Below are 57,671 nucleotides of genomic sequence, written 5' to 3'. Positions count from 1 at the left end.
CGGACCGGACCGTGCGGAGCCTGATGCGCGACGGCGTGACCGTGCGCGGGATCTACTCGCCGGATTCGCTGGAACAGCCGGGTGGTGTCGACGAGGTGTTCAGCGCGGCGGATGCCGGTGAAACGTCGCGGGTGCATCCGCAGGTGCCGATGAAGCTGGCCGTCTTCGATACGACGGCGGCGCTGCTGCCACTCTCGGTCGATCAACTGGTCGACAGCGCGCTGGTGGTGCATCCGTGCGCGCTGCTGGACGCGCTGATCGAGATGTTCTCGTTGTTGTGGGACCAGGCGGTGCCGATCGTCACGAGCACCCCCGGGGATCAGCTCGACGCGCGGATGATGACACTGCTCGCGGCCGGGTTCAAGGACGACGCCATCGCCCGGCAGTTGACGCTCAGCAGCCGAACCGTCGGCCGCCGCGTCGCCGAACTGATGGACCTACTCGGCGCCCGCACCCGCTTCCAGGCCGGCGTCCACGCCCAACGCCGCCGCCTCCTCGACGACTCAGGACACTAGCTGCCTCCTTAACGACCAAGCCGCGGCACCCCACCAATCCTTGGCGTGATCAGCAGGCGTCGAGCATGGTGGTCAGGGCGGTTTTTTCGGCGGACTGCAGGGAGAGACCGTAGTAGGACTTCACCCAGATCCACTCGCGGGCGTAGATGCAGTGCACGCTGGTGCTGGTCGGCTTCCATGCGGCCGGATCGCGATCGCCCTTCGAGCGGTTGCTGGACGCGGTCACCGCGATCAGCTGTGCCCGGGTCAGGTCGTTCGCGAACTGCTGCCGCCGGCTCGTGGTCCACGTGTTCGCACCGGACCGCCAGGCTTCGGCCAGCGGCACGATGTGATCGATATCGACCAGCGAGTCGTCCTCGACCCAGACCCCGTCGTACACGCTGTACCAACGTCCACCTGTCGGCTCGCAGCCCGAGTCGACCGTCACGCCGGTGCCGTCCCGCTTCAGCACCTGGTCGCGGGTATCGCAGGTTCCGGACACCGTCGACCAGTGCGGGAACAGGTCGCGGCTGTAGCCCGTGCTGGAGCCCTCGGCCCGCACGGTCAGCGCGCTGAGCTGCGATCGGGCGGTAGCTTCGCTCGGTGGCGTCGGCGGATAGGCGTACGCGGCCGGCGCGGTCAGCGACAGCGCCACGGTGGCAACAAACAACACGGCAACGGCGAACAGGCGGCGCATCTCAAGACCTCCGGGCGTCGGGCGGCCCCCCTTGGCTTCGCTGCCCAACCCTTCCCCGTCCCGGCGCGCGGGGAAACCACCGGCAGGTGAACCCTGTCAGTCCCTTTCGACGACCGTGAGCGTCCAGCCGGCGGCGGCGCGCTCGAGTTCGGCGGTCCAGCGCTGCGCGACGAGCGCGTGAATGCCCTGCGCGCTGCGCGGATCCTTGCCCGACTCCAGCAGATGCCGCGCCACCTCGCCGCGGGTGTGCTTGGCGTTGTGCGAAACGACCGAGCGCTTCCCGTCGCGCTCCCGAACCACCGACACCGACACCCAGCGATCCGCCTGCGGGCCGGAAGGCCGCCAGGCGGCAACGTACGTCGACGAGCGGCAATCCACGATCGGGCGATCCCCCGCGAAGGCGCTGAGCGCTTCGGCCAACGGCTCGCGCCAAACCGAAGCGAGCGGCCCGAGGCCCGGCAGCGTCGTACCCATCGAGAGCCGGTACGGCGGGACGCGGTCGGCCATCCGCAAGGCGCCCCAGGCGGCGGATACCACCACGAGGCGGGAGGCGGCTCGCCGTTTGGCGCCGGGTGAGAGCGTCGCGAAACCGAGGGCGTCGTACAGCACGCCCGAGTACAACTCGGCGGCCGGCACCGACGGTTCGGTCCGCCAGCGGGTGTTGCGCTCGACCTCGGCGGCCAGGGACGGGCCGACATCGAGGATTCGCTCGGCGTCCGCGCTGGCGCTGATCTTGGCGAGGGTTTCCAGGACCGACTCGCGGACCGGGTTCAGCTCGGGGAACGACAGGCTCGGCAGGTCGACGGGCTTGCCGCGCGTGCGCCCGGTTTTGCCCTCCGACGGCGGCAGCAGGATCAGGGTCACAGTTCGTCCAGGGCGGCGAGGTCCTCGGCGGTCGGCTGCCAGGCGCCGGCCTCGACGTTGGCGACGACCTGCTCGGGCCGGGTGGCGCCCGCGATCACGGAACCGACCGCCGGCTGTGCGGCCAGACCACCGATGGCGACCTGCAACATGGTCAGGCCGCGCTCCTGCGCGAACCGCTCGATGGCCTCGATCCGGTCGAAGTCCGCGTTCTCCAGCCGGGCGGTCTGGCTGGCCAGGCGGGTGCCCTCGGGCGCGGCCTCGCCACGGCGGTACTTGCCGGTGAGCAGGCCGAATTCCAGCGGGAAGTACGGCAAGACGCCCACGCCGACGTGCTCACAGGCCGGGATCAGCTCGTCCTCGGCGTCGCGGTCGTACAGGGAGTACTTGTTCTGGGCGCTGATGAAGCGCTGGTGGCCGCCGGCCTGGGCGGTCCAGTCCGCGTCGACCACCTGCCAGCCCGCGAACTGGGAGCTGCCGAGATAGCGAACCTTGCCTTCGGCAACCAGCTCCGAAAGTGCCTCGAGCGTTTCCTCGATCGGCGTCAGCGGGTCCGGCGTGTGCAGCTGGTAGAGATCGATCCAGTCCGTGTTGAGCCGCCGCAGGCTCGCCTCGACCGCCTTGCGGATGTACCGCCGGGAGCCACGGACACCCCAGTCGGGACCGTTCGCGCCGCGCATGTCGAGGCCGAACTTGGTCGCGACGATCACGTCGGCCCGGCGGCTGCCGAGGGCCTGCCCGAGCAGGGTCTCGCTCTGGCCGGGCTCACCGCCGTACACGTCGGCGGTGTCGAACAAGGTCACGCCCGCGTCCAGCGCCGCATGCACCACGGCGGTGGTCTGCCCGGCGTCGATCCGGCCGCCGAAGGCGTTGCAGCCGAGCCCGACCACGCTCACGGTCAGGCCCGAATCGCCCAGCTGGCGGTAGTCCCCAAGAGTCATGGCAGCACCTTAGATCCATGGGCCGACGGTTTTTGTCAGCGGCACCGCATAGCATCGGGGCATGCCGAGCCTTACCGCCGAGTCAGCCCGTACCCGGGCGGCCGCACTCACTGTCCACTCCTACGCCGTCGACCTCGACCTGACCCGTGGGGACCGCACGTTCGCGTCCACCGCCAGGATCATCTTCGCGGCGTCGCAGCAGTCCAGCTGGCTCGACGTGAAGCCGGAGGCGCTGACCTCCGTCACGTTGAACGGCGCCTCGATCGACGTCGCCGGCCTGGCCGACGGCCGGCTCGAGCTGACCGGCCTGCGCGCGGAGAACGAGCTGGTCGTGGTCGCGGAGATGGCCTATTCCAACGACGGGGAGGGCCTGCACCGCAGTGTCGACGTGGCCGACGGCAAGCCTTATCTGTACGCGATGTCCTTCCTGGACGCCGCGCCCCGGATCTTCGCGTGTTTCGACCAGCCCGACCTCAAGGCGCCGTACAGCTTCACCGTGACCGCGCCGGCCGACTGGATCGTGCTCGGCAACGGCGCCGCCACCCAGGTCTCCCCCGGCCGCTGGGAACTGGCCGAGACCAAGCCTCTGTCGACGTACTTCGTGACGCTGGTCGCCGGTCCGTATCACCTGGTCCGCAGCGAGCACGACGGCATCAACCTGGGCATCGCCTGCCGCCAGTCGCTCGCGCAGTACCTGGACCCGGAGGACATCTTCGAGGTCACCGGTCAGTCGTTCGACGAGTTCCACCGGCTGTTCGGCTACCGCTACCCCTTCGGCGAGTACCACCAGGTCTTCGTGCCGGAGTTCAACGCCGGCGCCATGGAGAACCCGGGCTGCGTCACGTTCCGCGATGAGTACGTGTTCCGCTCCGCCGTCACCGAGGGCGAGCGCAGCAACCGGGCCCGCACGGTGGTGCACGAGATGGCCCACCAGTGGTTCGGCGACACCGTCACGATGAAGTGGTGGAACGACCTCTGGCTGAACGAGTCCTTCGCCGAGTACATGGCCCACCGCGTCGCCACCGCCGCCACGCGGTACACGGACAACTGGCTCGACTTCGCCTTCATCCGCAAGTGGTGGGGTATGCAGGCCGATCAGCGCTCGTCGACCCACCCGGTCGCGAGTGACGCCGTGAAGGACGCGGCCGGCTCGCTGGAGGACTTCGACGGCATCTCGTATGCCAAGGGCGCCGCCGTGCTCAAGCAGCTGGTGGCCTACCTCGGCGACGACGTCTTCCTGAAGGGCGTCCGCGCGCACATCAAGGACAACGAGTTCGGCAACGCCACCGTGGCCGATCTGCTCGCGAAGTGGACCGAGGCCGGCGCGGTCGGCCTGGACGAGTGGGCCACGCAGTGGTTCAAGACGGCCGGCCTGGACACGATCAGCGCCGAGCGTACGGCGACCGGTATCCGCCTGCACCGCGTCGTACCGGCCGGTTCCTCCGCCCGACGGCCGCACCAACTCGCCGTCGGCGGGTACGACGAGACCGGGCGGGCCGTGTCCGTGCCGGTGCTGCTCGACGCGGATTCCGTCGAGGTCGAGCTGGACCCGTCGCTGGCGGTCGTCGTACCGGACGCGCTCGACGACACCTGGGCCAAGATCCGCCTCGACGCGGAAAGCCTCGCGAACCTGGCGAAGGTGTTGCCGCACATCGCCGACGGCGTCACCCGTGCCGCCGTCTGGAACAGCCTGCGCGACGCGACCGCCGACGGTGAGCTGGATCCGCGCCTCGCGTTCGACGTACTGCTCGCCGCGCTGCCGCACGAGGACTCCGACATCGCGGTGGCCACGTTGTGCAACTGGGCCCGGACCCGGTTGCTCGGCCGCTACCTGCCGTACGAGCCGTACCGCGGTCGCCTCGCCGAGGTCCTCACCGCACGCCTCGGCACCACCCCGGCCGGCAGCAGCCTGCAACTCGCGGTGGCCCGCGGCGTGGTTGGTACGACGACCGACACGGACATGCTGAACGGCTGGCTCCACGGCGATGGCGTACCGGTCGGCCTGGCCGTGGACGCGGATCTGCGCTGGCTGATCACGCTTCAGCTCGCGCGAATCGGTGCCATTGGTGACGCCGAGATCGACGCGGAACTGGCTCGCGACAAGTCGTCCGAGGGCGAGGTGCACGCGGTTCGCTGCCGCGCGGCGCTGCCGACGCCGGAGGCCAAGGAACGGGCTTGGGCCCTGATCAGCAGCGATGCCGAGGTGGCGAACTACGAGTTGTACGCCGCTTGCGAGGGCTTCTGGCATCCCGCGCAGCTCGACGTCACCGCGCCGTACGTCGATCGCTACTTCGCGGAGATCGCCGGAACCGAGAAGCTGCGCTCCGGCTGGGTCATCGCGCGCTCGGCGCTGCTGGCCTTCCCGAACACGGTGATCGACGAGCAGGTCGTCCGCAAAGCGGAGGCGCTCGCCGCCGACGAGTCGGTCTCGACCGGCATTCGCCGTTCGGTCAGCGACGAGGCCGACGACCTGCGCCGGGCGGTCAAGATCCGCGCCGCGTTCAGCTGACGCGATTCGGGTCCGGGATCACTTGTGGTCCCGGACCCTGTGTACCTGTCTGTTAACGCTCAGTGGGATGGGGCTTGTGTGACTGATGTGACACGAAGGGCCCTGCTGAGCAGCCAAGATGGTCTGCCGTGACGTAACCTCCACAATGACCGTCCGGCACGGCGCGCCGGTCTTGGTCAGGCAAGCATCCCGGGAGAGACTGTCTAGAACCGCACAGGAGAACAGAAGGCAATGCGCGAGGCGAAACTCGTTGGCCTGAGCTCGGATGGCAAGCAGCTCATCCTGGCCGTGGCCGAGACGGGTGAGGAGTTCGCCGTCCCGGTCGATGACCGGTTGCGCGCTGCCCTGCGCGGCGACCGTGCCCGACTCGGCCAGCTGGAGATTCAAATGGAGAGCGCCCTCCGCCCCAGGGACATCCAGGCGCGGATTCGCGCCGGGGAAAGCCCCGAAGCGGTCGCGGCGGTCGCCCAGATGCCGATGGAACGGGTGATGGCCTTTGCCGGCCCCGTCCTGGCCGAGCGCGATCACGTCGCGAATCTGGCCCAGCGTGCGTCGGTCCGCCGCCGTGGTGGCGAGGGCCCGACCCGCAACCTGGGCGCCTGGGTCACCGAGCGCCTCCGCGGCCGCCAGGTCGATCCCGCCACCGCCGACTGGGACGCGTGGCGCCGCGACGATGGCCGTTGGGCCGTCCGCGTGTCGTACCAGGCCGAGGACACCGAGCACGTCGCCATGTTCGCGTACGACGCTCCCGGGCGTTACGCCGTGCCCGATGACGAGGAAGCGCGCTGGCTGGTCGGTGAGCAGACCCAGGTCATCGCGCCACAGCAGCCCGAGCGCCGTTTGACCGCGGTGGTGAACACGTTCGACATCGCGCCGGATCATGTCGCCGACAGTTACGAGGCCGGTTTCGAAGCCGGTTTCGAGGACGCGATCAGCATCACTCGCGAGCGGCCGGGGAACCGGGACGAGCGAGGTGGGCCGCGGCGGTTCCAGTCGGTGCCGTCGACCACTGGCAACTCCGGGTCCCCGGACGAAGAGCCGACGCTGATCAACGTGGGTCCGGTGGATCCGCCCGCGCCGATCCGGCCGACGGTTCGTACGGTCGAGCGTTCGCCAGAGCGGCCGGTTGAGGTGCCGCTCGAGAGCCGCGATGTGCCGGCCGATCGCCAGCCGGAAGCGCCTGACGCCACGGTTTCCCGCTTTGGCCAGCCGCGTCCGTCTTCGCCTTCGGGTGACCAGCAGCGCTCCGGCCAGCCTGGCGGCGACCAGCTCCGTTCCGGTGAATCCCAGCGTGGCGAATCCCAGCGTGGCGAGTCGCCGCGTGGCGGTGAATCCCAGCGCGTGGGCGAGGCGCAGCGTGGTGAGGCGCAGCGTGGTGAGGCGCAGCGTGGTGAGGCGCAGCGTGGTGAGCAGCGTCCGGCGGCGGGTGGCGAGTCGTTCCGTGCGGCGGCGCCTGATCGGGCTGGGCGGGTCGAGCGGCCTGAGCCGAGTGACGCCCTTCCGTTCGAACCAGCAGCCCCTTCGCCGACATCTCCGGCCGCGCGTCAGAACCCGGTGCCGCGGCCACCTCAGCACCAGCCTTCGCAGCCTCAGGGTGAGCGGGTCGGCGGTGAGCAGGTAGCACGCACTGCCACTCCGTCCCCGACCGCGCCGGTCGCTCCGGCTACCGAGGCGCGGGCTCCCAAGGTCGAGTCGTCCCCGGCTCCGGGCACTCCGACGGCCCAGCCGGGCGCCGACACTGGTCCGGCGGCAGGCGCTGGTCCGGCGGCGAGTGCTGGCGCGACGGCTGGAGCCGATGCGACGGGTGGTACCGAGGCGGCGCCGGAAGCACCCGCGCCCGAGCCGAAGAAGAAGCCGGCCCGTCGCGGTTCGAAGCGCGCGAGCGTACCGAGCTGGGACGAGATCATGTTCGGCAAAAAGGCCGACTAGCCGTTCTGCTGAGCACGAATCGCGATCAGACCGCGAACAGGCTGCCCGGCCTCGATCGCGCCCAACGTGGACGCGCGCGACTGCGTCTGCAGCTGAGGTGACGTCCGCTGCCGACTTTTGTGGCCACTACCTGGCTGCAACCGGGTAGCCGGCACAAAACTCGGTAGCGGACGCCCCAAAACCCGGCATCCGCGCTGAAGGCCGGTACTGCTGCAGCCGCGTCCGCGCCGAAGGCCGGTAGCCACGCCGAATCCCGGCTGTCGGTTGGCGGGGTCGCTGCGGTGGCAGGGGGTGTCTCAGATCGTGGGTCGGGATTGGCAGCGGCTTCGGGGTCTGCCATCATCTTTTCCATCATGCGAATCACCCTGTGTTGTCTCTGTTGTTGTCGCTGACGTACGCCGTCACCGGCGTGCGAGGCCTTGCTCCAAGCCCGACGCCAACAACACAGACCACAGGAATCCGGATTCGCCACGATGAAGCTCTCGTCTTTCGCTGACCTGCTTGCCGCCCGCGGTCTCCAGCTGCTGCCCGGCTCGGCCGCCGTACCGGTCGAACTGCTGGTCCGGCTCCCCGACCGCACCGTCGCGCACTTCACCGCCCGCGGTACGACGCTGCGCCTGCGCCTCTTCGCCGAGCACGCCCTCGCGCACGTGGTCATCGCGCCCGAGTGCGGTTGCGCCGATCACCACCCGCAGATCGGTCCGGACCGCCTCGTCGTCGGCGCCCACGCCATTCCGCTGGCCGAACGCGAGATCAACGGCAAACTAGCCTTCGGCTGGCACCACCACGAGGCCGGCCTCCTCCGCCTAGCCGACGCCATCCCCCACTTCTTCACCCTCCTCGCCGCACCCCAGCCCGCCCCCGCCGCCCCCGCCGCAGACACCCGCACCCTCGTCTCCATCGGCTGACCACCCACCCGCGGCGTGTCGCCGTTCATCGGACGCTTGTGACGCGGCGTGTCGCCGTTCATCGGACCCTTCTGACCAAGCCAGCCGTGCGCCGGCCCAGGTCTTGAATTAGTAACACGCATGGTTTAACTTAACCGAACTTGACGGCCGGGCTGTGAGAACCGGTTGTTCGCTCGGGGCCGCCCCTGGAGGTTTGTTGATGACCGTGCGCCGTCTGCTGGCGGGACTACTACCGACCACTTTGCTGCTCCTGGCGTTGCCCGCGCCGGCGGAGGCGGCTCCGATCATGTATCCGAGCGGCGTCGGCGTGGACCTCGGTCCGGCGCCGACCACGCTCGGCGTCAAACCGGCGGCGGGTGAGGATCCAGCCGGGCTGCGGACGGGTACCGAACAAGGCAAGGCCTACTGGCGTACCACCCGGGCCGCCAACACCGAATTCCTCTCATTCGACGTCGACGGCGACTACGTGGCGGCTTTGAGTACGAACGATGTCGTGGTGACGGTGACGTACCTCGACACCGGCTCAGGCGTACTCAAGCTCCAGTACGACGCCGAGGCGGATCCGACGACCAGCGCGACGGCGATCCCACTGGCCAACTCGGGTGAATGGAAGACCGGCACGTTCGAGCTGGCCGACATCAAGTTCGCGAACCGCCTCGGCGGCGCCGACGTACGGTTGACCGGCGATGCGGCCGCGAACAACGACATCACGATCGCGGGCCTGCGGATCAGCACGTTCGGCGCCTCGGCCCAGCTCGGCGCCAACCCGCAGCAGAACGGGATCAACGTCCGGGCCGGCGACCGCGGCGAAGGCCTGATCACCGGCACGGAACAAGGCCGGACCTACTGGCAGACCAACCTGGCGGCACCGCCTCCCGGGACGGGCTTCTTCTACCTGAACGTCTCCGACACGTTCCTGTACGACAACCGGAACCTGGTTCTCGTCAGCATCGACTACTTCGACGAGGGCAACGGCCGGCTCGGCTTGCACTACGACTCCCCCGGCGACGAACTGATCGACAAGTTCAAGCCCTCACCGGTCTTCCAGTACGGCGACACCAAAACGTGGCAGACCCACACCTTCGCGCTGACCGATGCCGTGATGACCAACCGGTCGAACGGCGCCGACCTGCGCCTCCACGTCGGCGAGGGCTCGGCCGATCTCAAGGTGGCCGCCGTCCGGATCGCCAAGGTCGCGAGCACGCTCAACCTGACCGAAGGCCTGCAGAACCTCATCGCCGAGGCCACCCGGGTGCAGACGGCGGCTCGCGAAGGTACACGCGACGGCCAGTTCCCGGTCGGCAGCCGCGCCACGCTGCTCGCCGCGATCGACCAGGCCCGGGCCGTCGCCGCCAAACCCGGCGTGACCGACACGGAGGTCAAGGCCGCCTTGTACGAGCTCGACGCCAAGCTCACCGCCTTCCGGGCCGCCGTGGTCGATACGAACATCGCGACAACCGGTACGGCGACCGCCAGCTCAGGCGCCAACCCGGCCGCGGCCGTCGACGGCAATCCCGGCACCACGTGGGTCTCGGCAACCGGCGGGAACGGCGAATGGCTGCAAGTGGATCTCGGCACCGCCCGGGCGATCAACGACGTACGGGTGAACTGGGGCGGCGGCTACTCCCCCGACTACGTTGTCGCGCTCTCGACCGACGGCACCACCTTCACCCCCGCCGGGCGGATCGGCTCGCCAGGTAGCGACCAAACCAGCCGGACCCGGTTCGCAACCACGAGCGCACGGTACGTCCGGCTCGTGCTCGACCACTACGCGCCGAACTCGGCCACCTTCGCGGTCAAGGAGCTACAGATCCGGCAGGTTCCGGTCCCGAAACCGCAGGCCAAGCTCGTACAGACGGTCAATCCGACCGAGGACGGAGTGATCGCGGACTTCGACATCACCAAGTACGACGTCGACCGCACCGGGCAGCTCGATGCGACGAAGGCGATTCAAAAGTCGCTGTACGACTGCCAGGACGCGGGTGGCGGCACGGTTTGGCTGCCCGTCGGTAAGTACCGCGTGAGCGACACGCTCGAGGTGCATGCGTTCTGTACGCTGCGCGGCGACCGGCGTGATCCGGACGTTGCCCGGGGCCACTACGGAACGATGATCATCGCGGATCTGCCCGCAGGCGATATCCCGCTGTTCCGGATCGGCGGTAGCGCCGGGGTGATGGGCGTGACCACGTACTACCCGCGGCAGAACGCAACCGCGCCGGTGCCGTACGGCTACACCTTCGAAATCCCCGGTGGCGCCTGGATCGGCAACGACAACTACATGATGTCGACGGTTTCCGACGTCACGATGCTCAACTCGTACAAGGGCATCGGCATCAGCACGATGGCCAACGATCGAGGTGGCGCGCCGAGTTCGGGCCAGGTGCACGAGTCGACGACGATCCGCAACGTCAAGGGCACGGCGTTGTTCGAAGGCACCCGCGCGTACAACGGCGCTGACGTCGGCACCTGGGAGAACGTCACCTTCAGCAACGCCTACTGGGCAGCCGCGCCGAACGGCCCATCCCGTGCCGCCCTCGACGCGTGGACCCGGGCCAACGGCACCGGCTTCGTGCTGGGCGATCTGGAGTGGGACCAGTTCCACCGGATCAGCGCCAGCGACTACAAGGTCGGCATCCACATCGTGGCCGGGCAACGAGCCAGCTTCACCGGCAGTTTCCTCGAACCCGACATCCGCCGTACCACGATCGCCGTACTGGCCGACACGATGGACGAGCGGTGGGGTATGACGTTCGCGGGCGGTCGGCTCGAGGGCAAGATCCAGAACGACTCGCGCGGATACGTGAAGATCACCGGCACCGAGGTGGTCGGCGAGACCTCGGGCACGGTCCACCGAATGGCCGGGACCGCGCCGACGTACAACCCCGGACCGTTGCCCAGTCCAGCGCGCAGGGTGCTCTACAACGCGGGGAACGCGCCGCACGGCGTCGGGTACCTCCCGAGCGCTGACGCGACCAGTGCGATCCAGAAGGAACTTGACCGGGCTGGACGCGCCGGCGGCGGAATCGTCTACCTACCTGCGGGCTGGTACCGGATTAGCTCTCACCTGCGGGTTCCGGCCGGGGTAGAGCTCCGAGGCGCCTCTGCCGTGCCGAACCGGGATCAGTCCGGTCTAAGCGGCGGTACGGTCTTGCACGCGTTCGAAGGCCGAAACGCCCCTGCTACGGCTCCCCCGCTAGTAACGCTCGACGGAACTCGCGCAGGCGTACGCGGCCTGAGGGCGTTCTACCCCGAGAACAACCCCGGCAAGCCGGAAGGACTCGTCCCGTACCCGTACGCCATCCGCGGTAAAGGCTCCTCGACGTACGTCGTCAACGTGGGCCTGCCGAACGCGTGGAACGGTCTGGACTTCGCCACGCATCGCAACGACGGCTTCATCATCCGGAAGCTCGCGGGCGCCTTCTTCGACACCACGATCGCCGTCGGCAACAGCAAGAACGGCCGGATCGAGGGCATGCTGTCGAACGGCAACGCCGTCACCCGGGTGGGCTACCAGGTACCGAACTGGATGACCGAAGGCGACATCTTCGCGCTGGTGATCGACAAGTACATGCGCAAGAACGCGAAGCTGGTCACCGTCGACGGCGCGACCAATCTGAAGGTGTTCAACATCTTCGGATACGGCTTCCACGACGGGCTGAAGGTGGCTTCCGGTGCGGTGGACGTGTTCAACATCGGCACGGACAACCTCGGCGAGGACGGTTTCACCATCGCCGTCGCGGCCGGTAACAACGCCGACGTGGACGTCACAAACGTTGCCCGCTACAACGGTTCGACCAGCACCGGGCCGCTCAAGCTGCGCAACGTGATGGCGATCAACATGGTCGAGCGGTCCATCGGCGCGACGGCGGCACCGGCCAACGGTGGCACGGTCAGCCTGCTCGGCAACGAGTCGTCACCCGGGCGGTACGAGGCGCGTGTGACCGTCACGGCTTCAGCCAAGGCGGCCGACGGGTTCGTGTTCCGCGACTGGACGGTGGATGGCGTGGTGGTGTCGACCGCCGCCGACTACACCTTCACCGTGAGCACCGGCCAAACCCTGACCGCCAACTTCACTACCCGCTAGCCAACGCCCCTGCGGCCCTGAACACCTCAGGGCCGCAGGGCGGCAAGGGCACTACTTGGGTAGCCGTCGAGCCTGGCTGGAACCACCCACGCGCGGAGTGAAGGCGTCGTGGAAGATCGTCGAGGCGGCACCGATCGCGGCCGCGTCGGCCTGCAGCATCGACTCCTCCACCAGCACGGTGCGCGTGGCCCGGGCGATCGGATGGGAATTCACCGCGCGATCGATTTCGGCCAGGAATTCCGGCGCGATCTCCTTTTCGAATGCCGGTCCGCCCAGAACGATCAGGTCGATATCCAGCAGGTCGACCAGGCCGACCGCGCCCTGCGCAATCACCCCGGCCACTTGTGCCACCGCTTTCCGGGCGGCCTCGTCACCGTTGCCGGCGGCTTTACAGACGGCTTTGTAGCGGCTCGCCTCGTCATTGCCGGTGGATTCGGCCTCGACATATCCGAAACTCTCCGCGATGACCGGTAGCGACGCGGTCGGATTGCACTCGGCCATCATTCGTGGACCACCGGCGGCATCCCACTCGCCCATGCGCAACGCGCACAATTGGCCGAACTCGCCGGCATTCGCCGTACCACCACGATAGATCGAGCCGTTCAGGATCAAGCCGCTGCCAACGCCCGTCCCAAGATAGAGATAGGCGAAGTCGCGGGCCCGGGCCGAACGGCCGATCCAGCGCTCACCGATGGCCGCGGCCGTACCGTCCTTCTCGACGATCACCGGGTGGTTCAGCCGCTGCTGCAGCAGCTGGCGGATCTCCAGATCGCGCCAGGCCGGCTGGAGCGGCAGGTTCAGCAGGGTGCCGTCGGCGTTGATCGGGCCTGGTACGGCGACACCGACGCCGAGCAGCGTTTCGGTGTGAATCCGGCTCGCGCCCACCACCGAGGTGACGGTTGACGCGGCGAGATCGACCAGGGTGGTCGCGTCGAGATCCGCCGCGAGGGCAACGGTTTCGCGCGTGACGATCTGACCGTCGAGATCGACCACGGCGACGGTCAGCACCTCGGGATCGATGTGAATGCCGACGGCATGCGCCGCGTTCGACCGGAGCCGCACCGGCGTGCGGGGTTTGCCGAGCCGCTCGGCTCGTTCCTGGGCCTCCTCGACCAGCAGCCCCTGCTGCAAGAGGATGCGCAGGATGCGCGAAACCGACTGCTGGGTCAGCCCGGTCCGGTTCGAGATCTCGGTCCGGCTGATGATGCCGGCCAGCCGGATAGTCTCGATGATGACGGCCTCGTTGAACGTGCCCAGGTCGTACTGGTTCGCGCCGGAGCGGCGTAGCTCGTCGAGAACGGAAGCGTCCCCGTTGGGCGTGACCACCGCCCCACCTCCTCTGTCTCGCGGCTGGAAAACTAGTGCGGATCGTACCGTGCGGCCCGGACATTCCCGGGATTCATTGACACGTAGACAGATATGTCCGGGACGCGGATAGCGAATTCCCCGAACACGTCGTTCTTTACATGCCTTTGTGCGGGATTTTCACCCTTCCGATCACGGCGCCTCCAAAGCCCCGTCAGGACGTCGTACGCCGGCCGCCCACTCATCGTGTCCGGACAACTCCGCCGGGTACGACGCGGCCGCCTCCAGGTCGATCTCGATACCCCAGCCGGGCGCTTCGTTCGGCGTCAGCCAGCCGTCCACGATGCGCAGCGTGCCGGGAAAGACCTCATGCACGGCCTCGCCGTACACATGGCCCTCCTGGATACCGAAGGCCGTCGAGGTGACGTCGAGCGCCACGTTCGCGGCGGCTCCGATCGGCGAGGTATCCCCCGGCGCGTGCCAGGCCGTTCGTACGCCGCACAGCTCGGCGAGATCGGCCAGCTTGCGCGCGGGCGTCAGCCCGCCGATACCCGAAATGTGGCTGCGAATGAAGTCGACGCCGCCATCGCGAACCAGCCGGACGGCATCGGTCATCGAGGTGGTCAACTCCCCCACCGCGATCGGCACCGGGCTCGCGGCCCGCACCTCAGGCAGGCGGTCCCAATGCTCCGGCGCGAGCACGTCCTCGAGGAAGAACAACCGGTACGGCTCTAGCGAACGCGCCAGCAACACGGCCTCTTTCGGCGTCAACCGCGAGTGAACGTCGTGCAGCAGTTCCACGTTGTCCGGCAACGACTGACGAGCGGCGGCAAACAGCGCTGGCGTCGTCCGCAGGTAGTCCCGCGCGCTCCACCCATTCCGGTACGGCGCGTCCGGGTACTCCGTCGAGAGCCGGGGAGCGCCGTACCCACCGCCACCGGGCGTCGAGACCTGCAGCCGGACGTGCCGCCAACCACGCGCGACGAAGTCCTTCGCCTGATCCAGGGTGTCCTCGATCGAAATCCCGCCTGCGTGAATGTACGTATCGGCCGCGGCCCTGACCTTGCCACCGAGCAACTCGTAGACGGGCATGCCCGCGCGCTTACCGGCGATGTCCCACAAGGCCATGTCGATGCCCGAGATCGCGTTGTTCGTAACGGGTCCACCGCGCCAGTAGCCCGAGAACGCGGCCAGCCGGACCAGGTCGCCGATATCGCCGGGGTAGCGTCCGATGAGCAGCCGCGACAGGTGATCGTCGACAAACGTCTTGACCGCCCGCCAGCGCTGGGTGAACGTCGCGCAGCCCAGGCCGTACAACCCCGGCTCAGTGGTGTCGATCCGCACCACGACGAGCGGAATGCCCTCGGGCGCAGTGACGATCGCCTCCACCTTGCGGATCCGTACGTCGGACCGGACCGGCCAGGGCTGCGAGAAGGTGGCAGGCGTTTCAGCCATCAAGGCGTTCTCCATCAGGTAGATCCAGCAGGAAGGTTCAACGTGGGCAGATCCAACTCGTACGACGCCTGGAACCCCAGCAACGTACGAGCCACCGTGAGATCCATCGGCACTTCCCGGCCCACGAACCGCCTCAGCTTCGGTACGCGCGGCGCGAACGCCTCCAGCAGTTCCTCCGTTCGGTACGGCGCATTGGTGGTCGAAGCCGCCGCGAACACCACATGCGCGCCTTCCACCGGACGGGTCAGCCCGAGCTCGATCACCCGCGCCGCGTCCCGGCTGTCCAGGTACGCCCAGCCCTCGCGCATGCCCTGCACCGGGTCTTTCCGATACCACTCGGACTGCCCCAGCAACGCCTCCGGCGAATGCACGTGCGGGAAACGCAGCGACACCACGTTGATCCCCCAGTGCCGACAGGCCATTCGCGCGGTGTTCTCGTCGTTCTGCTTGGACAGTGAGTACCAGTCGTCGATGTCGACCGGAATGCGCTCGTCCAGCGGGAAGTACGCCGGCGCGACGTCATGGTGGTTCATCGGTACGCCGTACGCGTTGATACTCGAAGCCACCACGGCCCGGCGAATCCCGGCCGCCCCGGCCTGGGCCAGCACGTTGAACGTCGACACCACGTTCGTGCTGTACACGTCGTACGGCGTACCAGCGTCGCGGTGAGCGATCGCCGCGAGGTGTACGACGTACTCGACGCCTTCCAGCGCGTTGGCCACATCCGCCTCGGCGCGGGTGTCCCCGACCAGGACGCGATCGGCCTTGAGGTCCGGGTCCGCCTGGTTCGACAAGGTGGTGACGAGTGCGCCCAGCTCGTTCAGATGGCGGACCAGCACGGAGCCGATCCGGCCGGTCGCGCCCGTCACCAGCACACGCCGGCCCGTCAGATCACCTTCGGTCATTCCTTGATTCCTCCCGACATCCCGACACCACGAAGAAACTGCTTCTGGAAGACCAGGAACAGCACCACCGGCACCAGGACCGCCAGGAACAGAGCGCTGAGCTGCAACGAGATCTCCGTCGTCTCCGATACCCGCGGCAGCGCCACCGAAATCGGCTGCTTCTTCGGATCCGGCAGCACCAGCAGCGGCCAAAGATAGTCCTTCCACGAGCCGATCACGGTCAGTAGCGCCACCACGCCGAGAATCGGCTTCGACAACGGCAGGACCAGGGCGGTGAACAACCGCGCGTTGCTCGCGCCATCGATTCGCGCCGCCTCGATCAGCTCGCGTGGAATCGCGTCGAAATACCGCTTCATCACGAGGATGTTGAACGCGCCCGCCGCCTGCGGCAGCCAGACGGCCCAGAACGTGTTCTGCAGGTTCACCCCGATCAGCGGCATCTTCAGGATCGTCAGGTAGAGCGGGACCAGCGAGATGACGCCGGGCAGGAACAACGTGGCCAGCACCGCGCCGGTCACGATCGGCCCCCACCTCGGCCGGAGCACGCTCAGCACGAAGGCGCCCGTCGTACAGACGAAGAGAGTGGAGAGCAACGAACCGATCGCGATGATCGCGGTATTGCCGAGATACGAGCCGATTTGGACCTGGTTCCACGCGTTCGGGATGTTGGCCCACTGGATGCCGCTCGGCCAGAGCTCCATCGGGCCTTGCAGGATGTCCTGGCTGGTGGAAAGACCCGACTTCAGCAGCCAGACCAACGGGCCGAGCCCGGCCACCACCACGCCGACGAACAGCAGCACCTGGATGAGCGGCAGGCCGATCCGCACCAATGGCCGGCGCCGGTCCGCGGTCGAGATGATGCCGCGCTCGCGGGCCTCGACCTGGCGGCGCTTCCGCTTTGTCATCGGGGTCGCGGCCGCCACGGGCTCGGCGACCTGCTGCGGGACGGAGACGCTGGTCATGTCGTACTCCACCTTCGGGTGAGCAGGTGATAGACCATCGACAGCACGCACAGCACGATCGCCAGCAGCACGCTCAACGCGGTCGCCGCGCCGAAGTCGCCATTGATGAAGGCATAGCGATAGATCAGCAGCAGGATCGTGGTGGTCGCGTTGTCCGGGCCGCCGCCGGTAAACAGGAACGGCTCGGTGAAGACCTGGAAGGTGCCGATCAACTGCAGCAGCATCATGATCAGGATGATTCCGCGGATCTGCGGCAGCGTGACATGCCAGACCCGGGACCAGATGCCGGCGCCGTCCAGCTCGGCCGCCTCGTACAACTCGGTCCGTACGCCGGTGAGCGCGGCGAGATAGATGATCGACGTGGCGCCCGCTCCGGCCCAGGTTGCCTCCAACACGATGGCGGGCATCGCGAGCGTGGACGAGTTCAGCCAGGGCAGCGGGTCGATGCCGATCCAGCCCAGCATCGTATTGAAGACGCCGCTGCTGCTCGGGTCGTAGAAGAACTTCCACAACAGGATCGCCGCCACCGGCGGAACCACCGCGGGCAGGTACGAGAACACGTTGTACAGCCAGCCGGTACTGCGTAACTCGCTGATGAACACCGCGAGGAACAGCGGCACCGGGAAGCCGAAGATCAACGCCAGCAAGGCGAAGTACAACGTGTTCATCGCCGCTTGCGGCAACTGCGGATCGCTCAGCACGTAGCTGAAGTTCGCCACGCCGACCCACTCGGGCGTCGTGACGAGATTGTTCTTCTGGAAGCTGAGGACCAGCCCGCGCACGATCGGGCCCCACGAGAAGTACAGGAAAACCACCAGCAGGGGCAGGACGAATACGACGGCGCTCAGGCCGCCTGACCGGTACCAGGAGGCGATCCTGCTGGTACCGGTCATCTGGTTCGTGATGGCCATGGACGACTACCGGCCGAGTCGCGCGTCGATCTTCGTTGCGGCGTCGGTGAGTAGTTTGTCGATGTCGGCGTCCTTCTTGGTCAGGATCTGCTGGACGACCGGATCGAGCAGGGCGTAAACCTCCTGCGCCTTGTTCGACGGCTCGGGCAGCAGCTTGAGCGTCTTGGTCGACTCGACGTAGCCCTGGAACTGCTGGACCGGGACGTTCGTGTACGGTTCGCGCCACTTGTTGTACTGGTCGTACGTCTCCTGGCTGAGCGGGGAGATACCCGGGCGGCCGACAAAACCCTTGTCCGCGATGGTGGTCTTCGCGTTCTCGACTGCAAGCGCCTCGCTGGTGTACTTGTCGAACTCCTGCGACTTGATCCACTTGAGCGCGGCAACGATCTCGTTCTTGCTCGCCTTCGGGTTGAGCATCTTGATCGAGCCGCCGCTGAGCGTGCCGTGCGGGCCGCCGTCCTGCGGCAGGCCGCCGTGACCGTAGTCCGCGGGCTTCATACCGAAGTTCTTCACCGCCATGTCGTACGCGTCGGGCGCCTGCAGCACCATGCCGATCTTGCCCGCCGCGAAGTCCTGGCGAATCTCCTCCTGGTTGTAGAGGAAGTTCGTGCCCATGGTGTCGTCGGTCCAGCGCATGTCCTTCAGCAGCTGCAGCGCCTTCTTGGTCGGCGCGTCGTTGAAGGTGCTCTTCTTTCCGTCGGTGCTCTGGACCGCGCCACCCATGCTGTACGTCATCGTGGTGAGCATCCAGCCGCCGGTGTTGTCCTTCGTCAGCTGGGCGTATCCGGCCTTACCGGTCTTCTCCTTGATCTGCTTCGCGTACGCGCGGACCTCGTCCCACGTCGTCGGCGGCTTGTCCGGGTCGAGCCCGGCCTGGGTGAACAACGCGCGGTTGTACGCGAGGCCGACCGAGAACACGTCGATCGGTACGCCGTAGATCCGGCCCTGGTCGTCCTGAACGATCTTCAGCGTCTCCGGGTTCAGGTCCTTGGTCAGATCCACCAGCTTCAGCTCCTCGGTGATGTCCGGGAGCTGCTTGTTCGGAATCATGTTCTGGGGTTCGGTGAAGCTGATGTTCATCACCGTCGGCAGGGATCCACCGGCCACCTGAGCCTGGAAGGTCTGTGCATCCCACTTCGTCTCCGTGGACTTCACGGTGATGTTCTTGTGCTTGTCCATGAACGCCTTGACGTTGCGGTCGAACGCCGCGACATCGGCCGGTTTGTCCGGCGTCGGGCGGTCCCCGATCGTGATCGTGACCGGCGCGTTCTCGTCGATCGATCCCCCGGCCGCCGGGCCGGCGTCATCCGCGCAAGCGGCCAGCGACAGCAACGCGGCGGTTGTGGTCAGGGCCGCGAACGACCTGGCCGAACTTCTCCTCATCGGAACTCCTCAGGTATCCGGGAGCCACCCACCACCAAGCGGTCAGGGTGCGCTTCAGGCCACACAGGCCCGGGTGCCGAGTAAGTTAAACCATTGGTGTTACTTTATCAATCCCCCACCACCCGGCTCCCAGCAGGCCCTTCCCACCACCCGGCGCGCCCTCCTGTGGACATCCCCGCCACGGTCGGACGCCAAATGCGGCCCGGGCTGTGGACGTCACCGCGACGGTCGGACGCAAAACACGGCCCCGGTTGTGAATGCCACTGCGACGGTCGGACCCAAAATGCGGCCGGTTGTGGATATCGCTGCGACGGTCGGACCCGAAATGCGGCCCGCTGTGGATGGTGTGGCCACGGTCGGACGCAATTTGCGGCCGCTTGGCGCACCGGCGGATGCACGGGCGGTGGAGGTCCGCATTTCGCGTCCGACCGTGGCTGTGCTGTCCACAAGGGAACGCAAAGTGCGTCCGACCGTCCGGCGCCTGTGCACAGGTGGGCCGTATTTCGGGTCCGACCGTGGCCGAACTGTCCACACGCCCCCCGACGAGGCCGCATAGTGCGTCCGACCGTGGCGGGGTTTTGCACAGGCGGGCCACGGCCGGGGTCGGCGTCGGCCGGGGTCGGCGTCGGCCGGGGTCGGCGTCGGCCGGAGTCGGGATCGACCGGGGTGGGTGCGGTGTGGGTTGTCGGTCGCGTAAAGAAATTGTGGCGGGGCGTGGGTTGGTGGGGTGCGGGTTCTAGGGTGAGGGCGTGGAGAAGGTTCAGTTCACCGAAGAGCAGTCCACGATGCTGGCGACGCTGTACGGGCGGGCACTGGATGCCCGGTCCGCCGAGCCGATATTGGGTGATCCGACCGCGCAGGAGGCGGTCGCGCGGATCGACTACGACTTCGGCAAGTTCGGTATGGGCCCGGACCAGGCGCTGGCGATCGCGTTGCGGGCCAGGGTGTTCGACCGCTGGACCAGGGACTTCATCGACCTTCATCCCGAAGGCATGGTGGTTCACCTCGGCTGCGGTATGGACGGCCGGGTTTACCGGGTCGATCCCCCGTCGTCGGTGCTGTGGTTCGACGTCGACTACCCGGAGACGATCGACGTACGGAAGCGGCTCTATCCCGAGCGTGCGTCGTACCAGCAGCTGGGTAGTTCGGTGCTCGACCTCAACTGGCTCGATTACCTGCCGGCTGATCGGCCGACGCTGGTGCTCGGCGAGGGCCTCACCATGTACCTCGATCCGGTTGGGGCGCCGGCGTTGCTGTCGGCCCTCGTGCGGTATTTGCCGTCGGGTGAGATGGCGTTCGACTTCTACAGCCGGTCGGGCCTCAAGGCGCAGAAGCTCAACTCGATCATCCGGCGGGCCGGCGCCACGCTGACCTGGGGTATCGACGACGCGAGCGAGCTGGAACCACTCGGGCTCAAGCCGGCCGAGCGCTTCGGCGTACTGGACTTCATCACGCCGGAGGTGCTCGAGCGCGCCTCCCGCGGGATCCGCGCGCAGATGTGGCTGGCCCGCCGCATTCCGTACGTCGCGAACATGGGCCAGCTACTCCGCTTCACCTTCTAGGCCGGACTATGAGGAGTAGTACCCCTCGAACGGAACGCGGGCCTCGTCCAGCAACCCGGGCCCTTCCAGCGCGAAGGTCGCGGCCGGGCGGGCCGGCTTGAGTTCGTTGAGCTGGTCGGTCGACAGGGCGAAGACCACCCGGCCGAGGCCGGACCGTTCGATCGCGCCGGTGCACATGCCGCACGGCTGGCAACTGGTGTACATGGTGGTCTCGGCGGCGGTCACGGCGTCAAGGTTCTGCGCGGCCCAGCGGGCGAGCTTCAACTCCGGGTGAGCGCTGATGTCGTCGCCGCTCAGCACCGTGTTCCAGTCCTCGACCAATACCGTGCCATCCGGTGCCGCCAGCAACGATCCGAACGGCATCTCCCCCAGAGCCCGTGCCTTCTGGGCCAAACCGATTGCCTGGCGCAACAACTCATCCCGCATCTTCGTTCACCTCTCGTCGGTAGTGCGCGGTCACGGTCGCGAGCGCCTGCCACGCGATCTCCGGCCGCAAGGTCTCCTGCGGATCACCCTGGAACGGGTCGAGTACGACGGCCTCGGCGCCGAGTTCGCGCAGCTCGGCCAGATCGCCCAGCACCTGCTCGATCGTGCCCTCCCCCATCAACCGTTCGGGCCCGGCGGGGGCATCCGTCAGGTTGAGGATGATCCTCGGCGCCAGCGCGGGCATAGGCCGGTTCTCCTGCGCAGCAACGGCTTCCAGCCGGGTGATTGCCCCACGCAACCAATCCGCGCGGAACCGGAGCGGGTGCCACGCGTCACCCAGCCGTACGGCGCGCCGCAGGGCCGCCGTACGGCTGCCGCCCACCCAGATCGGGATCGCCCCACCGCGATAGTCGTCGGTATCCCGCCACGCGGCGCGAATATCCCGCAGGTCCGAGTCCGTCTGTCGTCCACGCTCTTCGAACGGGACACCCAGTACGTCGTACTCCTGACGGGCCCAACCGACGCCCACGCCGAGGATGAACCGGCCCTCGCTGAGGTCGTTCAGATTGGCCGCCAGCCGGGCGATCTGCAGCGGATGGCGATACGGCACCACGAGTACGGACGTGCCGAGCCGGACGCGACGGGTCACGCCGGCCAGCCACGCGAGAGTGGTGAAGGGCTCGTAGAACGGCGCCGGGTACTGCTTGGCGACGTCTGGCGTGATCGCGAGATGATCTGACGCCATCAACACCTCATAGCCGAGGCCTTCCACCGTCTGCGCCCAATCACGCAATCGCGACGGGCTGGTACCAGGGCCGAAGTTCGGGACGTTCACACCGAGTTGCACCCCCAAAGGCTATCCGGGGCAGAGCTCACCCTTGAAGGGATTTCTCCCGGTATCAAGGGTGTGAGACCGAGGATGTAGCGGTAGATTCCCCGGGTGACCGAGATTCTCGATTCGACCGATTGGGCCATTCTCAGCGCGGTGCAACGCGACGGGCGGATCGCGCTGACCGAGCTCGGGCGCCGGGTGAACCTGAGCGCCTCCGCGACCACCGAGCGGTTGCGTCGGCTGGAGTCCACCGGCGTCATCACGGGCTACCGCGCGGAGGTCGATCTGGCGCGCGCCGGGTTCGCCGTACTGGCAGTGGTGCGGCTCAAGTATCCCGGCAGCGCGCACGGGCCGTTGCACAAGCTGCTGCAGGAGCGGTTCGAAATCCTCGAGTGCCTACGAACCACCGGCGACGACTGCTACACGTTGAAGGTGACGGCCACGTCGATGGCTCACCTCGAGCAGGTGATCGACGAGCTGGCCCAGTTCGGCAGTACGACGACCAACATCGTCTACAGCCAGACCCTGCCGTACCGCGGCCCGCAGCAGCCCGCGCCGGAACAAACCTGACAGCCGCTCAGTGGCCCGTGGCGATCGGCCGATTCGGGTCGGTGATCCACTCGGACCACGAGCCGACGTAGACATCCGCCGGTACGCCCGCGACCGCCAGCGCGAGGGCCTCGTGCGCGGCGGTCACGCCCGAGCCGCAGTACACGCCCACCGGCGAGGACCCGTCCGCGCCGAGCGGCTCGAACCGGGCCCGGAGTTCGGCCGGTGCGAGGAACAGGCCTGCCGCGTTCACGTTCGCAGCGGTCGGGGCGTTGACCGCGCCCGGGATGTGCCCGGCGACCGGATCGATCGGCTCGATCTCTCCGGCGAACCGCTCGGGCGCCCGCGCATCGAGCAGTACGCCGTCCGCGGCGCGCTCGGCGGCCTGGTTCGCGTCCAGCACCGGCATACCGCCCGACTTGGCGACGAAGGTGCCCGCGCCGGCCGGCGGGATCTCGGCGACGACGGGACCACCCGCGGCCTTCCAAGCGGCCAGACCGCCGTCGAGCACCCGCACGTTCGTAGCGCCGAAGTAGCGGAACACCCACCACGCGCGAGCCGCCGCCATCGAGTTGGCCGCGTCGTACACCACGATGGCCGAGTCGTTCGAGGCACCTGCGCGACGCAGTGCCGCTTCGACAGTAGTTGCGTCGGGCAACGGATGGCGCCCGCCGGCGCCGGGTGGCGCGGCCAGCTCGGTGTCGAGGTCGACGAAGTGCGCGCCGGGCAGATGGCCCGCGTCGTACGCCTCGCGTCCGGGCGGTCCGGCCAGGTTCCAGGTGGTGTCGATCAGGATCACGTCGGCCGTCGCGGCGAGTAGCTCGTCGGCGGAGATCAGGTGGCTCATGCGTTCCCTCCGAACGGGAGTACCTCGGGTGACAGGGTGGCCCGTGCGCGAGCCGCGGTCAGGCGCCTGCGGTGGTGCCGGCGGCAGAGCACCTCGTAGGCCGTCGTACCGGCCGGGTCGTCTTCGTTCTCCAGGTCACCGACGACCAGCTGCTCGCCCTCGGTCACCATCTCGCCATGCACCGTACGGGCGTTGTGGGTGGCGCGTTGACCGCACCAGCACAGCGCCTCGACCTGGAGTACCTCCAAGCGGTCGGCCAGCTCGACCAGCCGGGCCGAACCTGGGAACATCCGGGCCCGGAAGTCGGTCAGGATGCCGAAGCAGAAGACGTCGATCTGCAGTTCGTCGACCAACCGGGCCAACTGCTCGATCTGCTCGGACGCGTAGAACTGGGCCTCGTCGCAGACCGCGTAGTCGATCCGGCCACCGTGGGTCAGCTCGTCGACCGCGTACTGCCAGAAATCGAAGTCGGGACGGACCTCGATCGCGTCGGCGGTCAGCCCTAGCCGGGAGGACAGTTTGGCCTCGCCCGCGCGGTCGTGGCTGGTGAAGATCCGCCCTTGCCGTCCCCTCACCTTGTGGTTGTGATCCATCTGCAGCGCGAGAGTGGACTTGCCACAATCCATGGTCCCGGTGAAGTAGGTGAGAGCGGCCACGGGCGCCAATCTTGCCCTGCCGCCTCGGTCGCGGCGAACGGGGGTCCGCAACACCGCGCGGATGGCTGGCTCTATGGCCCCTCGACGCGGTCTACTAGGGCACCGGAATTCACGAAGTACCCAGGAGGCCCCATGTTTGCGCCGTTGCGCAAACCACTCGCGGCGATCGCTGCCGCCGCCCTTGCCGCGACCACTGCCCTTGCCGTGCCGATACCGACCGCCGGGGCCACCGGCGTGCAGACCACCGCGGGCGTGCGGGCGTACTTCGTGATCACCGCGCCCGGTGCGACCGCCGGTGCGACCGGCGCGATCACGGCCGGCGGCGGCACGGTCTACGCGTCGTACGACGCCATTGGTGTGATCGTCGCGCACTCGACCGCCCCGGACTTCGCCGGCAAGCTGCGCACGGCTCCGGGCGTGCAGAAGGTCGGCGCGACGCGTACGTCGGATATCCCCGCCGCCGCGTCGAACCCGGCGATCCCGCCGGCGGCGTCGCAGGCGCCGGACAACATGCCCGAGATCTCCCGGCCCGACATGACGCAGATCGGCGCCGACAAGGCCTGGGCGGTGAACCCGGGCAAGCCTTCGATCACGGTCGCGGTGCTCGACACCGGGGTCGACGACCAGCACCCGGATCTCAAGGCCAACTTCGACGCGTCCCGGTCGGCGTCCTGCGCCTATGGCAAGGCCGACACCCGGCCCGGGGCCTGGCGGCCGGTCCAGGAACACGGCACGCACGTGGCCGGAACCATCGCCGCCGCCAAGAACGGCAAGGGCATGGTCGGTGTAGCGCCCGGCGTGAAGGTCTCCTCTATCCGGGTCGCCGAGCCGGGCACCTCGCTGTTCTTCCCGGAGAACACCGTCTGCTCGTTCATGTTCGCCGCGGACAAGGGCGTCTCGGTCACGAACAACAGCTACTACGTCGACCCTTGGATGTTCGTCTGCCCGGACAATCTCGACCAGGCCGCGATCCTCGAGGCGGTCAAGCGCTCGATCGACTATGCCGACCGCAAGGGTGTCGTGAACGTCGCCGCCGCGGGCAACGAGGACACCGACCTGGCGAACAAGTCATCGGACGACACCAGCCCGAACGACTCCACCCCGGGCGCTCGCACGATCACGAACGACTGCCTGGATTTGCCGGCCGAAATCCCCGGCGTGGTCGCCGTGAGCGCGGTCGGCATGCTCGGCTCGAAGGCCTCGTTCTCGAACTACGGAACGGGCAAGATCCACGTGGCCGCGCCGGGTGAAGGCGTCTACTCCACGATCCCCGGCGGTCGCTACGCGGCAAACTCAGGTACGTCGATGGCGGCGCCGCACGTCGCGGGTGTCGCCGCTTTGCTGCGCAGCGCGGATCCGAAGCTCACGCCCGCGCAGGTCCGGTCCAAGCTCGCCAGCCAGGCCAACGACATCGCCTGCCCGGCAGCGTCCGGTGGCGAGTGCACGGGCACTCCGGAGAACAACTCGTACTACGGCGAAGGCATGGTCGACGCGGCCGAGGCGGTTGGCGCCGCCAGCGCGGACAAGCCCGGCTCGGACGGTGGCTCCCTGTCGATCACGGCGCCCGCGACGCAGCTCGGCTTCACCGGCTTGCCGCTGATCCCGATCCAGCTCAAGGCCCCCACCACGGTCACCTACAAGGCGGTCAACCTGCCGTCCGGCCTGGCCCTCAGCCCCGCGGGCGTAATCACCGGCGTCGTCAGCGCCCGTCCCGGCGACTACAGCGTCATCGTTACCGCCCGCAGCACCGACGGCCGCGTAGCCCTGAAAACCATCCGCTGGACCATCTGGGGCTTCTAACCCCCACCCCACGGCGTCGCGTCGACGAGAAATCGTGGCGTTCCGTCGGCGCGACGCGAAGTGACCCGCGAGCCGGCAATGTTCGAGGGCCCCGATCCGTGACGCGCCTCCGTCCGCCGAACCCGGCCAATCGCCGGGAGACCGCGGGGGTTGACCGCCGAGTTGGGGGTTTGACGTCAGAGATTTGACTAGTCGACCCCCCATTCCAGACGTCGACCCTTGTAGTCACTGCAGCGATTACCGCGCATACGCGATCGGTGCCCCGAACCTCGCGATGGTCGACGGCAGCGGTTGGGCCGCTACCCGGTTGCAGCAGATAGCCGTACAAAAGCCCGGCAGCCGGCGCCGTCCAGACGGACATCTGCCCGCACAACAACCCGGCATCGGTGGATCCCGGCTTAGTCGGCGAACGGCGAGTTCGGACCGATGGATGCCGAACGCCGTGACAGGTCAGTAGCCGGGGTCGATCAAGAGTGGGATGGCCATTTCGTCTTCGGTGAGCGAGCCATGGACGCCGATCAGCCCGGCTTCCTGCGGGAAGCGGCGGCCGGCGACCAGGGCGAGCGGGCCTAGCGCGGCGACGACCACGTCGCCGATGCGCGGCGCCACTCGGGGCTCGACCACGCCGAACCAGCCTTCGGCGATGGCCTCGTCCCGGCTCAGGACCAGTGCGCGATCGCCCACTCGGGACTTGTACGTCGACAGCACGTCATCCGCCGCGCCCGGAACGCAGTACAGGTGGCGGAACCTCGACTCCCCCGCCACCAGCGTGAGCCCGCTGCTCAGATCGGGCTCGGCGTCGATATCGACCCGGTCGACCGGATCCACATCCACCATGCCGTGATCCGCGACAACCAGCAGGATCGCGTCCCTCGGCAGCGACGACCGCACGCGCTGGGCGAACTGGTCCGCCGCCACGAGCTCGGTCCGCCACTCGGGTGAACCCGAGCCGAAGCCGTGACCGATGTAGTCCAGCTGCGAGTCGTACACGTAAACCAACGCCGACGAACCTTCGCGAATGGCGAACCGCGTCGCGTCCAGCCGGTCCTCCACGCTGTCCGCGCCGCGATGGGAGCTGCCCCGAAACGCGGCCGCGGTCAGACCGGACTTCTCGAAACGGGCCTTGCTCACGTTCCGGGTCATCACCCCGGCCGCGCCTACCCGCTCGAACACGGTCTGATGCGGCTGCCACCGGCGCGGATCGACCGGGGAATCCCAGGCCAGCGCGTTCAGCAGGCCGCCCGTCTCCGGCACGACCGAGCTGTAGCCGACGATCCCGTGCGCGCCTGGCGGCAGGCCCGTACCGAGACTGCTCAGGCTGACCGCCGTGGTCGACGGAACACCCGCCGTGAGACGACGGCCCGTCGGCAGCAGCGAGGCCAGGTACGGCGCGACGTCGGCGTTCTGGCGCAGGAGGTTCCACCCGAGGCCGTCGAGCAGCAGTACGGCGTACCGGGGGTTTTCCGGCAGGCCGAGGCCGTTCGTCTCGCCTGGGACTTTCAGGGCACCCGCGACCGACGGCAGGACATCCGCAAGGGAGGCAGCGCCGTACTCGGGTTTGACCGGCAGCATCGGGGTCAGCGCGCTGCGGTGGCGGCGGACAGCGCGGTGGAGAAGTCGAGCACCTGCTGGATGCCGTCGGCTCCGTCGACCGCGGCGCTGATCCGCAACGAGATGTCGTCGGCCGCGACGGAACCGGTGAAACCGTGATCGGCCTCGCAGTTCGGATCGGCGCAGACCGCGGGCTCGAGATCCACCCGGTTCACCATGCCCCAGCCGATCGTCAACACGACCTCGCCGGTCGCGGCGGCCGGGTCCGAGCCGTTCGACGAGTAGCCGGCCGGATTCGGCACCACCCGGTTCACCACCACCGCGTTCACCCGGTGCAGCGGAATCGCCTCGGTGGAGGTGGACGCGTACGGCGCGCGGATCAGGTCGTCGGCCGCGTGCTCGTCGGTATGGCCCACGATCAGCCGGGTCGGGGTCAGCGCCAAGATGGTGATGTGGCGCCGGACCTCGTCGCGGTCGAACGTCGGCTCGTGCTGCAGCACGAAGGCCCGGATGGGTTCGCCGGCGACCGCCACGGAGAGCGAGTCGGAGACAACGTCTGGGTAGTAGCCACACCGATCGATCGCGGCACGCAACGCGGCGGAGGCGTCTGCGAGCTCCGGGACCGGCGCATTCAGGTCACGCATGCCCTCATCCTCGCACGCGCGGGGCCCGTCGGCGGTCAGTCGCCCTCGCTGACCGCCTTCGATCAGGCCGGCGCTGCCCCAGGATCTGGGGCAACGCCGGCTGTCTCGATCAGTTCGCGCTGGCCTTGCGCAGTACCGGTGCGCCCGCGGCGCCGGCGACGGAAACCAGCACCAGGCCGACGATCACCTGGCCCGCCAGCAGGAACGCCCCGGCGCTACCTTCGCCGAGCGGAAGTGCGCCCGCGTTGGCCAGCAGGCCACAGAACGCGCCCATCCCGATCGTCGGCAGGCCCACCACGATGACCGGCAGGACGGCGGCCAGCCGGGCGGATCGCTCGATCACCTTCAGCGGTACGCCGGATCGCCGCAAGGCCTTCGCGGGACCGGCCTGGTCCAGCGCCGTACCGACGGCTCCCGCGGCGGTCGACGCGGCCCCGGTCACGAAGACCACCCCGAGCAGCAGCAGTACTCCGATCTTGAGGTCGAGCAACATCCCGGCCTCGAACAGATCGCGCTCGGCGCCGGTGATCGGCACGCTGTCCGGCGACACGTCGTACAGCGCGGTGCGGGTCTGCTCGCGCTCCGCCTTCGGGAAGCTGACGAGAACGTGCTGCACCTTGTCGCCGTACGCCTCACCTGGTTGGACCTGCGCGTGCAGACCGGCGTCCTTGATCCGGGTCGCGACGAGCTCGTTTGCCGCCTTCGCGGTGGGCGCATGTACGGCGACCTCGAAGGCGTTGTCACTGCCGTTGCCTTTGAGGTTGAACGGCATCACCACCGAGAGGAATCCCGACACGAACCCGGCGAGTACGAGCGCCGCCACCGGGCGGAACGCGGCCTTCGGATCGTCGGCCAGCCGGCGCCCAGCGAGCAGCGTGGACGGGCTGTTCGCCGTCCGGGCCAGGATCCGGCCGACCCGGTCGAGCACGAACGGCCCGCCGATCCGTACCGCGAAAGCACCCAGGGCGATCCCGATGATGATCGGCACCAGCGCCGTCGCACTGCCGCCGACCACGGCCAGCAGGAGTGGTCCCGCCGCGAGCAGCACCAGCCGGAACGGCGTGACCGCCTTGCGGGTATGGCCGCGGGTGACACCGAGCGGCGTAATGCTGACCCGGCCGAGGCCGATCATCGCGCTCAGCACCGACAGGACCGGTACGAGCACCATCACCAGGAGAACCAGCCACGGCGCCACCGTCAGATCGCTGACGTACCACCGGCCACCGCCGAGCGGTATCCGCGCGATCAACGGCGACAGCACGGTGTACGCGATCAGGCCGACCGCCGCACCGGCGACCGCGAGAATGGCCTGTTCGACCGCACTGAGACGGAGTACCTGCGTCCGGGTGGCACCCGCGAGACGGAGAGCCGCCAGCCGGTGTTCGCGACGCTTGGCCGCAACGCCTGCGGCCTGACCGACGAGGCTCAGGACCGGGAAGATGACCAGCGCGAGACCGAAGCCGACGAGCCACAGCAGAATCTGGATGCGGTCGTCCATCTTCGTACCGCGCCAGGTGCTGAGGTCCGTGCCGCTTTCCTTGTCCGCGAGCGGTTCGACGCCGCGGATGACCACTTGCTCGTCCGGGGAGGACAGGCCCGCGTCGCTGATGACGCCGGTCGGCTTGGGCACGTGGTACCGCTTGCTGAGTTGTTCGCCCAGATCGCCCCTCCACAGCTTGGCGAGGGCCGGAGAGACCCAGACCTCGCCAGGCTTGGGCGTGTGCGGGAGCCCGGGCGGCGGCTGGAGCCCGGCGTTTCGGCTCGGGTTGGTCACGGCGAGGTCGAGCCGGAGGATGGCCGTGCCGTTGGCCACGTCCTTGACGTCGTACACCTTGCCGACGACTGGATCACCCTTGTCCGCCTGCGAAGCGCGCCAGCCGATCCGATCGGAGCGATCCACCAGCCCGAGCGAGCCCGCGATCAGGAAGGTGATCAGCAGGCTGACCACGGCGGTGGCACCGAAGGCGGCGAGATTCGCCGCGCGGCCGCCTTGGCCGGGCCGCCGCACGAACCGGATGGCGAGTTCCCACATTCTCATCGGGTGCTCACCCGGCCGTCGACGATCCGGACCGTACGGTGGCACCGGGCCGCGACCTGGTCGTCGTGCGTGACAACAACCACCGCGGCGCCGCGATGCGTGGCCGCACCGATCAGCAGGCTGATGACGTGTTCACCGGTGGTTGCGTCGAGAGCGCCGGTCGGCTCGTCGGCGAACACCACCTGCGGCTCGCCGACCAGGGCCCGCGCGATCGCGACCCGCTGGGCCTGGCCGCCGGACAGTTCGCCCGGGCGCCGCTTCGACTCCGCGGCGAGGCCGACCTGGGCCAGCATCGTGCGCGCCCGGGCGATCGCATCGCGGCGCGATACACCGTCCACCATCAGCGGCAGGGCGACGTTCTCCTCTGCGGGTAGTTCGGCGAGCAACTGGTTGTCCTGGAAGACGAAGCCGAGGCGTTGACGGCGGAGCTTGGTCCGGGCGGCGTCGCCGAGGTTGTCGATCCGCTGCCCCGCCAGCCAGACCTCACCACTGTCCGGCGTGAGAATGCCCGCGAGTACGTGCAGCAAGGTGGTCTTGCCGTTACCACTCGGGCCCATCACCGCGAGCGCCTCACCGGCCCGCACCGCAACGTCCACCCCGGCCAGGCCGACCACCTCGCCGTAGTACTTCACCAGCCCATGCCCACCGAGCACCGCCTGTCCCTGCTCGCCGTACTGCGCGGGCCGGCCGGGCGTGGGGTGGCCTGGCGCGGCGTGATGAGGGCCGGGCTGGTTGGGCGTGGACGGGTTGGACTGCTGGGTCTGCGCGGGCTGGTAGGCGTGGGGACGGACCGCCTGGGGGTTCTGGAAGCTCATACCCAGAAGCCTCGCGAAATCCGCCCGCCATCTCATCGGCCCTCAGTCGCCACTTCCGCTGACGAACGACACCCCCTGAACGGCCCGCACGTCATCCCCAGGTATTACCCGCCGAACCCCCGTCATCCCGCAGGGTGACGCAGTCAGGCGAAAGCGGACGGGTAGGCGGAGCGGTAGCTTTGCAAGGTGAGAGCGGGGGTGGATACCGGCTCGGCCGCGAGCATCGCGCGAACGACCGCGCGGCTCATCGTTTGCGCTCCCGCGCTGAACACCGCCTCCAGCGCCGCGAGATCCGCGAAGTTGGTGACGGACCACCTCGGCTGATCGGATGGCGCCGTCGACAACGCGAACACCGTGTCCCCGTCGAGCAGCGTGTGGATCGGATCCACCGCGCGCGCCAGCCCGTCGTGCGCCACCATCGCCATTCGGGTGGCTCCCGCCTTGTCCAGCGGCGCGTCCGTCGCGACAACCGCGATAACCGTGTTCATCCCGGGCAACGGCCCTGGCGGCGCCTCCGGTGGACCTTCGATCGGTGTGGCCAGGCCGGCGAATTCCCCGTCGATCCCGGCCCGCTCCCCCAGCAACCGCCCGGCCTGGCCGACGGCCGAACCGACGGCGTTCACGACCACCAGCACTCCCACGGTATGCCCGTCCACCAGCCGGACACTCGCCGTACCGACGCCGCCCTTCAACCAGCCGGCCCGGGCCCCGGCACCGGCGCCAACGTTGCCCTCGGCAACCACTTCGCCGGCGGCCTCGATCGCGCGGCGGCCCCATTCCGCGTCCGGCCGGGCCCGGAACGAGCCACCCCGGCCCAGATCGAACAGCACCGCCGCGGGCACGATCGGCACCACTTCGCTGGGGTCGGGTCCCACCCGGACACCTTCGCCGCGTTCCTCCAGCCAGGCCATCACGCCCGCGGCCGCGTCCAGGCCGTAGGCGCTTCCGCCGGTGAGCACGATCGCGTTCACGCCGGGGTTGGAGTTGACCGGGTTGAGCAGGTCTGTCTCGCGCGTTCCGGGCGCGCCGCCGCGCACGTCCACCCCGGCGACCGCCGTACCGGGCAGGTAGACCACGGTCGTACCGGTCAGATATGGCTCGTCCGTTCGCTCGTACTGCCCGATCAGGACACCTGGCACATCGGTGATCGCGTTCCGCATCCACCCTGTCTATCAAGGAAAATCCGTTGCGCCCGGGAACTACGGTGGAACCCATGCAATCCGTGAATCTCACCGGTCTGCTGGCCGAACCGGAACGACTGCGCACCTTCGCCGCCATCGTGCTCGGCGCCAACCAGCCCGAGCAGATCGCCACCGCCGCGGGCCTGCCCGTCAGCACCGTGCGCACCGCCGTACGGCGCCTTCAGGTCGGCGGCCTCGTCACCACCGGCCCGGCCGGGTTCGAACCGGTCACCGACGCCTTCAAAACCGCCGCCCGGGCCGACCGTCCCGAACGCGAGGCCCTCGACGACGATCCCGCGGTCGACGCCCTGCTCCAGGCCTGCATCCGGGACGGGCGCATCACCACGATGCCCACCTTCCCGGCCAAGCAGAAGGTGGTGATCGGCTACCTGGCGCGCCTGTTCGAACCGGATCGGGACTACTCCGAGCCGGAGGTCAACGACATCCTCCGGTCCTGGTACCACGATTACGCGACGCTTCGGCGTTTTCTCGTCGACTGGCACTTCCTGAATCGCGAGAACGGCGTCTATCGCAAGGCCTGATGCCCCAGCCTGATCAGCCTTGGTCAGGTGAGGCGACGGGCGGGGGTGTCCTGGCGCGGCTTCTCGTTCGGGGCGATGCGGATGGCGGTGTCGAGCACGGTGGCACCGTCGGGGCCGACAAGAACCGAGCGCAGTTCGATCCGGACCACCTCTTCCAGATCGAGCGCGAGCCGTCCGACGCGATGCAGCAGCACCTCGATCGAGGCGATGTCGACCGGGTCCGTGCCGCGGTAGCCGAACAGCATCGGCGCCGCGCGCACTTCCCGGACCATCTCGGCGGCGTCGGCGAGCGTCAACGGCGGCATCCGGTACGAGCGATCGCCCAGCAGGTCCGTCGCGACACCCGACAGGCCGAACGACACGACCGGACCGTACGAGACGTCCTCCACCGCGTCGATCACCACCGGCACACCCGGCGGCACCATCTTCTGTACGACGAACTGGGCCCGCCCCGGGTCCGACGCCACGCCGAAGGTCTCGGTCATCTCGCGCCAGGCCTCGCGCATGTCGTCCTCGTCGTGAATGTGCCGCCAGATGTCGGCGAGGTCCGGGCGCATCCGCCATTGCTCGGCCGTGGCCTTGAGAATGACCTCCCAGCCGAGATCGGCCGCGCACGCGACGGCCTCGTCCGCGGAAAGCACCGGGTATGACGGCAGCACGTTGATGTCGTAGAAGCTCAGCAGGTGCTGGCGGTCATCCGGATCGAGGTCGGCGCCTTGCGGATACCGCTTCAGGTAGTCGGCGACGAAGGCCTCCGCGCCGCTGGTATCGATGTTCGGCAGATCCGGAATGTCGCTGTCGGCCCGGAGGCGCCATTCGGCGTACCCAGTGGCCTTGGCGAGGGCGCCAACGGCGTACTGCGGGGAGGAGTACGACGGGATCGACCCGCGCGCGGCGCCACCGTGCTCGCCTGGCACGCGCAGCATCTCGGGCACGCTCCGCGACGCAAGGAACGACGAGACCACCGGCTTGTCCGAACCGGCCGCGGCGGTCGCGAGTACGCGGGCCACCTCCTCGCCGGTGGTATGCAGCGGCGGCGCGAAGATCACCACCACCGAGTGGACCCGGTCGTCGGCGAACACATTGCCGAGCACGGCGGCGAAGTCGTCCGCGGACGCGTTGCCGCCGAGCGTCATCGGGTCACCGATGATCTCGAGACCGTGCATGGCAGCGGCGTCCATCGCGAGCAGGGTGAGCGCGTCGGAGTTGCTGACGATCGCCACGTTCCGCCCCCGCGGCAAGGGCTGGTGCGCGAGCAACTGGGCCACGTCGAACATCTCGCCGGTGGTGTCGACCCCGATCAGGCCGCTCTGCCGGAACAGCGCCTCGGATGTGGCCGGGGGCAACTGACTGCGCCGGACGGTATGCCCGAGCGGAACGCCCTGGGTGGCGCGGCCCGAGCGCAGCGCGACGACGGGCTTGCGACCGGCCAGACGACGGGCCACCCGGCTGAACTTGCGCGGATTGCCGAGGGACTCCAGGTAGAGCAGGACCACCTCGGTCGCCTCGTCGGAGTACCAGTACTGCATCAGGTCGTTGCCCGAGACATCCGCCCGGTTGCCCGCGGAAACGAAACTGGACAGGCCGATGCCACGAGCAACCACGTCCGCGAGGATCGCGACGCCGAGCGCGCCCGACTGGCAGAAGAAGGCCACCCGGCCGCGATCCGGCATCAACGGCGAGAGTGTCGCATTCAGCGAAATGGCCGGGTCGGTGTTGATCAGGCCGAGGCAGTTCGGGCCGATCACGCGCATACCGTACGACCGGGCTAGGCCGACCAGGCGGCGCTGCCGGCGGCGGCCCTCCTCGCCGACCTCGGCGAAACCACTCGACACCACGACCAGCCCGCGAACGCCCTTCGCCGCGCAGTCGAGCACCACGTCGATCACCGACTCGGCCGGTACGGCGACCACGGCCAGGTCGACCGACGAATCCACGTCGCGAATGGTCGGAAAGGCTTGCACGCCCTCGATCTCGTCGGCTCCGGCATTGATCGCATACAGCTCGCCGGTGAAACCGCCGTCGCGCAGATCCCGCAGCAAGGCGTTGCCGATGGTGCCCTCGCGCCGGCTGGCTCCGATCACGGCCACACTGGCCGGGGTCATCAGCCGCTCGATCGACTTGGCCTCGGACCGTTGCTCGCGCGACTGCATCACGCCGAACGACGTATCGGTGGGCGCGATGTCGAACTCGACCACGATCACGCCGTCCTCGAACTCACGCGCGACCTTGTAGCCGGCCTCGGTGAAGACGGTGATCATCTTGCGGTTGTCCGGCAGCACCTCGGCGATGAACTTGCCGATGCCCTGCTCCCGGGCGGCCTGCGCGAGATGCTCCAGCAGCAGTTGCCCGAGTCCCCGGCCCTGATGCGCGTCCTCGATCAGGAAGGCCACCTCGGCGACGGTCGGCGCGGTTCGTTCATACCGCCCGACGCCGATCATCTCGTCGCCGACCGTCACGATCAGCGCCAGCCGGCCCCGGTAGTCGACCTGAGTGAAGCGGGCCACGTCCCGGCTCGACAGCTCCGGGTACGGCGCGAAGAAGCGGTAGTACTTCGACTGCTCCGACACCCGGGCGTAGAACGCCACCAGTAGCTCCGCGTCCTCGGCCGTGATCGGTCGCAGATGCGCGGTCGAGCCGTCACGAAGCACAACGTCCGCTTCCAGCTCTCCCGGGTAGCCCGGCTGCTCCACCGCTGTCACGCCGCCAGCGTACTCAACCCCCCCGACAAACAACTGGCCCCCGCGTAACGCGCCGGTGCTCCCCGGGGTGGCGGGTGTTGAACGGGGGGAACTGGTGGGTAATAGTGCGGGGATGAGCGCGGAGCTGAGTACCTCGGAGACCACGCGGGCCTTTCGTACGGCGCGGGACTTGCTGGTGGCGTACCGGGAGGACTACGAGACGGCCTACCGGGAGTTCCGGTGGCCGGAGTTCGAGCGGTTCAACTGGGCGCGGGACTGGTTTGACGCGTTGGCGGTGGAACAGCCCGAGGTGGCGGCTCTGACGATCGTGGAGGAGGACGGCGCCGCCGAGACTCTCACGTACGCCGAGATGGCTGAGCGGTCCCGGCAGGTGGCTGGGTGGTTGGCTGCCAACGGCGTCAAACAGGGTGACCGGGTCTTGATCGTGCTCGGGAACGTTGTGCCGCTCTGGGAAATCATGCTGGCCTGCATCCGGCTCGGCGCGGTCATGATCCCTGCGACGACTCTGCTCACTGATACCGACTTGGCCGACCGGATCAGCCGGGGCGACGTTCGATGCGTTGTAACCGCTTCTAGCGACGTAGACCGCTACACCGGGATTGCCGATCACTGCATCCGGGTGGCCGTCGGATCGCTGCTGGACGGCGCCCACGCGTCGGCAGATGCTGCAGCCGGTTGGCTCAGGTACGACGAGACACTCGACTTCGAGCCGGACGCCGTCCCCGAGGTGGATACAGCCGCTGACGACCCGATGCTGCTCTACTTCACCTCGGGCACTACTAGTCAGCCCAAGCTGGTTGAGCACACTCACGTCAGTTATCCCATCGGGCACCTCTCGACGATGTACTGGATCGGCCTGCAGCCCGGGGACATCCACTTGAACGTGTCGTCGCCGGGTTGGGCCAAGCACTCGTGGAGCAACGTCTTCGCACCTTGGAACGCCGGAGCGACGGTATTCCTCTACAACTACTCCCGGTTCGACGCGGCCAAGATGCTCGACGTACTGGCGACGTACGGCGTCACCACGTTCTGCGCGCCTCCGACGGTCTGGCGGATGCTCATCCAGGCCGACCTGTCCGCGGTCGAGGTGGCCGTGCGCGAGTGCATCTCAGCCGGTGAGCCGTTGAACCCGGAGGTGATCGAGCAGGTCCGCGCGGCATGGGACATCACCATCCGGGACGGATTCGGCCAGACCGAAACGACCGCGCAGATCGGCAACTCCCCCGGCCAGCCGGTCAAGCCCGGATCGATGGGCCGGCCGCTGCCGGGTTACGCGATCGCGCTGATCGACCCGGCCACCGACGAGATCGGCGACGACGGCGAGATCTGCCTCGAGCTGGCTCCGAAGCCGGTCGCGCTGATGCGGGGATACCGCGACGCGCCCGAGCTGACCGACGAGGTGATGCGCGGCGGCTTCTACCACACCGGCGACGTGGCCAGCCGGGACGAGGACGGCTACATCACGTACGTCGGACGGGCCGATGACGTCTTCAAGGCGAGCGACTACCGGATCTCGCCGTTCGAACTGGAATCGGTACTGATCGAACACCCGGCCGTCGCGGAGGCGGCGGTGGTGCCTTCGCCCGACCCGGTCCGCCTCGCGGTGCCGAAGGCGTACGTCGTACTCGCGGCGGGTTACGAGCCGAGCCGGGAACTCGCCGGGGAGATCCTGACGTATTGCCGGGAGCACCTCGCGGCGTACAAGCGGATCCGCCGGATCGAGTTCGCGGAGCTGCCGAAGACCATCTCGGGCAAGATCCGCCGGGTCGAGCTGCGCGCGAGCGAGGCCGAACGAACCGATCAGGGCGAATACTCGTACGACGAGGCCGATTTCCGCGACACGTAAACCTGGCGGTGGCCTGCTGAGTAGAGAAGGTGTAGGCCGACACATCAGGGGTGGTAATGGGACGACCCGACTGGGAGTCCGAGTACGTCGATTTCTTCGTGGCGCGGGCACCCGCGCTGCGCCGAACGGCGTACCTGATGTGCGGCGACTGGCAGATCGCCGAAGACCTGGTGCAAACCACGTTCGTGCGGCTCTACGTGCACTGGCGGCGGGTCCGCCAGGAGACCGTCGACGCGTACGCGCGGCGCATCCTGACCAACCTGTTCCTCTCGCGGCGGCGTACGGCACACCGCGAGCAGGTGACGGCCGAACTGCCCGAACTGCCCGGTGGCCACGACACTCCGCAGGAGGTAGGTGGCTGGCTGGAACTGGCCGACGTCCTCTCAGCGCTTACGGACCGCCAGCGCGCGATCGTGGCGCTGCGCTACGTGGACGACCTGCCGGTGGCGGAGGTGGCCGAACTGCTGGGGATCGCCGAGGGAACAGTCAAGAGCCACTCGAACCGAGCGCTACAGGCCCTTCGTACCGCGCTTGAGGCCCAACTGGAAAGGCCGACGCGATGATCGACGATCCAGTCCTTCGCGACGCTCTGAACGCGTACCTGCGGGATGAGCCGCCGATGCGGCTTACGCCTGAGACAGTCGTTCGATCCGGGCGACGCGGCCGGGCCATCCGGCAGACGGCCACGGCCGCCTTCAGCGCTCTGACCGTCGCAGTGATTGCCCTGGGCTTCCACGCCGCAGCCACCCGGAACATCACCCAGCCCGCTACACCCGGCGTGACGTCCACCACCGGCGTTGCGCCAACAGAGAGCTCAGAACCGGTTTCAGGCATCGGTGGCGATCCCGGCTACGTCGAGCCGGTTCCGAACCTCCTGGCCAACGTGGTTCGGCTCACCCTGCCGAAGTCGCCGCTGTACCTCAAGAACATCTACGCGAACGACTGGCGGCAGTCCACGCCGCTATCGCCCCAGGACGTCGAGAACGCTACCAACTGGCATGCGGTCTACCAGCTGGGACCGAACGCCTGGCACGAACTACGCGTCACCTTGTCCGTTAACCCGCCCGAAGCCACTTCAACTGCCGCGAAGGCCCGTCGTACCTGCAAGGGCGTTAAGCCGGTCTGCCTGATCTCACCCGGCCAGCGCGGTACGCACCTCGTCGTACAGGTAATGCCCACTGGACCCGGCACCTGGACTCGAACGGTCGTCCACCACATGTACGGCGACCGGTCGGCGGTGGCGCGTGAGCAAGTTCAGGCGTCCAGCCTGGCTCAGGCCAACAAGAGGTTCGCGATCCCGCTCGCACGGCTCAAGCAACTCGCTACCGATCCACGCCTGGTGGTTCCCGATCCGAAGGTCACTCCGCCTTTGCCGCGGTGAACGGAATCTCGGTTGTCCAGGGCATCGATGAGGGTCGATGCTGGTCGCATGACGTTCGACCCCTGGCCGTTCCGGCACCTCGTTCTCCGTACGCCGCGACTCGAACTGCGACCGGACGACGACGCAGGCCTGCTCGAACTGAACGAGGAAGCGCTCGCCGGGGTGTACGAGCCGGGGACCATGCCGTTTTCTGTGCCGTGGAACGAGGCGCCGCCGGAGGTGCAGGGTCGCCAGACGTTCCAGCACTACTGGGCGCAGCGCGCAGCCCTGGGCCCCGGCAACTGGACGATCAACTTCCTGATCCGCCTGGACGGCAAAGTAATTGGCGCGCAAGGGCTGACGGGCAAGGACTTCGGCGTTACCCGCGAGGTGAGCAGCGGCTCCTGGATCGCCCGGCGGCTGCAGGGTCAAGGCCTCGGTACGGAGATGCGAGCCGCCGTTCTGCTGTTCGCCTTCGACCACCTGGGCGCCCAGACTGCTCGGAGCGAGGCGTTCACGGACAACCCGGCATCGCAAAGCGTGTCGCGCAAGCTCGGTTATCAGCCCGACGGCACGATGACGGTCGACCGGATGGGCAAGCGCGCAACTCAGGTGCGACTCTTGCTGCCGGCAAGCGAATTCGTTCGGCCGGAGTGGCAATTGGAGGTCAGCGGGCTCGAGGACTGCCTGCCGCTGCTGGATCCGGCCGAGCAGGACTGACACCGCGCGTCTGTCGCGCCGTACGGTCGGGTAAAACTGACGGCGGGCGACCGGTATGCCGTTTACCCTCGGCCGGGTGACTACCGAAATGATCGAGATCCGCACCTACCGCCTCAAGCCCGGGACTCGGGACGAATTCGTCCGGGTCATGCAGGAAGAGGCCCGGCCGCTCCTCGCCGCGGCCGGTATCCGTGTCGTCGCCGCCGGCCCGTCACTGGTGGACGAGGACGGCGTCGAGGAGGCGTATTTGATCCGGGCGTTCCCCTCGGTCGAGGCCCAGCAGGAGGACGCGTTCTACTCCAGCGAGCCTTGGCTGAACGGTCCACGCGAGGCGATCGTGTCCCGCATCGAGAGCTACCACACCGTCGTACTGCCGGCGTCTGTCTTCTCGTTGCTCGCGTCGTCCGGTTCGGATCATGCCGAGGGTGTTCAATGAACTGATGTGGCATGACACCGGCCTAGGCCTCGCGGCGGTCGTAGTCCTCCCCCTGCTGGTCGTGATCGCGGTAGTGGCTTCGCGGCTCGCCTCGCTCCGGCACGAACGTGGCGTACTGACGGCATCCTTGCGGGCGGTACTGCAACTGGCCGTGGTCGGCGCGCTGGTCGGGTTCGCCCTGCAATCGATGCTCGGGGCCCTTGCCTTCATCACGGTCATGCTCATGGTGGCGACCATCACGAGCACGCTGCGGCTGTCATCGCTCGCGGCGGTTCCGGGGTTGTACCTGCACTGCGCTCTCGCGATCGCCCTGCCCGCCGCGTTCGTCCTGGCGTTACTCCTGCTGCCGGGCGTCGTACCGCGCAACCCGGCGACCTTGCTCCCGACCGGCGGCATCATCATCGGCGGCGCCATGAACGCCACCACCCTGGCCGGCCGCCGCCTGCTGTCCGAATACGGCGGCCGGTACGGCGAATACGAGGCGGGCCTGTCGATCGGCCTCCTACCGGCCCAGGCCTTCCGGCTCGTGGCCGGCCCAACCGCGGGCGACGCGTTGTTGCCGGCGCTGGATCAAACGCGCACGGTGGGTCTCGTCACTCTGCCCGGGGCGTTCGTTGGCATGGTGCTGGGTGGCGCGTCCCCGACCGCGGCGGCCGCGTTGCAGTTGGTGGTGCTGATTTCGTTGCTGGCGGCCCAGTCTTTGGCCATCCTCACGATCAAGGAATTGCTGGCCCGATCGGTCCTTCCCGACGGGCGTACCGTGAAGGTATGACCGAAGACGGCTCGATCTTCCAGCGAATCGACGAGCTCGTCGGCGAGGAACACGCCCTCCGCGCCAAACTCGCCGCCCGCGAGATCACCGCCGAAGAGGAACACGCCCGCCTCAAAACCCTAGCGGCCGAACTAGACCGCTGCTGGGACCTCCTCCGCCAACGCCGAGCCAAACGCGAATACGGCGAAGACCCCACCACCGCCCAACCCCGCCCCACCGAGGTCGTCGAAAAGTACCTGAACTAACCGACCGGCCCACCTGAGGGCACGGTTGAGCACACCGACCACAGCTGGCGGCGCACGGTTGAGCGCGGCGGGGTGTTACGGCGTTGCGTCGATTCGTCTGTATTCGCTCGCCCCTGACCGCGGCGGGTTCCCTGTGGTCGCTGACGTAGGCGGGCGAATTCGGATGAATCGTCGCCTACGTCCGCGGTGAATCACCCAGGCCGGTAGATCCGTGGTCACCCGTCCCCCTGAGTCTTGCGAATTGTCAGGTCGGTCCGGGCCGCGTCAAGGGTTGGAATCGGCTGCGCCGACGCATGCGCGCCCTTGACGCGGCCCGAACCAACCAAGGGCAGCGGGCTATCAGGGGGACGGGTGAGGTCTGACCGGGTTCGCGAGATCCCGCACGTTGTGCGTCGGGTTGTCCCGTGCGCTCCGCGCCAAGTTGTCCCGTGCGCTCCGTGCCAGGTTGCCCCGCACGCTGGGCGTCGGGATGTCCGGCACACTCCACGTCGGCGTCGCGTGGGTGGTAGGCGGCCGGCGGCTAGTTAGCGACCAACTTGCGGTCCCGATGGCCCGGTTGATCCTTCAGCCGGACCGGCTACCGACTTTTGGTACGACTACCCGGCTGCAACCGGGTAGCGGTCAAACAACTCGGCAGCGGGCCCACCACAAACCGCTAGCCGTGCGAAAACCCGGCACCGGGCCGTACGGAGCACTCAGGAACGTCGGGTTGAGCGGCGCCTGGCCCCAGGTGAGGGCGGTTGGACGGTGCCTGGCGGTGGCTGGCCCTTCGGATGGCGGATTGAGCGGCCCCCTGGGAGTGGCTGGCCCTTCGGAAGGTGGGTTACCACCTCGGAATCCCAGGTGGTAACCCACCATCCGAGTGGCCAGCCACTCCCAGGTTCACCCCGTCGTGCCCGTCTGGGACCGGATCACGGGCGCGGGCGGTTAACGCGGGCCGATGCCGGACGGAGGCGGCAGGTTACGGGAGGCGTCGGGTTGCGCGATCGGCGGGAGGCGTCGGGTTGCGCAGGCGGCGGAGGCGGCGGGGTGGATAGCCTCGGCGCCCCGCGTTTGTCGGCGGGACCAGTTGGGACTCCACGGCAACCAGACCGCCTCGGCCCGCCTCGACCGACCACTTGCGGTGCCACGGCAACCACCCGAGTCGACCGGGCATACCTCACCCGTCCCCCTGATAGCCCGCTGCCCTTGGTGGACCCGGGACGGGTCAAGGGCGCGCACGCGTCGGCGAAGCCGATCTCGAACCTTGACGCGTCCCGGGTCCACCTGACAATTCGAGAGACTCAGGGGGACGGGTGACCACCGAACCCCCTCCCGGCTTCGGGGATTCCCGGGCACGAGAAGTCGTCGATTCGTCCGATTCGCCTGCCTACGTGAGCGACCACAGCGGGCCGCCGTACGAAAGGACGAGCGAATGCAGACGAATCGACGCAACCGTGAGGACGACCCGCCGCGGGGCGGGCGGGCCGTCGCGGGCGGGCGGGCCGTCGTTGGGGTGGGGCGGTGAGGGCTAAGGGGTTTTGATTAGAGGTGGGGTGGCCGGGGTTCGGGTGGGGCGGGGGCGGGACCAGCGGTTCATGGTGGGGCGTTCGATTAGGGCGTAGAGGGCCCAGCCGGCTAGCAGGGTGGCAGCGAAGAGGGCGGCGGTTACGAGCAGGGCGACCGGGGTGGAGAAGGGGTCGGAGGGGAAGAGGGTTCGGCCGTAGAAGACGACTACGCCTTGGCAGATGTAGAAGCCGAAGGAGATTTCGCCGAGCCACCGCCATTTCCGCCCGTTGACGCCGGTGTTCTCGCCCCGGATGTCCGCCATCGCGAAAGCCCCGATGACCAGCACGATCGGCAGGATGCTCGCGACCGAGAATCCGTACACGAACGGCGCCTTGAGCGCGACGACGTACCCGAGAATGATCGCCGGAATCGACCAGCGGATATCGATCCGCGGGAACTTCCCGGTCATCACCGCCCGCGCCACCAGCATCCCGATGATGAACTCGAACAACCTCGGCACCGGGAAGATGTAGCCGAACCAGAACTGGGTTACCGAGATCGGCGTGATCGGCGACTTGGGCGAATCGCTGATCACGTACTGCGTGACAACCTGCACGAGCACCATGCAGACCACCGCCACGCCGATCCACAGCCAAAGCCGGTTCGCCGCGATTCGCCGGATCGGCCGGATCAGCAGCGGAAACGCCAGGTAGAACAGCAGCTCGCTGCACAACGTCCACGACGGCGGGTTCACGCTGACGTAGACATCGCCCTGCGGGAACATCGAATGCAGCAGGAAGATGTTCGGGATCCATGCGCCCGGCCGGGTGATCGCGCCGGCGAAGAGGATCATCGCCAGCGCGAACATGACCAGATGGTTCGGGAAGATCTTCAGCAGCCGCCGACGATAGAACGGCAGCGCGCCCTCCCCCGGCGTCGCCGACCAGGTGATGACGAAACCGCTCAGCACGAAGAAGAACGACACCCCGAGATAGCCGGCTTTACTGAACAACACCTCGAGGAACGACGCGAGGCCTTCGTTCGCGAACGGGTTCACCGCCGTGTTCGGCGGCACCGGCGAGTTCGACAGCGTGACGTGAAAGCAGAACACCAGCAGCGCCGCGATGAACCGCAGCCCGGTCAGCGAATGCAGTGGCGGACGCTTGCCAACGGCAACTTCAGGAGCCATCGGACACCGCCTGCGGGATTTCGTTGCGATAGACCATGACCTTCGCGTCCTTGGCGACGTAGTAGTTCTGCACCGAGTACGCGATCGTGGCGAAGTCGAGCCGCCCGTCGCCGTTGAAGTCGGCGGTCGCGATGCGGGCAACGGACTCGTCGGCTACGCGCCACTTCGCCCAGACGCCGTTCTGCGCGTCGATCGCCTTGTAGTACATGACTCCCTGCCACGGCCAAGGCCCGCGCAGCGCGACCAGGAACTCGTCGTCGCCGTCGCCGTCGAAGTCCGCGCACACGATCTGATGCCCGGGCCCTTCGCCGTTTTCGTTCGGGTCGCCGTACACGTCGAGGATCGTGCGTTGCCAGGCTCCGGCCTCGTCCTTCACGTAGACGCCGACGGTGTTGCCGTGGAAAGGCTCGAGCGCGGCGACGTACGCGAACGGGTCTCCACCGAGGCCACCCGCATCGAGATCACCGCTGCCGCGGAAGCCGGTCTGCTCGAACTGGCTGAGTTCCCCGGTCCCGATCAGCTCCTTGCGCCACTCCCCCTGCGCCGCGTCGAACCAGAGCCAGGTGACGCCTTCGTCGGACGCGAGCAGGATCGACTCAAGGTCGGAACCAGGAATCAGGCCCTTGCGCTTCTCCGCGCCGTGGATCATCCGGAACGAGGTGTCGTCGATGACGGTCTTCTCCCACTCCTCCGCGGCGTACACGTCGTCGGGCTGGGTGAAGAGAACCACCGGCAGTACGGCGTGCACGTCGGCCTTCGCGACGATGGGCAGGCCGATCACCTCGAGGCGCTCGGTCTGGGTGAAGTGGCCGACGCGGAGGCGGTGCATGCCGGTCGCGCGGCCGATGTAGTGCTTCTTCCAGCGTTCATCGGTCTTGCCGGCGTTCCCCGGATTCTCGATCCAGTCGATCTTGCCGCCGGCCTCGTCCGGGTCGTGGATCGTGCCGATCGGGCCGTACAGCTCGTAGCAAACGACGACATCGGGATGACCGTTACCGCTGATGTCGGCGTAGTCGGCGCCGACCGGCATGCGATAGCCGTCGGTCACGAGGCGGCGGGGCCAGCCGGGCTCGTTGGCGTACCAGTAGATCTCGCCGAGGCGGAGGCCGTAGCCGAAGAGGTCCGGGCTGCCGTCGCCGTCGATGTCGGGCGCCTCCAGCCAGTAGCCGTCGCGCAGTTGCTCGGCAACGATCTCAGCGGTGAATTTGGGCGGTGTCACCATGATTTTCCCTTTCCTCCAGGAAGAAACGCACTAAACGGCGTGGTATTCGACGGCAAGCCAGACACAATCCGTGTCGGCGCGGTACTGGTGCCACGGGTAGCTGAAACCGCCATCGGGACGGCTGCGGCAAAACGGCACGGGCGGGGTATGACCGGGACTCATCAGCAGGTCCTCGTACAAGGTCGCGTGATCGCGCTCCTTGAACTTCTGCATCCGGCCATAACCGTCGATCTGCGAGTGGATCTCGATGAACTCGTGCACGTTATGGATCGCGCAATCCGTTCCCGCCGGCGCGAACCACAGGTTCACCGACACCCGGAACGACCGCGGACCAACCGGCCCAGGCTCACCGAGCGCCTCCGCCGGGTCGAACTCGAACACTCCGAGGTCTTCCACCGGTCCGCGGTACAGCAAGGTCTCGCGCGGAAACCCCGGAAGCAGGTCCGCGAACAAACTCCACCCGGGCTCGTCCACAATCCCGGCGATGCCATCACGCCGGGAATGCACCTTGAAAATCAACGCGGATTCACCCGACTCGATCCGGGTGTCCCGCAATACCGTCGAGGAGAACGCCGGAATAGGCCGGACCGGCTCCTCCCCCGCATACAGCGGAGTCAGCCGGGGGTTCACCACGATGGCCCGGCCCTCGATCGCGAAGTCCTTCGGCGCGTCGACGTACAACGCCTCGATGAAGGCGTTCGACGAGTTGATCAGGCGTACGTCGCCGGCCATCACGCCACCGAGGCCACAAGCTCGGGTGCGGGCAGGATCCGGCTGCCCGGTACGAACGGCATCACCGCGGGCCCGTCGCCGAAGAAGTGCGCGAGCGCGCCGACCACCCGGTCGGTCGCCTTGCCGTCGCCGTACGGATTGGCCGCCGTGGACATCCGGGCGTACAGGTCGGGATCGTGTAGCAGGCCCTTGACCTCGGCGGTGACCCGCGCCCGGGTCCGCCCGACCAGTCGCGCCGTACCGGCGGCCACGGCCTCGGGGCGTTCGGTGATGTCGCGCAGCACCAGCGTGGGCTTGCCCAGCGCCGGGCCTTCTTCCTCGGCGCCGCTGCTGTCCGACAAGATGATGTCGCTGCGCAGCATCAACCGGCAAAACGATACGTACGGTAGTGGATCCACAATATCGACGTTGGGCAGGCCGTCGATCTCGGCCAGCATCGCCTTGCGTACGACGGGATTGCGATGCAGTGGTACGACGATCCGGACCGCCTCGTCGGTCGCGATATCGCGGATGGCGGCACCGATCTCGTGCAGCATGCTCCAGGATTCGCGGCGGTGGGCCGACGCCAGGATGACGCGGCGCGGATCGTCGTCCAGGTCCTCCAGGCTCGGGTGGCCGTAGTCGACCGCCTGGCCACTGGCCCAGCGCAGCGCGTCGATCACGGTGTTGCCGGTGACAACGATCTTGGACTCGTTGATGCCCTCGCGAATCAGGTTCGCGTAGTTGCCGGGCGTTGGGGCGAGGTGCAGTTCGCTGATCTGGGCGACCAGCCGGCGATTGGCCTCCTCGGGGAACGGCGAGTACAGATTGCCGCTGCGCAGCCCGGCCTCGATGTGCACCACCGGGATCTGGTGGTGGAAGCCGGCCAGCCCGCCGGCCAGCGTGGTGGCGGTGTCGCCGTGCACCATCACGGCCTCGACACCGGCGTCGGTGAGCGGCCCGGCCAGACCGCTCAGGGCGCGGTGCGTGACCTGCGACAGCGTCTGCTTGTCGGTCATCACGCCGAGGTCGACGTCGGCACTGATACCGAAGGCGGCCAGTGTCTCGTCGAGCATCTGGCGGTGCTGGCCGGTGGACAGTACCAACGGGCTGAATCGGGGATCGTCAGCGAGCGCCCGGATCACGGGCGCGCACTTGATGGCTTCGGGGCGGGTGCCGAGGATGACAGCTACCTTGCGCATGGCGTCCTTCTTCCAGCCGCGGGGCAGCGCCCCGCGACATCGTGAATGGCGAGAATGTGAACGTTTGACTGGTACTGGCTGGGTCAGGCTCGGGCGTGTTGCAGCCGTCCGCGCGCGGGCATACTTGCGGACATGGACAAACCTGCTGAGTTGGGCGACTTCCTGCGCACGCGTCGCGCGCGCCTACAGCCGGCGGCTGTCGGCCTGACCTCCTACGGCGCTCGCCGGGTGCCCGGCCTGCGCCGGGAGGAACTGGCCCAGCTGGCCGGAGTCAGCGTGGCGTACTACACCCGGCTGGAGCAGGGGCAGAGTCAGAACGCCTCCGACGACGTGCTGGACGCGATCGCCCGTGCCTTGCAGTTGAGCGAGGACGAGACGATGCACCTGCGAAACCTCGCCCGGCCGACCCGCCGCAAGCGCCGGACGGCGCCGCGTCCGGAGGCGGCCCGGCCGGGAACCAAGCAGCTGATCGAGGCGATGGACGGTATCGCCGCGGTGGCGATGGACCGGCGCAGCGACGTACTGGCGTGGAACGAACTGGGTCACCAGCTGCTGGCGGGCCACTACGACGCCGACAGCCCGTACTCCGCGGAGACCCGGCCGAACCTGACCAGGATGCTGTTCCTCGACCCGCACACGCGCGAGCTGTACTCCCGCTGGGACGAGGAGGCCAAGCGCTCGGTCGCCTCGTTGCGGCTGGTCGCCGGGCGTCACCCCGACGACCTGCACCTGGCCGAGCTGATCGGTGAGCTGTCCATGAAGAGCACCGAGTTCGCCGGGCTCTGGTCGCGCCACCCGGTGCTCAACTGCACCTTCGGTACGAAGCATTTCCAGCACCCGGTGGTCGGCCAACTGGAGCTGTCGTTCGAGGTGGCACAGCTTCCCGACGACTCGGCGCACCGCATCCTGATGTACAGCGCCACGCCAGGTACGGCGTCCGAGGCCGCGCTGCGACTGCTCCTGTCGGGTGTGGATGACCTGGCCGGCTACAGCGCCGACCCGGCTCACCGCGAGGTTTGACATCGGACAGGTCGTCACGGGAGGTCAGGCCGGTTCGATGGACAACGCGTGGCGGAAGTAGTTCGTCGGGTCGTAGCGCCGCTTGACCTGCTGCAGCCGCGGGTAGTTCTCCTTGAAGTAGAGGGTTGACCACGGCACGCCGGACTTGTTGTGCCGGCTGTCGGCCATGTCGTTGTCGGGGTAGTTGATGTAGCAGCCGTCGGCGTTTGTTCCCGGTACGGGCACTCCCCCGGTCGTCGCGAAGAACTCCGAGAAGATGTCGCGGGCCCACCCGACGTAGAACTCGTCGTCGGACTCCTTCTCCCAGAACGTCTGGAAGCACATCTTGAAGATCGTGTCGCGCTGGGCGTTGGCGGTCGCGTTCGGCCGGACGGCGTTCACCTGGCCACCGAACGAGAACAGCACCAGCATCGTGTCCGGGTTCTGGAAGTCCGGCCGGGTCATGTGCTTGTAGACGGCCGCGATCTGCGCGTCGGTGAAGTTCTTCAACATGTACGCCGACTTGTGCACGCCGCGCGAAGTCGGATTGGTGATGGTCGGGTTGTTCGTCCCGACCAGGCGGGTCGCCTGCAGCCACGGCAGTACTCGCGGCTCGGCGAACCCGGGCAGTACGCCGATCTCCGCCAGCGGCTTGGTCACCTCCTGCGGGGTGATGTCCACGCCTTCGGTGATGGCGGCCAGGTAGTCGTCGAGAATCGCCCGGGCGTTCGGAATGTCGTTCGGCACCTGGGTGAACATGCCGAGGCTGCCGTGCGCGAGTGAGCTCACGTTGAAGAGGCTGCTCAGCTGCACGTTCGGGGACTTCGGTGAGGCGTTGCGCTCGTGCCAGGCGCCGAAGTTCTTCAGCAGCCTGGTGAACTTCGCCTTGGTCAACTGCTGCCACGGGAACTCGATCGCGCTGATCAGCACCGTGGACGGCGGGTTGATCAGCTGGTCCGAGGGGTTGTTGCCCTTGGCATCGGGTGAGCGGAACCAGTACTTCGTCACCACGCCGAAGTTGCCGCCACCCGCGCCGGTGTGACCCCACCACAGGTCGCGGTTCGGGTCGTTCGGCTCCCGGGTGGCGACTACCGTGCGAACCTGACCGCCATGGCCGACGGTCACCACCTCGACGGCGTACAGGTGATCGACCGTGAGGCCGTGGGCCCGGGACAGCAGGCCGTAGCCGCCGCCCGAGATGTGGCCGCCAACGCCGACGCTGTAGCAGATACCGCCCGGAATGGTGACGTTCCAGCCCTTGAACAGCGACTCGTACACGTTGATGAGCCGCGCGCCGGCCTCGACCGCGAACGCGCGGCGGACCTGGTCGTAGTACACCCGGGTCATCTGGGAGACGTCGAGCACGACCTCGATCTCGGGATTGCAGACGAAGTCGGAGAAGCAGTGACCGCCACCGCGGATCGAGACCCGCTTGCCGGCCCGGACCGCGTCCCGCACGGCCCGCTCGGCGTCTTCGGTGGAGGTGATCATGCGGATGTAGTCCGGCTGGGAGACGAAGCGCTGGTTGTTGCCCGTCGATAGTTCGCGATAGCGCGGGTCATCGGGCCGGATCGTCGGCCCACCCGGTACGCCGCCCGTACCGCCGGCCGCGGCCTGGGCAGCCGCGGTGGTGTCCGCCGGAACCCCGGCGAAGGCGGAGGCGGAGGTCGAGCCGGCCGCGGCCATGCCGCCGACCGCTGCCGCCGCGGTCCCTAGCAGAACGGATCTACGCTGCACCCCTGTTTCAGGCATGGTTGTACCCCTCACTGGCTTGATCATCTGGAAAGTCCGGAAATAATCTGCGCGGTCCCCAGGTTGAACAACACCCGAAGACTCCGGAAAGATTCGGATTCACTCAATGCCCCAGCGTGAATCCGAAAATAATCGCCCGCCCCCAGCGGCCGTGAAGTCAGACAATGACTTCGGTACCAGAATCTCTGCAATGTTGCAGTTTCGTCAAGCTAACTCCACGGTATGCATTGTGACGAAGATCACCCATATTTCGGTCGACAGCACAATGCTCGCGATGAATTGCCCGGCCGCAGCCAAACGTTTGTTATCGGCAGGTTTTGCGATCATCAACCAGTAGTTTCCGTACGGCGTTCTGGTTTTACCCACGCAGAAAAGCCCGCCGACAGTCAAAGGACTATCGACGGGTGAAAATGATTCAAGATCTGCTCATGCCGGCGCATTCCGGCGCACCCCGACGCGCCGGCCCGGCCTGCCCCACGAGACCGGCGCCGATCGGCCCCTCCCCAGTAGGCCGATCGGCAGCTTAGAGCATCGCGGTCAGGCGGAAACGCCGGCCATCGCATCGGTCCGGCCCGTGGACATGCCACGGCCCTGGGCGTTGCGTTCCTTGCGGTCAAGGGCGCCCGAGAACACGGCAACAGCCAATCCGGCCAGGGCCAGCGCCGCGCCGACCCAGTTGGGCGCCGTGTAGCCGAGCTGGGCGCTGATCGCCAGACCGCCGAGCCAGGCTCCGATCGCGTTGCCGAGGTTGAACGCGGCGATGTTCGCCGCCGACGCCAGTGCGGGCGCACCTTCGGCCTTGTCCATCACGCGCATCTGCAATGCCGGCACGGTGGCGAATCCGGCCACGCCGAACAACAGGATCGTGACCACCGAAAGCGGCCGGCTGTGCGCCGTCCAGACGAATATCAGCAAAACCGCGGCCAGTAGCGTAAGAATGACGTAAAGACTCGGCATCAATCGCCGGTCGGCCGCCTTACCGCCGAGCACATTGCCCAGGCACAAACCGGCCCCGAACACGATCAACAGCCAGGTGACCGAACCGCTGGAAAAGCCCGCCACATCGGTCATCATCGGTGCGATATAGGTGAACGACGCGAATACACCGGCGAAACCGAGAGTGGTCATCAATAAGGCCAGCCAGACCTGTGGTCTACGGAAAACCGCCAGCTCGACCCGGATACTGCTTTGCTCCCGCGGTTGCGGTGGCACCAGCACGATCAGCCCGATCACGCCGATCAAACCGATGGCGGTCACCGCCCAGAACGTCGACCGCCAGCCGAACTGCTGGCCAAGTGCGGTGCCCATCGGAACACCGAGCACGTTCGCGATGGTCAAGCCGGTGAACATCATCGCGATCGCGCTGGCCCGCTTGTTCGGCGCGACCAGGTTCGCCGCGACCACCGAGCCGATGCCGAAGAACGCGCCGTGGCACAACGCGGTGACGGCACGCCCGGTCATCAGCACCGCGTAGTTGCCGGCCACCGCGCAGACCGCGTTGCCCAGGATGAACACACTCATCAGGCCGATCAGCATCGTCTTGCGCGGCAGGCGGGATCCGGCCAGCGTCATCAGCGGAGCGCCGATCACCACGCTCAGCGCGTAACCCGAGATCAGCAGGCCGGCGGTCGGAATGGACACGGTCAGATCGGTCGCGATCTCCGGCAGCAGGCCGACGATCACGAATTCGGTGGTACCGATACCGAAGGCACCGATGGCCAGGGCCAGCAGGGCGAGATTCACCGCGGTTCTCCCTCGAACACGCAATCCAGGCAGAGCCACTCGCCTCATCGAGAGCGGCGGGCCAATCGTGCCGCAACGACTCGCGCCGTGTCTGACCCTACGAGTGTTAGGCAGCGCAGTAGTGGGCTGTTCAGGGTTCTGGTTGGCGGCGGTCGATCCAGACAGGGTCTAGGCAGGAGCAAGCCCGATGGAAGGAACACCCGCATGTCCACCGTTGAAGAAGTCGGCAGCGACACCACACCGGATCGCAGCCCGGATCTCAGCACCGAACCCAGGATGACCGGCCGCCAGCGGCTGGCCCTGGTCCTGTTGCTCACCGCGAGCTTCACCCTCGCCGTCGACTTCTCGATCCTGAACGTCACGCTGCCGACCATCGGCGCCGCGGTCGGCTTCAGCCTCGAGAACCTGCAGTGGATCGCGACCTCGTTCGCCCTCTGCGCCGCCGGCTTCACCCTGTTGTTCGGCCGCGTCGCCGACCTGTTCGGGCGGCGCCGGCTGTTCCTCGGTGGCATGGCGCTGCTCGGGATCGCCTCGTTTGTCGGCGGAATCGCCACCTCACCGGCGATGCTGCTGTCGGCTCGCGTCGCACAAGGCCTCGCCACCGCCGCGGTCACTCCGGCGGCGCTGTCGCTGCTCACCACCTCGTTCCCCGAAGGCCGGCTGCGGGACAAGGCGCTCGGCCTGAACGGTGCCCTGATGGCGGCCGGCTTCACCACCGGCGCGATCCTCGGCGGCGTACTCACCGATCTGCTGAGCTGGCGCTGGGCCTTCTTCATCAACGTGCCGGTCGCGCTGGCCGTGCTGGTGCTGGCCCCGATGGTGCTGGCGGAGAGCCGCCCGGCCGAGCGGCCGAAGCTCGACGTACCAGGCGCCATCACGGTGACGACCGGTCTGCTCGCCATCGTGTTCGGTCTCACCACCGCTGGTGAGAAGTCGTGGACCGATCCGCTGGCGCTGGGTGCGCTGGCCGTCGGCGCCGTACTGCTGGTGCTGTTCTGGATCATCGAGCAGAAGGTCGCCGCGCCGCTGGTACCGGTGGCGTTCCTGCGCAAGGCCAACATCGGCTGGGGCAACTTCGCCGGTCTGCTGGCCTTCATCACCGAGACGTCGCTTGTCTTCCTGCTCACGCTCTACCTGCAGAAGACACTCGGCTTCACGCCGCTCGGCGCGGGCCTGTCGTTCGCCGTACTCGGTGCCGGAACCGTCATCGGTGGCATCGTCGCGCCGAAGGTGATCGGCCGGGTCGGCTCGAAGAACGCCATCGTCGCGGGATTTCTGCTGCAGGCCGTCGCCACGGTTTCGCTGGTGCTGCTCGGTCAGGACTCGGCCTGGATGGCGCTGCTGCTGGTCGCCACCTTCGTCGGCGGCGTGGCCAACCTGGTGGCCATCGTCGGCTTCATGGTCACCGCCACCACCGGCCTGCCCGACGAGGAGCAGGGCCTGGCGACCGGTCTCGCCACGATGAGCCAGCAGGTCGGTATCACCATGGGTATTCCGATCATGAGCGCGATCGCCACCGCCCGGGTGCACTCCCTCGGCGGCGAAAGCGCCTCGACCGTGCTGAGCGGCGTCACCACCGCCATCTGGGTGAACGCCGGGTTGTGCGTTGTCGCGGCCGCGCTGGTGGCCGTGTTCCTGCGGCAGGCGAAGCGCGCCTGACGGTGGAGATCTCGTGGGGTTCGCTGGTCGTCGGGACTGTGCCCGTACGGATCTACCGCCCGGTCGACGGCTGGCGCGGCTGGCTCGTCTGGGTGCACGGCGGCAGCTGGACCCGTGGGTCCGTGGCCGGGTGGCACGAGGTCTGTGCAGACCTGGCCCGGCTCACGGGCAGCACCGTGATCAGCGTCGACTACCGGCTCGCCCCCCGGCATCCACATCCGGCTGCCCTGCACGATGTGCTCACCGTGCTGGAGTGGGCGACCACCCAGGCGTGTGACGACGAGGTGGCGGTCGGCGGGGACAGCGCGGGCGGCACGATCGCCGCCTGCGCCGCGCTGACCTGGCGGGATCAGGGCCGTCGCCTGGCGGCCCAGATCCTCGCCTATCCCCCGATGGACCCGCACTGCCGCGCCGCGTCGTACGACTGGGAGGTCTTTCCCACCCGGGCCGGCCTGATGGCCTCGTGGCAGGCCTACCTGGGCGCCGGGAAGGGGCTCGGTTACAGCACGCCGTTCGACGCGGCCGACCTGAGCGGTACGGCGCCCGCGCTGCTGGTCGTCGGCGCGCAGGACCCGGTCCGCGACGACGTCGAGGAGTACGGAATGCGCCTGCTGGCCGACGGTAATCCCGTTCGGCTGGAGGTGCTGCCCGGCGTACCGCACGGCGCGATCCTGGCGCCCGGGCCGATGCGCGACTGGGTCGGATCGGCCTTCAGAGAGTTGAGTTCGAGCAAGGAGACGTCATGACGCAACCGCACAGCCAAGCCCTGCTTCGGCACTTCGCCGACCTGCGGGATCGCAACCACGGCGAGACGGCCGTGACCCGGGAAGAGAAGGAAGCGCTGTTCGCCGCCACGGTGGACCTGCTCGATCCGGTCGCCCAGCAGGCCCTCGACGAACTCAACGAGGACCTGTTGCTCGGCACGGGCACGATCTCGGCCAGTGGATTGGGCCGGACGCCGGACGGAGGGGTTGCGGCGATTTGGGCGTTGTCCTGGCCGGAGCAGGTCAAGGCCGGGATCAACCCGATTGCGATCCGGGCGCACTACGGCGCTGGGTTCCATCATCCGCACCTCAGCGGCGGCACGGTCGGCGAGTGGCCCTTGAACGATTTCACCCCGGAACAGGCCGCCGAGGAACTACCCACGCTTCGGGCGATCGCGGCGGCTGACCTGCACAACCTGGTGTTCCAGGCGGACTACCGGATTGTGCCCGCCACGATGAGCGGCAGCCGCTTGTGACGCGGCTGTCGATTCTCGACCAGTCCCCGATCGGCGAGGGCAGTACGCCGGCCGAGGCCCTCCAGGCGACAGTCGAGCTGGCCAAAGCGGCGGACACGCTCGGGGTCACCCGGTACTGGCTGGCCGAACACCACGGCTCCCCCGGTTTCGCCGGTACGGCGCCGGAGATCCTGATCCCGATCATCCTCGGCGCCACCCGGCGGATGCGGATCGGCTCGGGTGGCGTGCTGCTGCCGCGCTACCCGGCAACGAAGGTGGCCGAGGTGTTCAGCATCCTGGCCGGCCTCTACCCCGGCCGGGTGGACCTCGGCCTCGGTCGTGCCGGTGGACCGCCCGAGCATTTCCCGCAGGACGTGACCGACCTCAAGCGCTGGCTCGGGGACGACCCGCAGATCTGGCTACTCGGTGCCAGTACGACGTCCGGGGCGCTCGCGGCCAAGCTCGGTACGGCGTATGCGTTCGCGCACTTCCTCAATCCCCCGCCGGGTGTCGAGGCGATGGAGGCGTATCACGAGCGATCGCCCGCGCCGGCGAGCGCCCTGGCGGTGCGGGTGATCGTGGCCGATACCGAGGCCCGGGCCGGCGATCTGGCCCGCAGCGTGCTGTTGTGGCGCAGCCGCAAGGACCTCGGCGACGATCGGCCCCTGCCGTCGGTCGAAACGGCCCGGTGTCACCGATGGACCAGTACCGAGTTGGAGCGCGCGTCGAACAACAGCCGTGCGCTCATCGCGGGAACGCCGGAGCAGGTCCGTCCCGTATTACTGGATCTGGCCCAGCTGCACGGCACGGACGAGCTGGTGGTGAACGTACTCACGCATGACCCAGCCGACCGCCTGCGCACCTACGAACTGCTAGCGGAAATTCTCGCCCCGGCCTCGAGCGGCGCCCGCCTGGTCAGTCCTTGATACCGGATTGGGTGACGCCCTGGATCAGGTAGCGCTGGAGGAAGGCGAAGATCAGGACCAGTGGCAGGATCGGGCAGGCTGTTCGGTACGACGATCCGCCAGAACGTAGCGAAGTGGCCGGCGCGGTCCACCCGAGCCGCCTTCCAGTTCGCGGGGAAACCCGAGGAAGTACTGCCGGAAGAGGAACGCGGCGAATCCGCTGAACAGCGTCGGAATGATCAGACCACGGAGCGAACCGACCCAGCCCAACGACGAGACCACGATGAAGCTCGGGATGAACGTCACCGCGCCCGGAATCATCAACGTACCGACAATGCCGTAGAACACCTTGTCGGCGTGTTTGCAGGGGATCCGGGCCAGCCCGTAGCCCGCCATCGGCACGTTGTCGTCACTGAACAACTGGCCGACGTTGCCCCATTGCAGATCCGTCGGGAAGAACTTCCACTCGAGCGCGGTGATCTCGGCCTCGGTCGACAACGCGGATCGGCCCAGTCCGCCGGGACCTCGCACGGGTTATCACCCCGGCGAGGACGCGGTTCGGGGCGCTCGGCTCCGACAACGTGTCCCCGGTACCGGGCTTCGGCTCCGCTACCGGGAAATGGTGAACCCACTACCGAGTTTCTGCGCCACTACCCGGCTACAACCAGATAGCCGTACCAAAAGTCGGTAGCCGCTCGCGGTCCCGATCAGGACAGGTCGCCGAGATGCCGCCGGTGGAGAACGCTAGGCATTCATTCGTCGCAAACCGCCCTCACCCGACGCCAACGTCCGCCGTGCGGGCCGACCACAAAGGGCGGTTTGCGACGAATGAATGCCAACCACTGGTACCAAGAACGGCCGCACCCTCTGCGAACGAGGGTGCGGCCGTTGAACAACCGAGGGGTTAGGCGAAGGTTTCGCCGGCCTCGGCCTTTTGCACCAGCAGCGCGGGTGGCTCGAACCGCTTGCCGTACGTCGCGGCCAGCTCCCGCGCGCGGGCGACAAACCCGGCCAGGCCACCGTCGTACGCGTTGATGTACTGCAGGGCGCCTCCGTGCAGCGGCGGGAAGCCGATGCCGAAGATCGAGCCGATGTTCGCGTCGGCCGTCGACCGCAGTACGCCTTCCTCAACGCACTTCACCGTCTCCAGCGACATCGCGAACGCCATCCGCTCGCCAAGATCCCCGAACGGCACCTCCACGTCGTCCTTGACGAAGTGCTGCCACAGCCCGGGCCACAGCACCTTCGGCCCGTCCGCCGGGTAGTCGTAGAACCCGGCCCCGGCCGCCTTGCCCTTGCGGCCGAACTCGTCGACCATTCGATCGGTGACATCCATCCCGGCGTGATCGTCGAACGCGCCGGCGCCACCACCGGCCGCGCGGGCGGCGTCCCGGATCTTCTGCGGCAGCGTCAGGGTCACCTCGTCCAGCATCGCCAGCGGCGGCGCCGGGAAGCCGAACTGCGTCGCGGCCCGCTCGATCGTCACCGGGTTGACGCCTTCGGCGATCATCGCCGCGCCTTCCATCACCAGCGTGCCGAAGACCCGCGAGGTGAAGAAGCCACGGCTGTCGTTGACCACGATCGGCGTCTTGCGGATCTGCCGGACGACGTCGTACGCCTTGGCCAGCGTCACATCGGACGTCTTCTGCCCGACGATCAGCTCGACCAGCGGCATCTTGTCGACCGGCGAGAAGAAGTGCATGCCGACAAAGTCGTCCGGCCGGTCGATCCCGTCGGCCAGCGAGGTGATCGGCAGGGTCGAGGTGTTCGAGCACAACAGCGCGTCCGGCTCGATCACGCCGGCGATCTCGGCGAAGACCTTCTGCTTCAGCTCCTCGCTCTCGAACACCGCCTCGATCACCAGATCGCAACCGGCCAGATCGTTCGGCTCGGCCGTCGGCGTGATCAGGCTGAGCAGCGCCTCGGCCTTGTCCGGCGTGGCCCGGCCCTTCTTCACCTGCTTGGCCAGGATCTTCTCGGAGTAGGCCTTGCCCTTTTCGGCGGCCTCGAGCGAAACGTCCTTGAGCACGACCTCGATGCCGACCTTCGCGCAGACGTACGCGATACCGGCGCCCATCATGCCCGCGCCGAGCACGCCGACCTTGCGCACGCGGTACTTCGGTACGTCGGCCGGACGCGAGGCGCCCGCGTTGATCGCCTGCAACTCGAAGAAGAAGGCGTTGATCATGTTCTTGGCGATCTGGCCCGTCGCGAGCTGGACGAAGTACCGCGACTCGATCCGGCTGGCCGTCGCGAAGTCCACCTGAGCGCCTTCGACCGCCGCGCTCATGATGGCCTTCGGCGCCGGATAGGGCGCGCCCTTGAGCTGCTTGCGCAGGTTTGCCGGGAAGGCCGGCAGGAACGCGGCCAGCTTCGGCGAGGACGGCGTACCGCCCGGGATCTTGTAGCCGTCGCGGTCCCACGGCTGCTTCGCCTCGCCCTGGAATTCCTTCACCCAACGGTACGACGCGGCCAGCAACTGCTCCCGCGGTACGACCTCGTCCACGATGCCGACGGACAGCGCGTGCTTGGGCTTCATCCGCTGACCCTGCAGCAGCACCTTCATCAGCGCATCCTGCAGACCGAGCATCCGGACGGTACGGGTCACGCCGCCGCCACCGGGCAGCAGGCCAAGCGTCACCTCAGGTACGCCGATCTCGATCCGGTCGTCATCCGCGACGATGCGGTGGTGGCAGGCGAGCGCGATCTCGAGG

Annotated in this window: 48 protein-coding genes (2 of these 48 only partly in view); 21 read left to right on the top strand and 27 right to left on the bottom strand. The window is 67.9% G+C overall.

The features are described from left to right. A protein-coding gene (locus ACFFGN_RS15665) for a helix-turn-helix domain-containing protein (protein ID WP_380048017.1) crosses the window boundary here: on the top strand, positions 1–515 show its 3' portion. Its footprint begins 433 nt before the window's first position; 515 of the gene's 948 nt are visible here — the last part of the coding sequence; its start codon lies beyond the left edge, outside the window; the stop codon is at positions 513–515. Between the two features lie 49 nt (positions 516–564). On the opposite strand, the gene ACFFGN_RS15660 is transcribed toward ACFFGN_RS15665, so the two are convergent. The 3 genes from ACFFGN_RS15660 to ACFFGN_RS15650 form a co-directional block, all read right to left on the bottom strand. Beyond that, positions 565–1,191 carry an HNH endonuclease family protein gene (locus tag ACFFGN_RS15660; protein ID WP_380048015.1) on the bottom strand — a complete coding sequence of 209 codons (627 nt, stop codon included), beginning with the start codon at positions 1,189–1,191 and terminating at the stop codon, positions 565–567. A gap of 96 nt (positions 1,192–1,287) precedes the next feature. Then, the gene (locus ACFFGN_RS15655) at positions 1,288–2,055 is read right to left on the bottom strand and encodes a YaaA family protein (RefSeq protein ID WP_380048013.1); all 768 of its coding nucleotides are present in this window, start codon (positions 2,053–2,055) and stop codon (positions 1,288–1,290) included. Beyond that, the gene (locus ACFFGN_RS15650; protein WP_380048011.1) at positions 2,052–2,993 is read right to left on the bottom strand and encodes an aldo/keto reductase; all 942 of its coding nucleotides are present in this window, start codon (positions 2,991–2,993) and stop codon (positions 2,052–2,054) included. Before ACFFGN_RS15650 ends, ACFFGN_RS15655 begins: the two co-directional genes overlap by 4 nt. Before the next feature lie 61 nt (positions 2,994–3,054). On the opposite strand from ACFFGN_RS15650, the gene pepN reads away from it, so the two are divergent. From pepN to ACFFGN_RS15630, 4 genes are all read left to right on the top strand, one after another. Then, entirely contained in the window at positions 3,055–5,502 is a 2,448-nt protein-coding gene (pepN, locus tag ACFFGN_RS15645) for an aminopeptidase N (RefSeq protein WP_380048008.1), read from the top strand. Positions 5,503–5,733: 231 nt separating this feature from the next. Further along, positions 5,734–7,431, top strand: a complete 1,698-nt coding sequence (gene sepH, locus ACFFGN_RS15640) for a septation protein SepH (protein ID WP_380048006.1) — start codon at positions 5,734–5,736, stop codon at positions 7,429–7,431. A gap of 473 nt (positions 7,432–7,904) precedes the next feature. Continuing rightward, entirely contained in the window at positions 7,905–8,339 is a 435-nt protein-coding gene (locus ACFFGN_RS15635; RefSeq protein WP_380048004.1) for a hypothetical protein, read from the top strand. A gap of 199 nt (positions 8,340–8,538) precedes the next feature. Further along, entirely contained in the window at positions 8,539–12,423 is a 3,885-nt protein-coding gene (locus tag ACFFGN_RS15630; protein ID WP_380048002.1) for a discoidin domain-containing protein, read from the top strand. 51 nt (positions 12,424–12,474) lie between these two features. Here the strand turns inward: ACFFGN_RS15630 and ACFFGN_RS15625 are convergent, their stop codons facing one another. From ACFFGN_RS15625 to ACFFGN_RS15600, 6 genes are all read right to left on the bottom strand, one after another. Then, positions 12,475–13,749 (bottom strand): ROK family transcriptional regulator, encoded by a 1,275-nt coding sequence (locus ACFFGN_RS15625; RefSeq protein ID WP_380048000.1) that lies wholly within the window; start codon positions 13,747–13,749, stop codon positions 12,475–12,477. A 171-nt stretch (positions 13,750–13,920) separates the two neighbouring features. After that, the gene (locus ACFFGN_RS15620; RefSeq protein ID WP_380047997.1) at positions 13,921–15,183 is read right to left on the bottom strand and encodes an enolase C-terminal domain-like protein; all 1,263 of its coding nucleotides are present in this window, start codon (positions 15,181–15,183) and stop codon (positions 13,921–13,923) included. 14 nt (positions 15,184–15,197) lie between these two features. Next, positions 15,198–16,088, bottom strand: coding sequence for an NAD-dependent epimerase/dehydratase family protein (locus tag ACFFGN_RS15615; RefSeq protein WP_380047995.1), 891 nt, complete (start codon positions 16,086–16,088; stop codon positions 15,198–15,200). Further along, positions 16,085–17,050, bottom strand: coding sequence for a carbohydrate ABC transporter permease (locus tag ACFFGN_RS15610; protein WP_380047993.1), 966 nt, complete (start codon positions 17,048–17,050; stop codon positions 16,085–16,087). Before ACFFGN_RS15610 ends, ACFFGN_RS15615 begins: the two co-directional genes overlap by 4 nt. Next, positions 17,047–17,961, bottom strand: a complete 915-nt coding sequence (locus tag ACFFGN_RS15605) for a carbohydrate ABC transporter permease (RefSeq protein ID WP_380047991.1) — start codon at positions 17,959–17,961, stop codon at positions 17,047–17,049. The genes ACFFGN_RS15610 and ACFFGN_RS15605 overlap by 4 nt, the downstream gene beginning before the upstream one ends. A gap of 6 nt (positions 17,962–17,967) precedes the next feature. Beyond that, positions 17,968–19,344: an ABC transporter substrate-binding protein gene (locus ACFFGN_RS15600; RefSeq protein ID WP_380047989.1), complete on the bottom strand. Its 1,377-nt coding sequence runs from the start codon at positions 19,342–19,344 to the stop codon at positions 17,968–17,970. A gap of 749 nt (positions 19,345–20,093) precedes the next feature. Here ACFFGN_RS15600 and ACFFGN_RS15595 point away from each other — a divergent pair. Next, positions 20,094–20,906, top strand: coding sequence for a class I SAM-dependent methyltransferase (locus ACFFGN_RS15595; protein ID WP_380047987.1), 813 nt, complete (start codon positions 20,094–20,096; stop codon positions 20,904–20,906). 6 nt (positions 20,907–20,912) lie between these two features. Here the strand turns inward: ACFFGN_RS15595 and ACFFGN_RS15590 are convergent, their stop codons facing one another. Together ACFFGN_RS15590 and ACFFGN_RS15585 are read right to left on the bottom strand one after the other, a co-directional pair. Then, a complete protein-coding gene (locus ACFFGN_RS15590; RefSeq protein WP_380047985.1) occupies positions 20,913–21,332 on the bottom strand; it encodes a nucleoside deaminase in 420 nt (139 codons plus the stop codon). Further along, entirely contained in the window at positions 21,322–22,179 is an 858-nt protein-coding gene (locus ACFFGN_RS15585; RefSeq protein ID WP_380047983.1) for an LLM class flavin-dependent oxidoreductase, read from the bottom strand. Before ACFFGN_RS15585 ends, ACFFGN_RS15590 begins: the two co-directional genes overlap by 11 nt. A gap of 93 nt (positions 22,180–22,272) precedes the next feature. Here ACFFGN_RS15585 and ACFFGN_RS15580 point away from each other — a divergent pair, with 93 nt between their 5' ends. After that, positions 22,273–22,734, top strand: a complete 462-nt coding sequence (locus ACFFGN_RS15580; protein WP_380047981.1) for an Lrp/AsnC family transcriptional regulator — start codon at positions 22,273–22,275, stop codon at positions 22,732–22,734. 7 nt (positions 22,735–22,741) lie between these two features. On the opposite strand, the gene ACFFGN_RS15575 is transcribed toward ACFFGN_RS15580, so the two are convergent. Next, positions 22,742–23,560 (bottom strand): sulfurtransferase, encoded by an 819-nt coding sequence (locus ACFFGN_RS15575; RefSeq protein WP_380047979.1) that lies wholly within the window; start codon positions 23,558–23,560, stop codon positions 22,742–22,744. Further along, the gene (locus ACFFGN_RS15570; RefSeq protein ID WP_380047977.1) at positions 23,557–24,216 is read right to left on the bottom strand and encodes a thymidine kinase; all 660 of its coding nucleotides are present in this window, start codon (positions 24,214–24,216) and stop codon (positions 23,557–23,559) included. The genes ACFFGN_RS15575 and ACFFGN_RS15570 overlap by 4 nt, the downstream gene beginning before the upstream one ends. A gap of 132 nt (positions 24,217–24,348) precedes the next feature. Here ACFFGN_RS15570 and ACFFGN_RS15565 point away from each other — a divergent pair, with 132 nt between their 5' ends. After that, complete coding sequence (locus ACFFGN_RS15565; RefSeq protein ID WP_380047975.1) at positions 24,349–26,016, top strand: S8 family peptidase; 1,668 nt, start codon at positions 24,349–24,351, stop codon at positions 26,014–26,016. Between the two features lie 450 nt (positions 26,017–26,466). On the opposite strand, the gene ACFFGN_RS15560 is transcribed toward ACFFGN_RS15565, so the two are convergent. From ACFFGN_RS15560 to ACFFGN_RS15540, 5 genes are all read right to left on the bottom strand, one after another. Beyond that, on the bottom strand, positions 26,467–27,588 hold the full coding sequence (locus ACFFGN_RS15560) for an alkaline phosphatase family protein (protein ID WP_380047973.1): 1,122 nt from the start codon (positions 27,586–27,588) through the stop codon (positions 26,467–26,469). A gap of 5 nt (positions 27,589–27,593) precedes the next feature. Next, entirely contained in the window at positions 27,594–28,211 is a 618-nt protein-coding gene (locus ACFFGN_RS15555) for a DUF5998 family protein (RefSeq protein WP_380047971.1), read from the bottom strand. 109 nt (positions 28,212–28,320) lie between these two features. Then, the gene (locus ACFFGN_RS15550) at positions 28,321–30,249 is read right to left on the bottom strand and encodes an FtsX-like permease family protein (protein WP_380047969.1); all 1,929 of its coding nucleotides are present in this window, start codon (positions 30,247–30,249) and stop codon (positions 28,321–28,323) included. Next, a complete protein-coding gene (locus ACFFGN_RS15545) occupies positions 30,246–31,064 on the bottom strand; it encodes an ABC transporter ATP-binding protein (RefSeq protein ID WP_380047967.1) in 819 nt (272 codons plus the stop codon). The genes ACFFGN_RS15550 and ACFFGN_RS15545 overlap by 4 nt, the downstream gene beginning before the upstream one ends. A gap of 143 nt (positions 31,065–31,207) precedes the next feature. Beyond that, positions 31,208–32,224: a P1 family peptidase gene (locus ACFFGN_RS15540; protein ID WP_380047965.1), complete on the bottom strand. Its 1,017-nt coding sequence runs from the start codon at positions 32,222–32,224 to the stop codon at positions 31,208–31,210. A 53-nt stretch (positions 32,225–32,277) separates the two neighbouring features. On the opposite strand from ACFFGN_RS15540, the gene ACFFGN_RS15535 reads away from it, so the two are divergent. Next, positions 32,278–32,787 carry a DUF2087 domain-containing protein gene (locus ACFFGN_RS15535; protein WP_380047963.1) on the top strand — a complete coding sequence of 170 codons (510 nt, stop codon included), beginning with the start codon at positions 32,278–32,280 and terminating at the stop codon, positions 32,785–32,787. Between the two features lie 23 nt (positions 32,788–32,810). On the opposite strand, the gene ACFFGN_RS15530 is transcribed toward ACFFGN_RS15535, so the two are convergent. Then, complete coding sequence (locus ACFFGN_RS15530) at positions 32,811–35,489, bottom strand: bifunctional acetate--CoA ligase family protein/GNAT family N-acetyltransferase (RefSeq protein WP_380047961.1); 2,679 nt, start codon at positions 35,487–35,489, stop codon at positions 32,811–32,813. Positions 35,490–35,601: 112 nt separating this feature from the next. Between ACFFGN_RS15530 and ACFFGN_RS15525 the strand changes: the two genes are divergently transcribed. From ACFFGN_RS15525 to ACFFGN_RS15495, 7 genes are all read left to right on the top strand, one after another. Next, positions 35,602–37,335, top strand: coding sequence for an AMP-binding protein (locus tag ACFFGN_RS15525; protein ID WP_380047959.1), 1,734 nt, complete (start codon positions 35,602–35,604; stop codon positions 37,333–37,335). A gap of 56 nt (positions 37,336–37,391) precedes the next feature. Continuing rightward, a complete protein-coding gene (locus ACFFGN_RS15520) occupies positions 37,392–37,898 on the top strand; it encodes a SigE family RNA polymerase sigma factor (protein ID WP_380047956.1) in 507 nt (168 codons plus the stop codon). Beyond that, positions 37,895–38,716, top strand: a complete 822-nt coding sequence (locus ACFFGN_RS15515) for a hypothetical protein (protein WP_380047954.1) — start codon at positions 37,895–37,897, stop codon at positions 38,714–38,716. The genes ACFFGN_RS15520 and ACFFGN_RS15515 overlap by 4 nt, the downstream gene beginning before the upstream one ends. Positions 38,717–38,764: 48 nt before the next feature. Next, entirely contained in the window at positions 38,765–39,415 is a 651-nt protein-coding gene (locus ACFFGN_RS15510; protein ID WP_380047952.1) for a GNAT family N-acetyltransferase, read from the top strand. Positions 39,416–39,491: 76 nt separating this feature from the next. Continuing rightward, on the top strand, positions 39,492–39,851 hold the full coding sequence (locus tag ACFFGN_RS15505; RefSeq protein WP_380047950.1) for an NIPSNAP family protein: 360 nt from the start codon (positions 39,492–39,494) through the stop codon (positions 39,849–39,851). After that, positions 39,841–40,623, top strand: coding sequence for an ABC transporter permease (locus ACFFGN_RS15500; RefSeq protein ID WP_380047948.1), 783 nt, complete (start codon positions 39,841–39,843; stop codon positions 40,621–40,623). Before ACFFGN_RS15505 ends, ACFFGN_RS15500 begins: the two co-directional genes overlap by 11 nt. Then, positions 40,620–40,868: a DUF2630 family protein gene (locus ACFFGN_RS15495; protein WP_380047946.1), complete on the top strand. Its 249-nt coding sequence runs from the start codon at positions 40,620–40,622 to the stop codon at positions 40,866–40,868. Before ACFFGN_RS15500 ends, ACFFGN_RS15495 begins: the two co-directional genes overlap by 4 nt. A 1,510-nt stretch (positions 40,869–42,378) precedes the next feature. Here ACFFGN_RS15495 and ACFFGN_RS15490 read toward each other — a convergent pair. The 4 genes from ACFFGN_RS15490 to wecB are packed head-to-tail and all read right to left on the bottom strand — an operon-like array spanning position 42,379 to position 46,680. After that, positions 42,379–43,545, bottom strand: coding sequence for an acyltransferase family protein (locus tag ACFFGN_RS15490; RefSeq protein WP_380047944.1), 1,167 nt, complete (start codon positions 43,543–43,545; stop codon positions 42,379–42,381). Then, the gene (locus ACFFGN_RS15485; RefSeq protein WP_380047942.1) at positions 43,535–44,767 is read right to left on the bottom strand and encodes an FG-GAP repeat domain-containing protein; all 1,233 of its coding nucleotides are present in this window, start codon (positions 44,765–44,767) and stop codon (positions 43,535–43,537) included. Before ACFFGN_RS15485 ends, ACFFGN_RS15490 begins: the two co-directional genes overlap by 11 nt. 30 nt (positions 44,768–44,797) lie before the next feature. Beyond that, positions 44,798–45,499 (bottom strand): hypothetical protein, encoded by a 702-nt coding sequence (locus ACFFGN_RS15480; protein WP_380047940.1) that lies wholly within the window; start codon positions 45,497–45,499, stop codon positions 44,798–44,800. Further along, on the bottom strand, positions 45,499–46,680 hold the full coding sequence (wecB, locus tag ACFFGN_RS15475) for a non-hydrolyzing UDP-N-acetylglucosamine 2-epimerase (RefSeq protein ID WP_380047938.1): 1,182 nt from the start codon (positions 46,678–46,680) through the stop codon (positions 45,499–45,501). Before wecB ends, ACFFGN_RS15480 begins: the two co-directional genes overlap by 1 nt. 132 nt (positions 46,681–46,812) lie before the next feature. Between wecB and ACFFGN_RS15470 the strand changes: the two genes are divergently transcribed. Further along, positions 46,813–47,700 carry a helix-turn-helix domain-containing protein gene (locus tag ACFFGN_RS15470; RefSeq protein WP_380047936.1) on the top strand — a complete coding sequence of 296 codons (888 nt, stop codon included), beginning with the start codon at positions 46,813–46,815 and terminating at the stop codon, positions 47,698–47,700. A 24-nt stretch (positions 47,701–47,724) separates the two neighbouring features. Here the strand turns inward: ACFFGN_RS15470 and ACFFGN_RS15465 are convergent, their stop codons facing one another. Both ACFFGN_RS15465 and ACFFGN_RS15460 read right to left on the bottom strand, forming a co-directional pair. Beyond that, a complete protein-coding gene (locus ACFFGN_RS15465; RefSeq protein WP_380047934.1) occupies positions 47,725–49,431 on the bottom strand; it encodes an FAD-binding oxidoreductase in 1,707 nt (568 codons plus the stop codon). Positions 49,432–49,968: 537 nt separating this feature from the next. After that, entirely contained in the window at positions 49,969–51,174 is a 1,206-nt protein-coding gene (locus ACFFGN_RS15460; protein WP_380047932.1) for an MFS transporter, read from the bottom strand. A 204-nt stretch (positions 51,175–51,378) separates the two neighbouring features. Between ACFFGN_RS15460 and ACFFGN_RS15455 the strand changes: the two genes are divergently transcribed. Genes ACFFGN_RS15455 through ACFFGN_RS15440 form a run of 4 tightly spaced genes read left to right on the top strand, consistent with a single transcriptional unit; the run spans position 51,379 to position 54,978 of the window. After that, positions 51,379–52,833, top strand: coding sequence for an MFS transporter (locus tag ACFFGN_RS15455; RefSeq protein WP_380047930.1), 1,455 nt, complete (start codon positions 51,379–51,381; stop codon positions 52,831–52,833). A 2-nt stretch (positions 52,834–52,835) separates the two neighbouring features. After that, positions 52,836–53,579 carry an alpha/beta hydrolase gene (locus ACFFGN_RS15450; RefSeq protein WP_380047928.1) on the top strand — a complete coding sequence of 248 codons (744 nt, stop codon included), beginning with the start codon at positions 52,836–52,838 and terminating at the stop codon, positions 53,577–53,579. Further along, on the top strand, positions 53,576–54,073 hold the full coding sequence (locus tag ACFFGN_RS15445; protein WP_380047926.1) for a hypothetical protein: 498 nt from the start codon (positions 53,576–53,578) through the stop codon (positions 54,071–54,073). The genes ACFFGN_RS15450 and ACFFGN_RS15445 overlap by 4 nt, the downstream gene beginning before the upstream one ends. Further along, the gene (locus ACFFGN_RS15440; RefSeq protein ID WP_380047924.1) at positions 54,070–54,978 is read left to right on the top strand and encodes an LLM class flavin-dependent oxidoreductase; all 909 of its coding nucleotides are present in this window, start codon (positions 54,070–54,072) and stop codon (positions 54,976–54,978) included. The genes ACFFGN_RS15445 and ACFFGN_RS15440 overlap by 4 nt, the downstream gene beginning before the upstream one ends. Positions 54,979–55,029: 51 nt before the next feature. On the opposite strand, the gene ACFFGN_RS15435 is transcribed toward ACFFGN_RS15440, so the two are convergent. Beyond that, on the bottom strand, positions 55,030–55,488 hold the full coding sequence (locus tag ACFFGN_RS15435; RefSeq protein ID WP_380047922.1) for an ABC transporter permease family protein: 459 nt from the start codon (positions 55,486–55,488) through the stop codon (positions 55,030–55,032). Positions 55,489–55,861: 373 nt separating this feature from the next. After that, positions 55,862–57,671, bottom strand: partial view of a 3-hydroxyacyl-CoA dehydrogenase NAD-binding domain-containing protein gene (locus ACFFGN_RS15430; protein WP_380047920.1) — the 3' portion only. 335 nt of this gene lie beyond the right edge of the window; 1,810 of the gene's 2,145 nt are visible here — the last part of the coding sequence; its start codon lies off the right edge, out of view — the gene reads right to left on this strand; it ends in the stop codon at positions 55,862–55,864.

The organism is Kribbella deserti (assembly GCF_042434725.1).
GTDB classification, from domain to species: domain Bacteria; phylum Actinomycetota; class Actinomycetes; order Propionibacteriales; family Kribbellaceae; genus Kribbella; species Kribbella deserti.
This window is presented reverse-complemented; position numbering and strand designations above follow the sequence as displayed.

Excerpts from the sequence above, each read along its gene's own strand:
- ACFFGN_RS15555 (WP_380047971.1), bottom strand. The coding sequence starts at position 28,211 with ATGCGTGACCTGAATGCGCCGGTCCCGGAGCTCGCAGACGCCTCCGCC.
- ACFFGN_RS15520 (WP_380047956.1), top strand. The coding sequence starts at position 37,392 with ATGGGACGACCCGACTGGGAGTCCGAGTACGTCGATTTCTTCGTGGCG.
- ACFFGN_RS15445 (WP_380047926.1), top strand. The coding sequence starts at position 53,576 with ATGACGCAACCGCACAGCCAAGCCCTGCTTCGGCACTTCGCCGACCTG.
- ACFFGN_RS15560 (WP_380047973.1), bottom strand. The coding sequence starts at position 27,588 with ATGCTGCCGGTCAAACCCGAGTACGGCGCTGCCTCCCTTGCGGATGTC.
- ACFFGN_RS15455 (WP_380047930.1), top strand. The coding sequence starts at position 51,379 with ATGTCCACCGTTGAAGAAGTCGGCAGCGACACCACACCGGATCGCAGC.
- ACFFGN_RS15590 (WP_380047985.1), bottom strand. The coding sequence starts at position 21,332 with ATGCGGGATGAGTTGTTGCGCCAGGCAATCGGTTTGGCCCAGAAGGCA.
- ACFFGN_RS15490 (WP_380047944.1), bottom strand. The coding sequence starts at position 43,545 with ATGGCTCCTGAAGTTGCCGTTGGCAAGCGTCCGCCACTGCATTCGCTG.
- ACFFGN_RS15495 (WP_380047946.1), top strand. The coding sequence starts at position 40,620 with ATGACCGAAGACGGCTCGATCTTCCAGCGAATCGACGAGCTCGTCGGC.
- ACFFGN_RS15605 (WP_380047991.1), bottom strand. The coding sequence starts at position 17,961 with ATGGCCATCACGAACCAGATGACCGGTACCAGCAGGATCGCCTCCTGG.
- sepH (WP_380048006.1), top strand. The coding sequence starts at position 5,734 with ATGCGCGAGGCGAAACTCGTTGGCCTGAGCTCGGATGGCAAGCAGCTC.
- ACFFGN_RS15470 (WP_380047936.1), top strand. The coding sequence starts at position 46,813 with ATGGACAAACCTGCTGAGTTGGGCGACTTCCTGCGCACGCGTCGCGCG.
- ACFFGN_RS15545 (WP_380047967.1), bottom strand. The coding sequence starts at position 31,064 with ATGAGCTTCCAGAACCCCCAGGCGGTCCGTCCCCACGCCTACCAGCCC.
- ACFFGN_RS15510 (WP_380047952.1), top strand. The coding sequence starts at position 38,765 with ATGACGTTCGACCCCTGGCCGTTCCGGCACCTCGTTCTCCGTACGCCG.
- ACFFGN_RS15615 (WP_380047995.1), bottom strand. The coding sequence starts at position 16,088 with ATGACCGAAGGTGATCTGACGGGCCGGCGTGTGCTGGTGACGGGCGCG.
- ACFFGN_RS15600 (WP_380047989.1), bottom strand. The coding sequence starts at position 19,344 with ATGAGGAGAAGTTCGGCCAGGTCGTTCGCGGCCCTGACCACAACCGCC.
- ACFFGN_RS15465 (WP_380047934.1), bottom strand. The coding sequence starts at position 49,431 with ATGCCTGAAACAGGGGTGCAGCGTAGATCCGTTCTGCTAGGGACCGCG.
- ACFFGN_RS15525 (WP_380047959.1), top strand. The coding sequence starts at position 35,602 with ATGAGCGCGGAGCTGAGTACCTCGGAGACCACGCGGGCCTTTCGTACG.
- ACFFGN_RS15535 (WP_380047963.1), top strand. The coding sequence starts at position 32,278 with ATGCAATCCGTGAATCTCACCGGTCTGCTGGCCGAACCGGAACGACTG.
- ACFFGN_RS15635 (WP_380048004.1), top strand. The coding sequence starts at position 7,905 with ATGAAGCTCTCGTCTTTCGCTGACCTGCTTGCCGCCCGCGGTCTCCAG.
- ACFFGN_RS15515 (WP_380047954.1), top strand. The coding sequence starts at position 37,895 with ATGATCGACGATCCAGTCCTTCGCGACGCTCTGAACGCGTACCTGCGG.
- ACFFGN_RS15540 (WP_380047965.1), bottom strand. The coding sequence starts at position 32,224 with ATGCGGAACGCGATCACCGATGTGCCAGGTGTCCTGATCGGGCAGTAC.
- wecB (WP_380047938.1), bottom strand. The coding sequence starts at position 46,680 with ATGCGCAAGGTAGCTGTCATCCTCGGCACCCGCCCCGAAGCCATCAAG.
- ACFFGN_RS15620 (WP_380047997.1), bottom strand. The coding sequence starts at position 15,183 with ATGGCTGAAACGCCTGCCACCTTCTCGCAGCCCTGGCCGGTCCGGTCC.
- ACFFGN_RS15575 (WP_380047979.1), bottom strand. The coding sequence starts at position 23,560 with ATGAGCCACCTGATCTCCGCCGACGAGCTACTCGCCGCGACGGCCGAC.
- pepN (WP_380048008.1), top strand. The coding sequence starts at position 3,055 with ATGCCGAGCCTTACCGCCGAGTCAGCCCGTACCCGGGCGGCCGCACTC.
- ACFFGN_RS15610 (WP_380047993.1), bottom strand. The coding sequence starts at position 17,050 with ATGACCAGCGTCTCCGTCCCGCAGCAGGTCGCCGAGCCCGTGGCGGCC.
- ACFFGN_RS15550 (WP_380047969.1), bottom strand. The coding sequence starts at position 30,249 with ATGAGAATGTGGGAACTCGCCATCCGGTTCGTGCGGCGGCCCGGCCAA.
- ACFFGN_RS15650 (WP_380048011.1), bottom strand. The coding sequence starts at position 2,993 with ATGACTCTTGGGGACTACCGCCAGCTGGGCGATTCGGGCCTGACCGTG.
- ACFFGN_RS15480 (WP_380047940.1), bottom strand. The coding sequence starts at position 45,499 with ATGGCCGGCGACGTACGCCTGATCAACTCGTCGAACGCCTTCATCGAG.
- ACFFGN_RS15630 (WP_380048002.1), top strand. The coding sequence starts at position 8,539 with ATGACCGTGCGCCGTCTGCTGGCGGGACTACTACCGACCACTTTGCTG.
- ACFFGN_RS15485 (WP_380047942.1), bottom strand. The coding sequence starts at position 44,767 with ATGGTGACACCGCCCAAATTCACCGCTGAGATCGTTGCCGAGCAACTG.
- ACFFGN_RS15565 (WP_380047975.1), top strand. The coding sequence starts at position 24,349 with ATGTTTGCGCCGTTGCGCAAACCACTCGCGGCGATCGCTGCCGCCGCC.
- ACFFGN_RS15660 (WP_380048015.1), bottom strand. The coding sequence starts at position 1,191 with ATGCGCCGCCTGTTCGCCGTTGCCGTGTTGTTTGTTGCCACCGTGGCG.